This is a genomic window from Brucella sp. RRSP16 (assembly GCF_052246815.1).
GTDB lineage: Bacteria > Pseudomonadota > Alphaproteobacteria > Rhizobiales > Rhizobiaceae > Brucella > Brucella intermedia.
Genome location: NZ_JBQQAM010000001.1, coordinates 1 through 57671 on the forward strand (window position 1 = coordinate 1; position 57671 = coordinate 57671).

The following is a 57671-nucleotide window of genomic DNA, read 5'->3' on the forward strand; positions in this document are numbered from 1 at the left end:
TCACCGCGTGAAAGCCGCCAAACGACTTGCCCAGTCCGCGCGCCGACAGAACCGTCCGGCCGCCGGATGCGCCGCCATCGTCCGGCCCTGCTTCATGCAGGGCCGTCATATTGCCAGTTGCTGCGTTCATTCAACCAGCCTCTTTTACTGCTTCACAAGCGGGCAGCCGCTTTCTTCCGGCTTCATGTAGGCCTGATCGCCGGGAATGGTGGCAAGGACCTTATAATAATCCCAAGGCGCCTTGCTTTCATCAGGCTTTTTCACTTCCATCAGATACATGTCGTAGATCATGCGTCCGTTGGGGCCGACCTTGCCGTGGCGGGCGAAGACATCTTCGACCGGCATTTCATGCAGCTTCTTGGCAACGGCTTCGGTTTCGTCGGTGCCTGCTTCCTTGATCGCCTTCAGATATTGCGTGACGGCGGAATAGGTGCCTGCCTGAATCATGTTCGGCATGCGGCCCGTGCGCTCGAAGAAGCGCTTGCTGAATTCACGCGATTCATCGTCGCGGTCCCAGTAGAAGCCTTCCGTCAGCGTCAGCCCCTGTGCGGCTTCGAGGCCGAGGCCATGCACTTCGGCAAGCGTGAAGAGCAGGGCTGCGAGGCGTTGGCCGCCAGCAACGATGCCGAATTCCGCCGCCTGCTTGATGGCGTTGGAGGTGTCGAGACCGGCATTGGCGAGACCGACCACCTTCGCGCCGGAGGCCTGTGCCTGCAGCAGGAAGGAGGAATAATCGGTGGTCGCCAGCGGGTGGCGCACCGAACCCAGCACCTTGCCGCCCTTGGATTCCACGAACTTGGTCGTCTGCTCTTCCAGCGAATAGCCGAAAGCATAGTCGGCGGTGAGGAAGTACCAGGTATCGCCGCCCTGCTGCACGAGCGAGCCGCCGGTGCCGACGGCGAGTGCATGGGTGTCATAGGCCCAATGGAAGCCATAGGGCGTGCACTGTTTGCCGGTCAGTTCCGATGTGGCCGCGCCGGTATTGATCGTGATCTTTTTCTTGTCCTTGGACAGGGCCTGCACCGCGAGGCCGACCGATGAGGTCGTCAGTTCCATGATGGAATCGACCTGCTCGGTGTCGTACCACTGGCGCGCAATGTTCGAGGCCACGTCCGGCTTGTTCTGGTGGTCGGCCGTGATGATTTCAATCGGCGCATGGAGCACCTTGCCGCCGAAATCCTCGGCAGCCATCTTGGCAGCTTCGAACGACCATTTGCCGCCGAAATCGGCATAGACGCCGGACTGGTCGTTCAGAATACCGATCTTGACCTTGCCGTCGGAAATTTCCGCCGCCGACGAGATAGCCGTGGCGGCGAAAAGCGCCGCCGTTGCCAATGCGAGACATTTCATGAAGTGCTCCTCCCAATAACACCTTGAGCCATTGCGGAAAAACCGCACGGCATCCTCCTTCAAGCAGTCTTTCGAAATCGGGAAACAGCTTTTCCTCTTCGCCGTTCGCCCTCTGCCCGCGCCCGGTTTGTTCCTCCACCCGGGCTTTGAATTGAACGGTAGCATTGACAAATGCGTACAAGAACAACAATTTTTGAACATTGTCTGTTCAAAAATGTACAGAGGCGGTGGCGGGGGTCATCGCTGCTGTCTGGGAGGCGGCGTGCGGCAGTTTACATGGGACGATCTGCAATATTTTCTGGCGGTTGCCCGCACGGGACAGCTTTCGACGGCGGCGCGGCAATTGCGCACCAGCCATGTCACGGTGCTGCGGCGGATCGACCGGCTGGAACAGGCCCTGGCGACCAAGCTTTTCGAGCGGAACCCGCGCGGCTATCTGCTGACGCCCATCGGTGAACGGCTGGTGACCTCCGCCGAGGTCATGGAACGCGAGGCGGTGAAGTTCCAGACGGAGGCCACGGGCAATCTGGCGGCGCTGTCGGGCGTCGTGCGGCTTTCGACGCTGGAAGGCTTTGGCAATTTCTTCCTCGCCGACCGCTTGCCGGTGCTGGCGCAATCCTATCCGAGCCTGTTCGTGGAAGTGGTGACGATCCAACAGATCATGTCGCTGTCACGCCGCGAGGCGGAATTGTCGATCACGCTGCATATGCCGCGCACCGGTCCCTATCACAGCGAGAAACTGACGCCCTATCGTCTCTTCATCTATGGGCATCGCGATTATCTGGACCGGCATCCGCCGATCAGGACGCGCGAGGACATGGCCCGGCATCCTTTCATCGGTTACATCGACGACATGGTTTTCACGCCCGGCCTCGATTACATGCGCGAGATCCTGCCGGGGCAGCGCTGTACCTATCAAAGCTCGAGCATCCATGCGCAACTGATCGCCACCCAGATCGGCTATGGCCTGTGCGTGCTGCCTTATTTCATCGCGAGCCGGCACCCGGAACTGGTTCCGGTTCTGCCGCGCGAGATGCATCTGGTGCGTGAATACTGGATGAGCTGTCACATCGATGTGGTCGCCGCACCGCGAATCCGGGTGTTGAGCGATTTCATGATCCGCGCCGTGCGCGAGTCGTCAGCAATTTTCCTTGGGGAACCCCTGCTGCGGGCATGATATGGTGTGATTGCCGTTCAGATCGTACCGCCGCCGATGGCGACGATGCATGTAATGACGAGTGCGGTAAAACCGAACCCGATAATGAACAGGTTAAGTGTTTTCATGACCCCTCCCTTTCAACCCTGGGGCGTTATCTTCGACTTGCGGTGGAATGTCTACCTTAAATTGCAACTATCCAGACTAAAGTGGTAGAGCCGTTCTTCAGCCGTTCTCACGCTCGATATCCCGGCGAAGAACGATTGCGGTAGTGAGATCCTCTACTGTCTCATGGGTGGCGATGAGATCGCGCAGGCGATTGAGGCGGTCTATGGAGGGAACTTCAACCTCCACGATCAAATCGAGCTGGCCGCTTACCGACGATACGCGGCGTACTTCGGCATGGCGCGCCAGCTCGTCGAGAAGGCCAAGCGCCGGGGTGCGCTTGAGGCTGACCAGGATTATGGCGCGGATGATATTGCCGTCGATCTGGCCAATATCTGCGCGATAGCCGCGAATGACGCCGCTTTTCTCCAGATTGGCGACACGTTCGCCGGTGGCGCTGCGCGAAAGCCCGATACGGCCCGCAAGCGTCTTCAACGGTATACGCGCCTCCTTGGAGAGAATGGCCAGTATCTCACGATCCTTCGCATCCAGTTCCCGCATGGTCGGATGTGCTCCCGCCGTAAATGTGCCGGTCCATTCCGGCAAAGTGCCGGTCTGACCGACGCCTTGTCTGATGCCTGAAAATCGCGGACATGCCAAGCTCCTCCTGTTGCCTCCCATTCATATTCAACCCGTGAAGCGCCTCCCATGACCGATATTTCGCATCCCGCCCCCGATTTCTCGCCAGAAGAGGCCGAAGTGCTGGCCCAGCTTCATTTCGGCGTGACGGCGAGTGCTTCGCCGCTCGACAGCGAGCGCGACCGCAATTTCCGCCTGAAAACGGGCAATGGGTCGGCGGACTGGATATTGAAGATCGTCAATGCCAGCGAACCGCCCGTGGAAAGCGAATTCCAGACCGCGCTTCTCCAGCATCTGGCCAAGGCCGATCCGGCGCTTGCCGTGCCGCGCCTGAAGGCGAGCCTGTCGGGCGAGGTGCTGGCTTCTGTCGAAAAGGATCAGGGCAAGCCGCATGCGCTGAGGGTGGCGAGCTGGCTTCCCGGCACGCCGCTTGCGGAAGTCCCGCGCACCAGAACGCTCATGCACAACCTTGGCGCAGCGCTCGGCGAACTTGATCGCGCCTTGCAGGGCTTCATCCATCCGGGCGCGCTTCGCGATTTCGACTGGGACCTTCGTCATGCGGGGCGGGCGCGCGACCGGCTGCATTTTATCGACAAGGCGGAAGACCGCGCTGTCGCGGAGCGCTTCCTTGCCCGTTTCGAGCGCGATGTGGTGCCGAAGCTGCCATTGCTGCGCGCGCAGGTGATCCACAACGACGCCAATGACTGGAACGTGCTGGTCGACAGCAAGGACAATGAACGCATTGCCGGGCTGATCGATTTCGGCGATTCCGTTCATACGGTGCTGATCGCCGAAGTGGCGATTGCCTGCGCCTATTCCATCCTGGACATGGACGACCCGATCGGGGCAGCCGCTGCCCTTGCCGCCGGGTTCCATTCGAAATATCCGCTTCTGCCGCAGGAAATCGACCTTCTGTTCGACCTGATCGCAATGCGTCTCGTGACGAGTGTCACGCTGTCGGCGTCGCGCCGCGAAAAGACCGATGACAATCCTTATCTGGCGATCAGCGAAGCACCTGCATGGCGGCTTCTGCACAAGCTGGACGCCATGAACCCGCGCTTTGCCACCGCGATCCTGCGGAAAGCCTGTGGTATCGATGCAGTGGAGGGAGCCGGTGCGGTGCGCCGCTGGATCGCCGCGAACAGCAAGGCTTTCGCGCCTGTCGTGCGCCCGCATCCTGCCACGATGACCAAGGCGCTGGTGCCTTATGGTGACCCGGCCCATGTGATGACGGTCGATTCCGCCGGGCAGCGCCCGAAGGAAGCAACGGCCTGGTGGGATGATTTCTGCGCCCGCAACCGTATCGAACTCGGCATCGGACCATGGGGCGAAAGGCGTACCGTTTATACCGACGAGGCGTTCCGTTCGCGCTTTGTCGAAGGCGAGCGGCGTGTCCACCATCTGGGGCTTGATCTGTTCATGCCCGCAGGCACGCCTGTCTACACGCCGCTTGCAGCCATTGTGAAAAGCGTCGAGATCGAGACCGCGCCGCTTGGCTATGGCGGGTTGATCGCGCTTGAACACCAGCCGGAGGACTGCCCGCCCTTCATCACGCTCTGGGGCCATATGGCGCATGAGGCCATGTCGCGGCTGAAACCCGGCCAGAAGCTCGCCGCTGGCGAACTGGTCGGCTATATGGGCGACATGCACGAGAATGGCGGCTGGACGCCGCATCTCCATTTCCAGATTTCGACCGATACCGGCCTGACGGCTGCGGAAATTCTGGGCGTGGGCGAAAATGCCTTTCTCGATGTATGGGCCGACATCTTCCCGGATGCCGCAGCCCTTGCCGACATTCCGGCGGAAGCTTTCCACCAGAGCGGGCGCACGCGCGCCGAAATCGTCAGCGCGCGCAAGGATATTTTGCTGCCGAACCTCTCCATTTCCTATTCCGAGCCGATCAAGTTCGTGCGCGGCGAGGGCGCATGGCTGATCGACAATCGGGGCCGCGCCTATCTCGACTGCTTCAACAATGTCTGCCATCTCGGCCATGCGCACCCGGAAGTGGTGGAGGCAATTGCCAGACAGGCGGCGATCCTCAACACCAATACGCGCTATCTCCACGACAATATCGTTTCCTATGCTGAGCGGCTGACGGCGACCTTGCCGGAAGGTTTGACGGTAGCGTCATTTGCCTGTTCGGGCAGCGAGGCGAACAGTCTGGCGCTGCGCATGGCGCGCGCGCATTCGGGCCAGCGCGATGCGCTGGTGCTCGACTGGGCCTATCACGGCACGACGCAGGAACTGATCGACCTCAGCCCCTATAAATATAAGCGCAAGGGCGGCAAGGGCCGTCCGGACCATGTGTTCGAGGCCACCATTCCGGACAGCTATCGCGCACCGGAAAACTGGCCGTTGGCGGAACATGGCAAGCGCTTTGCCGAAAGCGTGGCCGAACAGATCGAGGCCATCAAGAAACTTGGGCGCGGCCCCGCCTTTTTCATCGCGGAATCGATCCCGAGCGTTGCCGGTCAGGTCTTCCTGCCGGAAGGCTATCTGCGTGAAGTCTATGCGATGGTGCGCGCTGCTGGCGGCGTCTGCATTGCGGATGAGGTGCAGGTCGGCTTCGGCCGTGTCGGCAGCCACTGGTGGGCGTTTGAAATGCAGGACGTGGTGCCGGATATCGTCACCATGGGCAAGCCCATCGGCAATGGCCATCCGATGTCGGCTGTGGTGACGACCCGCGAAGTCGCCGACAGCTTCAACAATGGCATGGAATATTTCAACACATTCGGCGGCAATCCGGTTTCCTGCGCGGCGGGTCTGGCGGTGCTGGATGTGATCGAACGCGACGGCCTGCGCCGCAACGCGCTGGAGACAGGCAACTATCTCCTCGACGGGTTCCGCGCGATGCAGAAGCGCTTCGACATTATCGGCGATGTGCGCGGGCAGGGGCTGTTCCTCGGCATCGAACTGGTCACTGATCGCAAGACCAGGGAACCAGCGACCGCGCTGGCCAAAAAGATCAACGACGGCGCGCGCGAGCGCGGCATCCTGATGGGAACCGAAGGTCCGTTCGACAATGTGCTGAAAATGCGCCCGCCGATGATCTTCAGCCGCGCCAATGCGGATCATCTCCTGAGCGTTCTGGAGGATAGCTTCGCGGCTGCGCTGAAATAGGGTCTGACCCTGGTTCGTGTCTGATTGAAATAACAACAAGCCCGGCGGGAATGTCGCCGGGCAATGGATCGGCTTTGCTCAAATTCCGAGGCTAGGGCCGATATTCTGGGAGGAGGAACAATGAAAAATATTCTTTTGGGTTCGTTGCTGGCGGCGGGCTTTGCCCTGTCCGCTCAAGGTGGGGCGCAAGCGGACACGCTCTCGACGGTCAAGGAACGCGGCAAGCTCAATTGCGGCGTCAGCCAGGGCGTCGCCGGCTTTTCGTCGCCGGACGATCAGGGCAAATGGACCGGCTTCGACATCGATTTCTGCCGCGCGGTTTCGGCGGCGGTCTTCGGTGATCCCGACAAGGTGAGCTTCATTCCGCTTTCGACCAAGGAGCGCTTTACCGCCTTGCAGTCAGGCACGGTCGATCTGCTTTCACGCCAGACGACGTGGACGCTCTCACGCGACGCGGGCATGGGCATTCTTTTCGTCGGCACAGCCTATTATGACGGGCAGGGCTTTCTGATCCGCAAGGACCTTGGCGTCGACAGCGCGCTGAAGCTTGACGGCGCGTCGGTCTGCACCGAACAGGGCACCACCACCGAACAGAACGCCGCCGATTACTTCAGCGCCAACAATATCAAGTATGAGCCGGTGGTGATCGATTCCGCCGACGGTATTCTGAAGGCGTTTGAAACGGGGCGCTGCGATGTCTACACAACCGACGCATCCGCGCTCTACGCGCAGCGTCTCAAGCTTGCCGAACCAGACGCCTTTACCGTTCTGCCGGAAGTGATTTCCAAGGAGCCGCTTGGACCTGCCGTCCGCCAGGGCGACGACAAATGGTTCAACGTCGTCCGCTGGACCCTGTTCGCGCTGCTTGAGGCAGAGGAACTGGGCGTCACGCAAGCATCGGCTGAAGCGGACCTCAACTCAAAGAAGCCGGATGTGCGCCGTTTCCTCGGCTCGGAAGGCGATGGCGGCCAGCAGCTCGGCCTCGAGCCGAAATGGGCCTATAATGTCGTCTCCACGATCGGCAATTATGGTGAAATGTTTGAACGCACCATCGGCAAGGGCAGCCTGCTCAAGATCGACCGCGGCCTCAATGCCCTGTGGAACAAGGGCGGGCTGATGTATGCGCCGCCTGTAAAGTAAAGCCAGATAAAGCAGATGAAAGAGCCCCGGAAAACCGGGGCTCTCTTGTTTTTACTTCTGCTTCGCAAAACCCTGTTCGCGCATCTGGCTGAGGCTCATCTTCGGGGAAAGCGCTTCGGGATCGATGCGGATTTCGATGAGGCCGGGTTTGCCGGACTTTTCGCAAGCCTCGAAGGCCGGGGCGAAATCAGCCGTCTTCTCCACCACTTCACCATGCAGGCCATAGGCGCGCGCCAATGCCGCGAAGTCGGGATTGGCAAGGCCGGTGCCCGAAACGCGGCCCGGATAGGTGCGCTCCTGATGCATGCGGATCGTGCCGTACATGCCGTTGTTGACGACGATGAAGATGGCGTTGGCGCCATATTGCGCCGCCGTTGCCAGCTCCTGTCCGTTCATGAGGAAACAGCCGTCACCTGCAAAGGCAATGACAGTGCGTTCCGGCGCGGTAAGCTTGGCGGCAACCGCAGCCGGTACGCCATAACCCATCGAGCCGTTGGTGGGCGCAAGCTGGCTGCGATAGGTGCGGTACTGGTAGAAGCGATGCGGCCAGGCGGAATAGTTGCCCGCGCCGTTGGTAATGATGGCGTCGGCTGGCAGATGCGCACGCAGCCATTCCATCACCTCGCCCATCTGCACTTCGCCGGGGATGACCGGCGACTTGATGTTGTCGCGATAATCGGCATTGGCGCTGTCGGTCCACGCCTTCCAGCGAGGATCGGAGGCCGGCGCAAGGCTGGCCGCTGCCGCACAGAAGGCAGGCATGGAGGCATTGACCGGAACGTCCGCATGATAGACGCGGCCCAGTTCCTCAGCGCCCGGATGGATATGGACAAGCTTCTGCTGCGGCACCGGAATGGAGACGAGTTCATAGCCCTGTGTCGTCATTTCGCCGAGGCGGGCGCCGATCACGATCAGCAGGTCGGCATCGCGCACGCGCTGCGCCAGCCTGGGGCTGATCGAGGTGCCCATTTCGCCAGCATAAAGCGGGTGAGTGTTGTCGAACATATCCTGACAGCGGAAGGAAGCAGCGACCGGCAGGTGCATGTTTTCTGCAAATTTGCGCAGGTCGCTGACGGCATCGTCATTCCACCCGCCACCGCCGACGATCACGAGCGGCCGTTCGGCCTTTGCAAGCAGCGCCTGCATGTCCTGCAACTGGTCCGCGCCTGGATGCATCTGAACCTGCTTATAGGCCGGTGTGTCGCTGACGGCGGCATAGGATGTCAGCATGTCTTCCGGCAGCGCGATCACGACAGGGCCGGGACGTCCGTTGACGGCGCGGTGAAAGGCCTGGCTGACGAGTTCCGGTATGCGGGCGGCATCGTCGATCTGGACGACCCATTTGGCCATCTGGCCGAACATGCGGCGATAATCGATTTCCTGGAAGGCCTCGCGCTCGACCTGATCGCTGGCGACCTGTCCGATGAAGAGCAGCATCGGCGTCGAGTCTTGAAAAGCGGTGTGCACGCCGACGGAGGCGTTGGTCGCGCCCGGGCCGCGTGTGACGAAGCAGATGCCGGGCTTGCCGGTCAGCTTGCCATAGGCTTCCGCCATATAGGCCGCGCCGCCTTCCTGCCGGCAGACGATCAGGTCGATCGCATCGCTGGCATCGTGAAAGGCGTCAAGCGCAGCGAGATAGCTCTCGCCGGGTACGCAGAAGACGCGGTCGGCCCCGTGGATGCGCAGCGCATCCACCAAAATCTGGCCTCCGGTACGGGCATTGGGTTTGCTCGTCATTGTATGCATTTCCTCAATCTCACCATGTCTGGCTCGCCATTCCCGGCTTGCCTTGCAAGGGCGGTTTTTCCGCCTCTTTTCAAAAAGATCGTCCCGAAATTCCGGACAATTCATGTGTTTGGGGGAACGGGAACTCATGGTCAGACGCACCCAAATGGCCGACAGGTGCACCGGGCCTTGGTCTCGCGGCCGGGTTTTACCCTCAACCGTCTGCTTTTCCTCCCAGTCAAGCACGCTGATATGAACATAGCCAGCGGTGCGAATACAGATTAAACATCATGACCAAACAGTATGAACTCATGATGCACCGGTATGGAGGAAAGGCAATGGCCAGGGAAAAGACGGGCGAGATCCGCATCGGCATTGGCGGCTGGGCCTATGAACCGTGGGACGAGAGCTTCTATCCCGAGAAACTTCCGAAGAAGCGCCAGCTTGAATATGCGTCGAGCAAGCTCACTTCCATCGAAATCAACAGCACCTATTACGGTCCGCAGAAACCTGCGACCTTCGCCAAATGGCACGATGAAACACCGGACGGCTTCGTGTTTTCGCTGAAAGCGCCGCGTTTTTCCACCAATCGCCGTGTGCTGGCCGAAGCGGGCGAGAGCATCGAGAAGTTCATGACCGGTGGCATGATGGAGCTGAAAGACAAGCTCGGCGTGGTCAACTGGCAGTTCATGGGAACGAAGAAGTTCGATCCCGTGGATTTCGAGGCGTTCTTGAAGCTTCTGCCCAAGCGGGTCGACGGGCGCGACGTGCGCCATGCTGTGGAAGTGCGCCACGACAGTTTCAACTCGCCGGAGTTCATTGCGCTGCTGCGCGAATATGGTGTGGCGGTGGTGATTGCGGGCGACAGCGACTTTCCGCAATTTGCCGATATGACGGCGCCTTTCGCCTATTTCCGCATCATGGGGACGAAGGAAAGCCAGCCGGGCGGTTATGGCAAGGACGAACTCGATCAGTGGGCGGCGCGCGCAAAGGCAGTTGCCGCCGGAGAGCTTGCCGAAGGGTTGAAGACCGTCACGCCGCCCGTTGCCGATTATATCGCCCGCGATGTCTATCTCTACGTCATCAGCGGCTATAAGGCGCATAATCCGCATGCGGCCATGGCCTTGATCGAACGGATAAAATGATGCCTCGTGGCGGTTGTTGATTTCATCTGAGTCGCCTGAGCATCATGTCAAAATTCGATCTTCCCGCGCTAGAAGCTTTCGTTCGCACCGTTCCGCAGCACTATAAGGGGCCGGGCGGCGCGGTCGCCGTGGTGAAGGATGGCAAGGTCGTCCTGCGCCACGCCTGGGGCTTTGCCGATCTTTCAGCGCGCAAGGCGATGACGCCGCAAACGCGCATGCCGATCTGCTCGGTCAGCAAGCAGTTCACCTGCGCCGTGTTGCTGGACAGCGTTGGCGAGCCGGAAGTTCTTGACGATGCGCTTGCCGCCTATCTCGACAGGTTCACGGAAGAACGCCCGAGCGTGCGCGACCTGTGCAACAACCAGTCGGGCCTGCGCGACTACTGGGCGCTGACTGTTCTTTGCGGGGCCGATCCGGAAGGCGTCTTGCTGCCGGAACAGGCGCAAAGCCTGCTGCGCCGCCTGAAGACCACGCATTTCGCGCCGGGCACGCATTATTCCTATTGCAACGGCAATTTCCGCATTCTGGCTGATCTTATCGAAAGCCATACGGGCCGAACCCTGGTCGAGCTTCTGGCGGAGCGTATTTTCAAGCCTGCTGGCATGAAGACCGCAGAACTCATCCCCGATACCGCGCTGTTCGACGAATGCACCGGCTATGAGGGCGATACGGTGCGCGGGTTCCTGCCTGCCGTCAATCGCATCCACTGGATGGGCGATGCGGGCATCTGCGCGTCGCTCGACGACATGATCGCCTGGGAACAGTTTATCGACGCGACACGCGACGACGAAAACGGAATATATCGTCGCCTGAGCGGTCCGCAGACTTTCAGCGATGGCAAAGCGGCTCCTTACGGCCTCGGCCTCAAGTTCGAGGAAGCAGGCGGCAGGCGGCTCACCGGCCATGGCGGGGCACTGCGCGGCTGGCGCTGCCAGCGCTGGCACTGCGCCGATGAGCGCCTCTCGACGATTGCCCTGTTCAATTTTGAAGGCGGCGCGTCCGATGTCGCCTTCAAGCTGATGAATATCGCGCTTGGCGTTTCCACGACGGAACAGGTCCGGGTCGAAGCCGATGCCGCTTGGTTCGGTTCGTGGCTGGGCCATGAAACCGGCCTCGTGCTGAGCCTCGAAGATGCCGGGCGCGGGCGCATGAAGGCGCGTTTCGGCACCGGGCCGGAAGTGATGGATGTGGTGGGCGAGAACGAAGCGCGCTCGTCGATGACCACGATCCGCCGCAAGGGCGATACGATCCATCTGACGCGTGAGGATGAAAATCTCAGCCTGACGATGCAGCGCCTCAAAGGTGCGGCGAAGCAGGATATCGCGGGGCGCTATAGCAGCGACGAGCTTGAAGCCGATCTTCTGATCGTCAATGAGGGCGGTGCATTCTACGGGGCGTTCGAGGGTTTTCTCGGCAAGAGCGACATGTATCCGCTCTACGAGGCAGGCCCGGATGTCTGGCTGCTGCCGGTACAGCGCTCCATGGATGCGCCGTCGCCCGGCGAATGGAAACTTGTCTTCCATCGCGATGCCAAAGGCGGGATAACAGGCATGACCGTCGGCTGCTGGCTGGCGCGGCATGTGGACTACAGGAGAATTCCGGAATGAGCGAACTGAAAGTCAGGACCCGCGAGACGGGCGCCGTCGCTGAAATGCCGCATGGAAAGCTTCCGGTCATCACTACGCCGACCGGCGGCGTTGTCGAAATCGTCACCAGTGTCAGTCAGGCAGGCTTCAACCCGCTCGACCTCATCTATTCGTCGGTCGCGGCCTGCATGGCGCTCAGCGCGCGCATTGCTGCCGGCAAGCTCGAGCTGAAGGACAAATTGACCGATGTGCGGGTGGAGGTGAAGGGCGACAAGGCGCATGAAGGGCCGTCGCGCATCGAGCGGTTCGATATCACCTTTCATTTCAGTGGCGATCTGACCGGGGACGAAAAGCACCGGCTTGCGGAAATGGCCGAGGAAATCTGCACGGTCAGCAATACGCTGCGCGGCGAGCCGCAGTTTGATCTGAAGGTATCGTAGCCTTGAGAGTGGTTCTATATGATGGAGCCGTAAGAACCTCTCTCTTTCTCCTTTACCGCATTTTCGAACGCAAAACCGGTTCCCACTCTCAAATAACGTCCCGGATGCGATCGACGCCAAGCTTGATGACGCTTTCCATGGCCTGACGCGCTTTCTGCGGGTCGCGCGATGCGATGGCATGGGCAATGCGCAGGTGATTGGCCGCGCATTCGGCAATGCCTTCCCGCGATGCCGCAGGCGATGAAAGCTGAAACGAGATTGCAAGCGCCGCCTCGATCAGGCCGCTGACCGAGCGCATGAACGGGTTGCCCGACATGCGGGCGATGGCAAGGTGGAATTCCAGATCGACCTTGGCGATGGATTCAGGCGTGTGGTCGGGATTGTCGAATTTGGCGGCGAGGGCGTAAAGTTCGACGATCTCGTCGCTGGAGGCGCGCTCTGCTGCCGCAGCCGCTGCCGCCGGTTCGAGCGCCATGCGCATTTCCGCCAGATGATCCACGAAGACTTCATCGAAGCCCGCCTCGAAGCGCCAGGTCAATACGTCGGGATCGAAGAAATTCCAGCTGGCATGGCCCAGAACGCGCGTGCCGACCTTGGCCTTGGGTTCGATCAGGCGCTTGGCGGCAAGCGTCTTCATCGCCTCGCGCAGGACGGTGCGGGATACACCGAAGCGCAACGACAGTTCATGGTCGCCCGGAAGGATCGAGCCTTCGGGAATGTTGCCCGCGACGATCCCACGGCCCAGTTCCCCCACAACCACCGCGTGGCTGTTGTGGCGCTTGCGTCCGGTTATGGCCGTTTCCAGCAATCCCAATTCAGGCCTCCTTCATGCGTTGCCGCGCGTGTTTTATATCGGAAAACCACAAGAGTCCCCGTTGCAGGGCGATAAACAGAAACAGCAATATACCGATTGCAATTTTCGTCCACCATGAAGACAGCGTTCCGTCGAAAACAATGTAGGTCTGGATCAGCCCCTGTATGAGAATGCCGACGAATGTGCCTGCCACAAGGCCCGCGCCGCCCGTCAGGAGCGTCCCGCCGATCACCACCGAAGCGATGGCGTCGAGTTCCACGCCGACCGTTGCCAGCGAATAGCCGGACGAGGTGTAAAGCGTATAGACGATCCCCGCGAGGCCGGAAAGCACGCCCGACATCGTATAGATGCCGATTGTGGTACGGGCAATCGGAACGCCCATCAGTTCCGCCGATTGCTGGTTGCCGCCAAGCGCGTAGATATTGGCGCCGAAGCGCGTGCGATGGGCGATGATGCCGCCGACGATGAAGACCGCGAGCACGAGCATGGCGATGAATGTCAGCCTTCCGCCGCCCGGAAGCCGGAGATAAAGCCCCTGCAAGGTATCGAGAAACGGATGCGCTATGGGTACTGATTGGGTGGAGATGAGGAAGGCCGCGCCGCGTGCCAGAAACATGCCGGCAAGCGTGGCGACGAAAGGCGGGATGCCAAGGAAATGGATCATCACGCCCATCCATGCCCCGAACAAGGCCGCGATCACCAGAATGAGTGCGAAAGCCACGAGCGGATGCACGCCAAGCTGCCCCACCAGAACGGCGACGAAGACGCTGGTAAAGGCGATGACCGAGCCGACCGAAAGGTCGATGCCACCCGAAAGGATCACGAATGTCATGCCGACGGCGGCAATGCCCAGAAAGGCATTGTCGGTCAGAAGATTGCCGATCACCCGCGTCGACAGCATGTTCGGAAACTGGATGATGCAGATCGCATAGGCAAGCAGGAAGATTGCAACGGTTGTCAGGAAAGGCAGATTGCGTAGCGCTCTCATTGCTGTGCTCCCTGCTGGCTTTGGCGGACCGGCTTGGCTCCGTCGCCCTTGCGCTCGGAGCGCAGGAAGGCGATCAGCTGGACGATGGCCGGTGACTGGAAGGTGAGTACGATCACGATGATGATCGCCTTGATGATGAGGTTGAATTCCGGCGGAAAGCCCGCCATCAGGATGCCGGTATTGATCGACTGGATGATGAGAGCGCCGAGCAGCGAGGCCATGATCGAGAAACGTCCGCCATTGAGCGACGTGCCGCCGATGACGACCGCCAGAATGGCGTCGAGCTCGAGCCACAGCCCTGCATTATTGGCGTCCGCGCCACGAATATCCGCCGCCGCGATCAGCCCGGCAAGGGCTGCGCCAACGCCGGAAACCGCATAGACGCTGAACAGGAGAAAGTGCGCCTTGACCCCCGCCAGCATCGCCGCGCGACGGTTGATGCCGGTTGCTTCGATCAGGAAGCCGAGCGCGCTCGTGCGCACGGCAAGGCCCACCGCGAGACCGGCCAGAATCCAGATCAGGACCGGAACGGGCACGCCGAGGAAGGAGCCGGAGCCAAGTGCGGCAAAGGAATCATTGTTGAAGGTCAGGATCGCGCCTTCGGTGATAAGCTGCGCGATGCCGCGCCCCGCCACCATCAGGATGAGCGTTGCGATGATAGGCTGGAGATCGAAGACGGCGACCAGGAAGCCGTTCCACAGGCCGCAGAGCAGGCCGACGCCAAGTGCCGCCGGAATGACGATAGCAAGCGGATAGCCCGCCACGATGAGCGAAGCGGCAAAGGCGCCGCTGATCGCCATCACCGCGCCGACCGAAAGGTCGATGCCGCGGGTTGCGATCACAAGTGTCATGCCGACGGACAGGATGGCGACGGGCGCCGCACGCACCAGAATATCGATCAGGCTGCCATAGAGGCGTCCGTTCTGGAAGGAAATGTCGAGAAATCCGGGCGCGATGATGGTGTTCGCCGCCAGAATGAGCACGAGGGCAGCGAGCTGGGGGGCAAGTCTTTTCAGTTTTCTGGTCATGCGGGCAATCATGCTGCCGCTTCCTTTTCGCTTCCGGTCTCTGCGATTGCGCGCACGATGTTGTCGGCGGTGATTTCCTCGCCTTTCAGTTCCGCGACATGGCGGCGATCCGAGAGGACGACGACACGGTTGGCCACGGCGGCAAGCTCCTCGAATTCCGACGAGATGATGACGAGCGACATGCCTTCGGCGCAAAGCTCGCCGATGAGCTTGAGGATTTCGGCATGGGCGCCGATATCGATGCCGCGCGTCGGCTCATCCAGGATCAGGAGACGCGGATCGGTAGCGAGCCAGCGCGCCAGAATGGCTTTCTGCTGGTTGCCGCCGGACAGGAACTTGATCGGCTTGTCGGGATCGGGAGGCCGGATATCGAGCGCCTTGATATAGCGCTGGGCAAGCGCCGTCTTCTCGCGTGCAGAGATCGGTCTCGACCAGCCACGCTTCGCCTGAACGGCGAGCGCGATGTTTTCGGCCACCGAAAAATCGCCGATGATGCCATCGGTCTTGCGCTCTTCCGGACAAAAGGCAAAGCGCTCGGCAATCGCCGCAACGGGCGAGGGCAGCCGGGTCTCCTTTCCATCGACGGTCAGGCTTCCGCTATCGGTCTGATCGACCCCGAACATCAAAAGTGCGGTTTCGGTGCGTCCGGACCCAAGCAGACCGGCAATGCCGACGGCTTCTCCGGGCCTGATCGAGAGATCGAATGGCGCAACGCTGCCCTTTTTGCCGAAGTCCGAAAAACGGATCGGCGCGACCGTTTCCGCGCTGACATCCTCGGTGAGCTGGCGGCGCACGGTTTCCTGCAATTGATGGCCCAGCATCATGGAAATAAGGTCGGTGCGCGGCAGGTCCGACAGGTTTCGGCTGCCGACCAGACGACCGTTGCGCAGCACGGTGGCGCAATCAGCAATCGCATAGACCTGATCCAGAAAATGGGTGATGACAATGATGCCAAGGCCATCGGCCTTCAACTGGCGCAGAACGCCAAATAGCATTTCGACTTCACGCGCGTCGAGACTGGCGGTCGGCTCATCGAGCACCAGCACCTTGCCGGAAAGATCGACGGCGCGGGCAATGGCGATGATCTGGCGGATGGCGACCGAATAGGCAGACAGAGGCGCACCGACATCAATAGCGAGGCCGTAGCGCGAAAGGAGCTGCGCCGCATCCCTTTCCATCCGCCCGCGATCGACCAGCCCGAAGCGCCTGGGCTGGCGTCCAAGGAACAGGTTTTCTGCAACCGTCAGGTTTTCGAGCAGGTTGACTTCCTGATAGACCGTGCCGATGCCGAGCGTCTGGGCTTCCGCCACGGATGCGGGCGCAATCGGCTGGCCTTCAAGCAGTATCGATCCATCGAAGCCGTGATAGGCGCCGGTCAGGATCTTGATGAGCGTGGATTTGCCCGCGCCGTTTTCGCCGAGCAAGGCGTGGATTTCGCCGCGGTGAAGCGTGAAATCGACATGGTCGAGCGCGGTTACGCCCAGAAAGGATTTGGTGATCGAACGGGCTTCAAGAAGCGGTGTTCCCACCGCCGATGCAGCGTCTTTTGCAGCCATGGCATTCTTCCGTTTGCGCTTCGCAAAGGGGTATCCGGGCCGACAGCGGCCCGGATGAAGCGGATCAGTAGCCGAGGCCCTTCTTGGCTTCGTAGACGGCCTTCGGATCGTCAGCCTGTGTGTAAAGCTTCGATTCCGTCTGGATCCATTTCGGCGGAACGGTGCCCTTGTCCTTGAAGGCTTCAATCGCGTCGAAGGCCGGGCCTGCCATGTTCGGCGTCAGCTCGACGGTTGCGTTGGCTTCTCCAGCCGCCATGGCCTGAAAGATATCCGGCACGGAGTCGATCGACACGATCTTGATTTCCGTTCCCGGCTTCAGGCCAGCTTCCTTGATGGCCTGGATGGCGCCGACGGCCATGTCGTCATTATGGGCGTAGACGGCGCAGATGTTCTTGCCGCCGCCTTCGGCCTTGATGAAGCTTTCCATGACTTCCTTGCCCTTGGTGCGGGTGAAGTCACCGGTCTGCGAACGGGTGATCTTGATGTTGTCGTGTCCCTTGATCGCGTCCTCAAAGCCCTTCTTGCGGTTGATGGCAGGCGAGGAGCCGGTGGTGCCCTGAAGCTCAACGACGTTGCATGGCTTGTCGCCCACATCCTTCACCAGCCAGTCGCCGGCCACCTTGCCTTCATGCACCTGATCGGAGGTGACGGCGGTGAGGTAAAGATCTTCCGGGGAATCGATCTGGCGATCAAGCAGCACGACCGGAATTTCCGCTTCCTTGGCTTCCTTCAAGACCGCATCCCAGCCGGTGGAGACGACCGGCGCGATCAGGATCGCATCGACCCCTTGAGCAATGAAGCCGCGAACGGCCTTGATCTGGTTTTCCTGCTTCTGCTGGGCGTCGGCGAATTTCAGCGTATAGCCGCGCTTTTCGGCTTCCTGCTTGGTCAGGGCCGTTTCTGCGGCGCGCCAGCCCGATTCCGAACCGATCTGCGAAAAGCCGACCGTCAGCGATGCGGCGGATGCGCTCGAAATCAGGGCAAGCGATAGTGCGGCCGTCAGAGCCGCCAGACTGCGTTTCATGATAGTTCCTCCCAATAATAAGGCCCTCCCGGCCTTCGTGTTTATGAAGCATATAATATTACTTTATGGCAAGCGCCTTTCGATAATTCCCAATAAAATGCTGGTGCGACAAACGGGCAATATCTAAATTTATGAATATGAAACAAAGGCTTGTATCATTGCGCGGGGAGCAGCTTTTCTGAACGATGCATGTGGGGGCGTCTGCTTGCTTGACAAAGCAGGCTGCAGCAAAATAGTCATATTAATAACGCGAACCGTGGATTGACGCCTTGTGGTGTTTTTCAAGCGGTCAGGGTGAATTCCGCAAAGGGTAATGCGGAAAACGGGAGGTTTAATGTTACGTCTGGTCCAGTTCCGCGACGAAAGCGGAGAAATGCGTGTGGCTGCCTGCAATGACGAGGGAGCGGCGCATGTCGTCAGGGGCGTGGCAACGACCTACGAACTGGCCTCGGCGGCAATTGCCGCAGGCATCAGCCTTGAAGAACAGGTGGCGAAGAGCGGTAAGGGCGAGGCTGTCGATATCGATGCCGCCCTGGCAGCGGGCCGCGTCGGCCTGCCGATCACGCATGCCGATCCGGCGCATCTGATCGTGGCCGGTACGGGCTTGACGCATCTGGGTTCCGCCGATGGCCGCGACAAGATGCACAAGGCCGCGCAGGCTGCCGAGAAGCCGACCGATTCCATGCGCATGTTCCTGATGGGCGTCGAAGGCGGCAAGCCGAAGCCGGGTGAGACCGGCGTTCAGCCGGAATGGTTCTACAAGGGCGACGGCTCCGCGCTGGTCGCAACCGGCGGTGAACTGGTTTCGCCTTCCTTTGCCGAGGATGGCGGCGAAGAGCCGGAGCTTGCAGGCGTCTATCTGATCGGCCCGGATGGTACGCCGTTCCGGCTCGGCTTCTGCCTTGCCAACGAGTTTTCCGACCATGTGACCGAAAAGCAGAACTATCTCTGGCTTGCCCATTCCAAGCTGCGGCAGGCGGCGCTTGGGCCGGAGCTCTATGTGGGCGCGCTGCCGGATCATGTGGAAGGCGTTTCGCGCATTCGTCGCGGCGATGAGATCATTTTTGAAAAGCCGTTCCTGTCGGGCGAAGCGAACATGTCGCACACCATCGCCAATCTGGAACATCATCATTTCAAATATGAGCTGTTCCGCCGTCCGGGCGACATTCATGTTCACTTCTTCGGCACGGCGACCCTGTCCTTCTCGGAAGGCGTGAAGACGGAAACTGGCGACCAGTTCGAGATTTCCGCCAAGCCGTTCCGCTATCCGCTGGTCAACAGGCTGGCGCAGGCGTCCGCCGAAGACGTTGTTGTGAAGGCGCTCTGAAATGGCGGCTGAATCGAACATCGCTGTCGCAATCGTCGGTCTCGGCAAGATCGCGCGCGACCAGCATCTGCCGTCCATCGAGGCCGTCGATGGCATCGAGCTGAAAGCCATCGCCAGCCGCAATGCCGGGCTGGACGGCCTGCCGTCCTTTCACGATATCGATGCGCTGCTTGGCAGCGATGTCGCCATTGACGCGGTGTCGCTCTGCACGCCGCCGCAAGGGCGCTTTCAACAGGCTTATGCCGCCCTGAAGGCGCGCAAGCATGTGATGCTGGAAAAACCTCCGGGCGCGACCATTTCGGAAGTGCAGGCGCTGGAACGGCTCGCGCAAGCGGCAGGCGTGACGCTTTATGCCACATGGCATTCGCGGGAAGCGGCGGCGGTCGAACCGGCGCGGGAATTCCTGAAAGATGCGGAAATCCGTTCGGTCTCGGTCATATGGAAGGAAGATGTGCGCCACTGGCACCCCGGCCAGCAATGGATATGGGAGCCGGGCGGGCTCGGTGTGTTCGATCCGGGCATCAATGCGCTTTCCATCGTGACGCATATCCTGCCGGAGCGCTTTTTCCTGACGCAGTCCGATCTGTATTTTCCTGAAAACCGTGCGGCGCCGATTGCCGCCGATCTCAAATTCCAGACGGAAAGCGGCATACCCGTTTCGTTCGAGCTGGACTGGCGCCAGACCGGCCCGCAGACCTGGGACATTCGCGTCGAGACCGACAAGGGCACGGTTCTGCTCAGCCATGGCGGCAGCCGCCTGGCCATTGCCGGAACCGAGAAGATGGCCGAGCCGGACCGCGAATATCAACGACTTTACAAGCGTTTCGTGCAATTGATCCGTTCGGGGCGTTCGGATGTCGATCTCGCTCCGCTGACCCATGTGGCCGATGCGTTTCTGCTCGGAAAGCGGCATGTCGTCGAAGCATTTGAAGATTAAAGCGCATCCCGAAAAGTGTGAAACGGTTTTCGGACAAGATGCGCGATGAACCAAACATTTGGAATGTCGATCTGATTTTAAGGATCGGCGTCGAAGGAATCGAGACCGCTTTCCGGTCTCTCACCCACGCAGGACAATGAAATGAACAAGCCCGTCTCTCCGAAACCGCCAAAGTTCCGCTCCCGCGCCTGGTTCGACAATCCCGATAATGTCGACATGACCGCGCTCTATCTGGAGCGCTACATGAATTACGGCCTGAGCCAGGAAGAGCTGCAGTCCGGTCGCCCGATCATCGGCATTGCGCAGACGGGATCCGACCTCTCGCCTTGCAACCGTCATCATCTGGAACTGGCCAAGCGCGTGCGCGAAGGTGTGCGCGAGGCTGGCGGCATCGTCATCGAGTTTCCGGTTCATCCGATCCAGGAAACCGGCAAGCGCCCGACGGCGGGCCTCGACCGCAACCTTGCCTATCTCGGCCTCGTGGAAGTGCTTTATGGCTACCCGCTCGATGGCGTCGTGCTGACGATCGGCTGCGACAAGACCACGCCCGCCTGCCTGATGGCTGCGGCAACCGTCAACATCCCAGCCATCGCCCTTTCGGTCGGTCCGATGCTCAATGGCTGGTTCCGTGGCGAACGCACGGGTTCGGGCACCATCGTCTGGAAGGCGCGCGAGCTGCTCGCCAAGGGTGAAATCGACTATCAGGGCTTTGTGAAGCTCGTTGCTTCGTCTGCTCCATCGACCGGCTATTGCAACACGATGGGCACGGCCACGACGATGAACTCGCTTGCCGAAGCGCTCGGCATGCAGCTTCCCGGTTCCGCCGCCATTCCGGCGCCCTATCGTGACCGTCAGGAAGTGGCCTATCTCACCGGACGCCGCATCGTGGAAATGGTTCATGAAGACCTGAAGCCGTCGGATATTCTGACCAAGGATGCCTTCGTCAATGCGATCCGCGTCAATTCCGCTATTGGCGGCTCGACCAATGCGCCGATCCACCTGAACGCCCTTGCCCGCCATGTCGGCGTGGACCTGACGGTCGATGACTGGCAGAAATATGGCGAGGAAATTCCGCTACTGGTCAATCTCCAGCCCGCCGGTGAATATCTTGGCGAGGACTATTACCATGCCGGCGGCGTACCGGCTGTCGTCAATCAGCTGATGGGGCAGGGCCTCATCAATGAGGACGCGTTGACCGTCAACGGCAAGACCATCGGCGAGAACTGCAAGAACGCGACCATTGAAGACGGCAATGTCATCAAGACCTACGACCAGCCGCTGAAGAAACATGCCGGTTTCCGCGTATTGCGCGGCAATCTGTTCTCTTCGGCGATCATGAAGCTCAGCGTGATTTCGGATGAGTTCCGCAATCGCTACCTGTCCGATGACAAGGACCCGAATGCCTTTGAAGGCAAGGCGGTCGTGTTCGATGGACCGGAGGATTATCATCACCGCATCGACGATCCGTCGCTGGAAATCGATGAGCATACGGTGCTGTTCATGCGCGGTGCAGGCCCGATCGGCTATCCGGGCGCGGCGGAAGTCGTCAACATGCGTGCGCCGGATTATCTCTTGAAGAAGGGCATTACTTCGCTGCCTTGCATCGGCGACGGTCGCCAGTCGGGCACATCGGGTTCGCCTTCGATCCTCAACGCTTCGCCGGAAGCGGCCGCTGGCGGCGGTCTCGCCATTCTGAAGACCGGCGACCGCGTGCGCATCGATCTCGGTCGCGGCACGGCGGATATTCTCATCTCGGATGAGGAACTGGCCGAGCGCCGCAAGGCGCTGGAAGCTGCGGGCGGCTATAAATATCCGGAAAGCCAGACGCCGTGGCAGGAAATCCAGCGCGCCGTTGTCGGCCAGATGGAAACCGGCGCGGTTCTGGAAAATGCGGTCAAGTATCAGGATATCGCGCATACGCGCGGCCTGCCGCGAGACAATCACTAAGGCCGGTCCCGATGGCTCTCGATAAAAAGCCATTTGCAGCAGTAGCGGACTGGGGCACCACCCGGTTCCGCCTCTGGACGCTGGATGCCGATGGCAATGTGCTGGGCGAAAGCCGCGGCGATGACGGTCTGCTACAGGCAAAGGAAGCTGGTTTCGAGCCAACGCTCGAACGGCACCTTGCTTCTGTCGGCGCAGCGGACGATCTGCCGGTGGTGATATGCGGCATGGCCGGTTCGCGGACCGGCTGGATCGAAGCGCCCTATATGAGCCTACCCGCCGGGCTGGAGGGCATTGTGAAGGCGGCGGTGGGCGTGCCTGCGCGTCGCCACGTTATCATGCTGCCGGGTGTAGCGCGCCGGGACGAACTGGCCCCGGACGTGATGCGTGGCGAGGAAACCAAGCTTCTGGGCCTCGTGCATCGCGGAACGCGGGATGCGGTGGTGGTCATGCCCGGCACCCATGCCAAATGGGTGCGGATTGCCGATGGCGGACTTGCCGATTACCGCACCTTCATGACCGGCGAAATGTTCGCTCTCCTGAAAGACAGATCGGTGCTGGCCGGGGCGCTGGAAGGTGCGAGTGCGGTCGATCCGAATGGCGAGGCTTTCGCGGCGGGTGTGAAAGCCTCGCTGGAAAGTCCGGCGCTGATATCCAATGCGCTCTTTTCCGTTCGTGCAGGCTGGCTCGTGCATGATCGCAAGCCGACGGACCAATTGGCCCGTTTGTCGGGCCTGCTGATCGGGCTGGAAGTCGCTGGCGGGCGCACGCTCCATGGCGGACCTGAAGAAGTGCTGCTCCTTTCGGACGACACGATGGGTGCGCTTTATGCCAGCGCGCTTGAAATCGCGGGGCTGAAGGTCCGGCGCGTGGCGGCGGACGAGCTGGTGCGGGATGGCCTTTTCATGGCGGCAAGGCACGCCTTCGGAGGAATTGCGCAATGAGCGGGCATATCGCATGGCCGAAATTGCGCTATCCGCTGGTCGCTATCCTGCGCGGCATCCGCTCTCAGGAAACCGAGGCGATTGTCGGCGCGCTGATCGAGACGGGTTTCGAGGCTATCGAAATCCCGCTCAATTCGCCGGAGCCGTTCGTGTCGATCGAGAAGGCCGCGAAGCTCGCGCCTGCCAATGTGCTGATTGGCGCGGGAACGGTGCTGACCGTTGAAGATGTGGACCGCCTCAATGATGTCGGCGGCAGGCTGCTGGTGAGCCCGAATGTCGAGCCGGAGGTCATCCGCCGTGCCGGACAGCATGGCATGGTGACGATGCCGGGCGTGTTCACGCCGACGGAAGCTTTCACGGCGATCCGCGTAGGCGCGTCGGCGCTGAAATTCTTTCCGGCAAGCGTGCTGGGTGCTGACGGCATCAAGGCGGTATGCGCCGTCTTGCCGAAGGATGTTCCGGTCGGCGCCGTGGGGGGCGTTTCCGAGGCTGATTTTGCGACCTATCGGACAGCGGGAGTAAGCTGCTTCGGTTTGGGTTCCAGTCTTTACAAGGCCGGCTTTACGGCAGCCGAGGTTCGTGAACGCGCCGAGCGCGCGGTTGCGGCATGGGACAAGATCGCGGGCTGAGGAGCTTCGCGACGGGAAGAGTTCCGCGTGGCCGGAAGGTGGGGGCGGAAATTTTGGGAGAACGACAGGCAGAAAACCTGTCCCAATTTGGGAGTGAGACAATGGCAGGCATGAAATCTCTAACACTGGCAGTCGCGATGGCCGCGCTTGCCTTTAGCGGTCTGGCGCGTGCGGAAGACAAGGGTCTTGTCGCCGTCGCCATGCCGACGAAGTCTTCGGCGCGCTGGATCGCCGATGGCGACAACATGGTCAAGGTGCTGAAGGAACGCGGCTACCAGACCGATCTTCAATACGCCGAAGACGACGTGCCCAACCAGCTTGCGCAGATCGAAAACATGGTGACCAAGGGCGCCAAGGTTCTGGTGGTTGCGTCGATCGACGGCACGACGCTTTCCGACGTGCTGGCCAAGGCACATGACGCAGGCATCAAGGTCATCGCCTATGATCGCCTGATCCGCGATACGCCGAATGTCGATTACTATGCGACCTTCGACAATTTCCAGGTCGGCGTGCTGCAGGCGCAGTCCATCGAAAAGGCTCTGGACCTGAAGAACAAGCCGGGCCCGTTCAATATCGAGCTTTTCGGCGGCTCGCCGGACGACAACAACGCATACTTCTTCTACAACGGCGCAATGTCGGTGCTTCAGCCTTATATCGATAGCGGCAAGGTCGTTATCGGCAGCGGCCAGACCGGCATGGACAAGGTGGCGACCCTGCGCTGGGACGGTGCAACCGCTCAGGCCCGCATGGATTCGATCCTTTCCGCCTATTATGCCGACAAGAAGCTCGATGCGGTCCTGTCGCCTTATGATGGCATTTCCATCGGTATCCTGTCGTCGCTCAAGGGTGTAGGCTATGGCAGTGGCGACATGCCGATGCCGGTCGTCTCCGGTCAGGATGCGGAAGTGCCTTCGGTGAAGTCGATCCTCGCCGGTGAGCAGAACTCGACCATCTTCAAGGATACCCGTGAACTCGCCAAGGTCACGGTCGACATGGTCGATGCGCTGATGAGCGGCAAGGAGCCGGAAGTCAACGACACCAAGACCTATGACAATGGCGTCAAGGTCGTGCCGTCCTATCTGCTCAAGCCGGTGATCGTCGACAAGTCGAACTGGAAGCAGGTTCTGGTCGATAGCGGTTACTACAAGGAAGACCAGATTCAGTAATTTATTGTTCCGGGCGTATCGGAGGATGTGCCCGGAACTATTCTGCAAGCCATTGCCCCAAACTCCCCAGCCTTTCGGCTGGGGTAGGCTTGGCGATTGACAGCGTTGTCTTTCCAGCGCGGGCAATGGTTGCAGAATTTGTAATGGGAGCGAGCGATGAATGTAGCCAATCCTGTCCTGCGCGAGCAGCCTGAGGGCGAGCCGGATATCTCCGGCAAGCCGCTTCTGGAAATGCGCGGCATCAGCAAGTCTTTCGGGGTTGTCAAAGCGCTGAGCGATGTCAATTTTACCGTGATGCCGGGCGAGATTCACGCCTTTGTGGGTGAGAACGGGGCGGGCAAGTCGACCTTGATGAAGGTGCTGTCGGGGGTCTATCCGCATGGCAGCTATGAGGGATCGATCTTCTTCGACGGCGAGGAACGGCAGTTTCGCGACATCAACGATTCCGAAGCGCTTGGCATCGTCATCATCCATCAGGAACTGGCGCTCATACCGCTGATGACGATTGCCGAGAACATTTTCCTCGTCAATCCGCCCGCAAGCTATGGCGTCATCGACCGCAGCACGGTGCACAAGCGCACCCGCGAGCTTTTGCAGAAGGTCGGCCTGTCGGAACAACCCGATACGCTCGTCACCGATATCGGCGTGGGCAAGCAGCAGCTCGTCGAAATCGCCAAGGCATTGTCGAAGCGCGTGCGGCTCCTGATCCTCGACGAACCGACCGCGAGCCTCAACGAGACCGACAGCGCGGCGTTGCTGGCGCTTCTGCGGGAGTTTCGCGCGCAGGGCATCACGTCGATCCTCATTTCGCACAAGCTCAATGAAATCCGCGAGGTCGCCGACAAGATCACCGTGCTGCGCGACGGCAAGGCGGTGGCCACGCTGGATTGTCATGCAGGCGAAGTGGAGGAGGACGACATCATCCGCAAGATGGTGGATCGCGACCTGGAAAGCCGCTACCCGAAGCGTGATCCCAAGATCGGCGAAGTCATCTTCGAAGTCGATAACTGGTCGGTCTATCATCCGCTGCATCCCGAGCGTCATTCGGTCAAGAACGTATCGTTCAAGGTGCGGGCGGGCGAAATCGTCGGCATTGCAGGCCTGATGGGCGCTGGCCGCACGGAATTCGCCATGAGCCTTTTCGGGCGTTCCTGGGGAACGAATATCAGCGGCGACGCACGTATCAACGGCAGGCAGGCGGATATTTCCACCGTGGCGCGGGCGATCAAGGCAGGGCTTGCCTATGTGACCGAGGACCGCAAGAAGCTCGGCCTGGTCTTAGGCGAAAACATTTCGCGCAACATCTCGCTCGCGCATTTGCGCGGCGTCAGTCCGAAAGGCGTCATCGACGATATTCGCGAAATGAAGATCGCGAATTCCTATCGCGAGCAGATGAGCATTCGCTGCCACAACGTCTATCAGGAAACCGGCACGCTTTCGGGCGGCAACCAGCAGAAGGTCGTGCTGTCGAAGTGGCTCTTCACCGGCCCTGACGTGCTCATCCTCGACGAGCCGACGCGCGGCATCGATGTCGGCGCGAAATACGACATCTACACAATCATCAATTCACTGGCAGACAGCGGCAAGGGCGTGGTCGTCATTTCTTCGGAAATGCCGGAACTGATCGGCATCTGCGACCGCATCGTCGTCATGCATGAAGGTGCCTTTGTCGGCGAAGTCGCCGGCGAGGAAGCAACGCAGGAAAACATCATGCGCGCCATCATGCGGAACAAGGGAAAACGGCAATGAGCGAGAATATCATCGGAAGCAGTGGATCGAAAGTTCCTGCAAGCAGCGTGGGGCGTTATCTCAAGAACAATCTGCGCGAATCCGGCATGCTGCTCTCGCTGGTCGCGATCATGATATTTTTCCAGATCGTGACGGGCGGCGTGCTGATGAAGCCGCTGAACCTCACCAATCTGGTGCTTCAGAACAGCTATATCGTCATCATGGCATTGGGGATGCTTCTCATCATCGTCACCGGCCATATCGATCTTTCGGTCGGCTCGGTCTGCGGCTTTATCGGCGCGCTTGCCGCCGTGATGATGGTGAGGCTCGGCGTGCCCTTTCCCATCGCGGCAATTCTGTGCCTGCTGGTGGGCGGTCTCATCGGTGCGATACAGGGGTTCTGGGTCGCCTATTTCAATATTCCGTCCTTCATCGTCACACTGGCGGGCATGCTGGTCTTCAAGGGCCTGATGCTGGCCGTGCTGGGCGGGCAGTCGGTGGGTCCGTTTCCGGTCGTGTTCCAGAAACTGTCGTCCGGCTTCATTCCGGAAATCATCGGTACGACCGGTGGTGTCTACCTGACGTCGCTCATCATCGGCGTGCTGCTTGCCGGTTTCATGATCTGGCAGAACGTGAAATCACGCCAGCGCCATATTGCCCATGAAGTGGAAACGGAGCCGTTCGGCCTGTTCGTCATCAAGAACATCCTGTTCTTTGCAGCGATTGCCTATCTTTCGCTCTTGATTTCCATGCATCGCGGCTTGCCGAATGTGCTCATCATCATGGCGGTTCTGATTGCGGCCTATGCGTTTCTCACCAACCGGACGGTGCTCGGACGGCAGATCTATGCAGTGGGCGGAAACCGCCATGCGGCAAAGCTTTCCGGCGTGAAGACCGAGCGGCTGACCTTCCTCGCTTTCGTCAATATGGGCGTGCTGGCAGCACTTGCCGGTCTTGTCTTCGCGGCGCGCCTCAATACGGCGACGCCCAAGGCCGGTATCGGCTTCGAGCTGGACGTGATCGCGGCCTGCTTCATCGGCGGCGCATCGGCCTATGGCGGTGTGGGCCGTGTGACGGGTGCGGTGATCGGCGCGCTCATCATGGGCGTCATGAACAACGGCATGTCGATCCTCGGCATCGGCATCGACTATCAGCAGGTCATCAAGGGGATCGTGCTGCTGGGGGCTGTTTGTATCGACGTCTATAACCAGAAGCGCTGATATTTCGGCTCTGGCGGCCTGCAAATGGCGTTGTTTTGCGCTTCCGGTGCTCACGTACCTTTAAGTACGTTGCGCGCCGGTTCTCAAACTCCACCATTTTCGGCTCACCATAGCCAAAATACGCCTGGTGCTTCGCCGTCGGGGGCGGGCGAAGCTCCAGACCACGCCGGAAGCTATTCCGGCGCAGTTCTGTGTTGGGGGCAATAATTTCAGCTTTGTCTGTCGCGACGCTTATCCCTCATCCTGAGGTGCGGAGCGAAGCGAAGCCTCGAAGGACGAGGGCAGGCGTTGTGTGTTTTCCCTCGCCCTTCGATCCTTCGACAAGCTCAGGATGAGGAGCGAGGGAAAATGGGTGCGTCGTGCCTCAGATCGCCGTGCGGCGGGCGTGATCAAGATAGATTTCGCGCAGGCGCTGGGCGACAGGGCCGGGTTTGCCATCGCCGATGGACTTTTCATCGATGACGGTGATCGGCGTGACGAATGTGCCTGCGCTGGTGAGGAAAGCTTCCTTGGCCGCATAGGCCTCATCGATGGTGAAAAGGCGCTCCTCCAGCTTCATGCCGGTCTCGGCGATCAGTTGCAGCAGCGACAGGCGCGTGCACCCGGGCAGGATGGAATTGCTGTTGGGGCGCGTGACGATGACGTCATCCTGTGTGACGATATAGGCGGTGGACGAAGCACCTTCGGTCACATAGCCGTCTTCGATCATCCACGCTTCATCGCAGCCGGCATTCTTGGCGATTTCCTTGGCGAGCGCCTGCGGCAGCAGGCAGACAGTCTTGATGTCGCGGCGCTTCCAGCGCAGATCTTCCAGCGACAGCACGCGCGCGCCGGTTTTCAGCGCAGGCTTGTCGAGCAGGTTCGCTTCCTGCGTGAACAGGACAACCGATGGCTTCATGCCCTTTGCAGGCACGAAATCGCGGTCGCGTCCGTCGCCGCGTGTCACCTGCAGATAGACCAGACCTTCGGTCAGATTGTTGCGGCGGATCAGCTCGCGCTCGATGGCCACGATCTCGTTTTCATCCATCGGCATCGCAATGCCGATCTCGCCGGTCGAGCGGCGCAGGCGCCGCATATGCGGTTCGCTGTCGACGAGCTTGCCTTCCAGCACGGCGGTCACTTCATAGATGCCGTCACCGAACAGAAAGCCGCGGTCAAAGATGGAAATGCGTGCATCGCGGGCGGGAACATATTCACCGTTGACGTAGACAATACGGTTTTCGAGATCTTCTGCTGAAACGGCCATGTGGGATGAATCCTGAAGTGAAAGGGCCGCGACACAAGTCGCGGCACTTTCATATGCCACTGAATGTTTTAAGGGAATATTTTTCGTGCGGCCTGTCTGCCTGCTGCGAGTGGCTCTGGTCAGATTGCAACAATCGAGATCAGAAATGCCGTTCCTTTGCCCCTGATCGTCAGGGGCTCGGCGTTGCCGCCTGCGAAAACCGCGCAGTCCAGTTTCTCCAGGCGAACTGCCCCGGAACCTGAATTCAAATCGAGCTGGCCTTCGGAACAGAAAAGAAGCGCCGGGTTGCCATCGGCCACGGTCAATGTGGTGCCATCGACAGGCAGGCGCCTGACATTATGGGCAAGGCGACCGCGCCGTGTCATGACGTTGAGATCGGTAATGGCCGATCCGATCAGCCGTGCACTGGAACGCGCATCGGCGGCAAAAGCCAGCGGTGCGCTTTCGCGGGTGAGCTTCGTTTCCTCCCCCTCGACATCGAGCAGGATGCCGTCTCCCTCCAGCACCGATAATGTGCGATCGATGCCGGGAAAGACGGAAAACGGGCCATCGCTGGCCACCGTGGCCATGGAAACGCGCCAGTCGAAATCATCGACTGACGCGCCTTGCGGATGAATGGCGATTTCGACCGTGACGCCGCCGCCGTTTTTCCACGGCATGCGGCGATGGTTTTCGGCCTTGAGGATCGTGAGCGCCATTCGACCTCAGTTTCCGAGTATGCCGGGCAGGCGCAGGCCCTGCTGCTTCGCCCAGTCGAGCGCTATGTCATAGCCCGCATCGGCATGGCGCATGACGCCGGTTGCAGGGTCGTTCCACAACACGCGACCGATACGCTCATCGGCATCTTCGGTGCCGTCGCAGCAGATGACCATGCCCGAATGCTGGCTGAAGCCCATGCCGACGCCGCCGCCGTGATGGAGCGACACCCATGTCGCGCCCGAGGCTGTGTTGAGAAGCGCGTTCAGAAGCGGCCAGTCGGAGACGGCGTCCGAGCCGTCCTTCATCGCTTCGGTCTCGCGGTTCGGTGAAGCAACCGAGCCGCTGTCGAGATGGTCGCGACCGATCACGACCGGCGCTTTCAGCTCGCCGTTCCTGACCATTTCGTTGAAGGCGAGGCCAAGGCGGTGACGGTCGCCGAGGCCGACCCAGCAGATGCGTGCAGGCAGGCCCTGGAAGGCGATGCGCTCCTTCGCCATGTCGAGCCAGTTGTGCAGGTGCTTGTTGTCGGGCAACAGCTCCTTTACCTTGGCGTCGGTCTTGGCAATATCCTCAGGGTCACCGGAAAGCGCAGCCCAGCGGAAAGGCCCGATGCCGCGGCAGAAGAGCGGGCGGATATAGGCAGGCACGAAGCCCGGGAAATCGAAAGCGTTCTCCAGTCCTTCTTCCAGCGCCATCTGGCGGATATTGTTGCCGTAATCGACCGTTGGAATGCCTGCGTTCCAGAAGTCGAGCATGGCCTGAACCTGCACCTTCATCGAGGCGCGGGCAGCCTTGGCAACGGCCTTTGGATCGCTTTCCTGCTTGGCGCGCCATTCGGCGACGGACCAGCCGATCGGCAGATAGCCGTGCACCGGATCGTGAGCGGAAGTCTGGTCGGTGACGATATCCGGCTTCACGCCGCGCTTGACGAGTTTCGGGAAGATTTCAGCCGCATTGCCGATGAGCGCAATGGACTTTGCCTCGCCAGCCTTGGTCCATGCTTCAATCTTCGCCAGGGCCTCATCGAGGCTGTGGGTCTTTTCATCGACATAACGGGTGCGCAGACGAAAATCGGCGCGGGTTTCGTCGCATTCCACCGCAAGGCAGCAGGCGCCGGCCATAACTGCTGCAAGAGGCTGGGCACCGCCCATGCCGCCCAGGCCGCCGGTCAAAATCCATTTGCCCTTGAGGTTGCCGTCATAATGCTGGCGACCGGCTTCCACAAAGGTCTCATAGGTGCCCTGAACGATGCCCTGCGCGCCGATATAGATCCACGAACCGGCGGTCATCTGGCCATACATGGCAAGACCCTTCTTATCCAGTTCGTTGAAGTGATCCCAGGTTGCCCAATGCGGCACGAGGTTGGAATTGGCGATCAGGACGCGTGGCGCATCCTTGTGGGTGCGGAACACGCCGACGGGCTTGCCCGACTGCACCAGCAGGGTTTCGTCTTCGTTGAGCGTCTTGAGGGTCGCGATGATCCTGTCGAAATCATCCCATGTGCGGGCTGCGCGACCGATGCCGCCATAGACGACCAGTTCATGCGGGCGCTCGGCCACGTCAGGGTCGAGGTTGTTCATCAACATGCGAAGCGGCGCTTCGGTCAGCCAGCTTTTTGCATTGAGTTCGCTGCCGCGTGGAGCACGCACTTCGCGCTCGTTATGGCGTGGATTGGACATGATGTTCTCCTCAGGAAATTAATTTGGGAGCCAGCTGTTCCAGCTGCTGCAAAAGAGATTTGAGATGTACGCGAAGCTTGTCCGCCTTGGCCTCGTCATAGGCGAAGGGAACGGCTTCTGCGGCCAGATGCGTGGACTGGGCAAGCTCCATCTGGATGGCGTGCACGCCGGTTTCGGGCTTGCCGTAATGACGGGTCGTCCACCCGCCCTTGAAGCGGCCATTGAGGATCGACGTGTAGCCCTCGGCCTGTCCCGTTATCTCGACGGCGGCGGCTTCGATGGCAGGCGCGCAGGTCTTGCCCATATCCGTCCCGATGTTGAAATCCGGCAGCTTGCCTTCGAACAGGAACGGGATGTGGGACCGGATCGAATGGCAGTCATATAGGATAGCGACGCCGTGGATCGCCTTCACACGGCTGATCTCGGCGGCAAGCGCGTCGTGATAGGGCTTGTGGAAACGGGCGATGCGATCCGCAATATCGGTTTCGGTCGGCGCCTCGCCGTCCTTCCAGATTGAAAGCCCGTCAAAGTCGGTTTCCGGGATCAGCGTCGTGGTGTTCTGGCCGGGATAGAGGCTGACGCCTGCCGGGTCGCGATTGGCGTCGATGCAATAGCGGTGGAAGGTGGCGCGAACCATGGTCGCGCCTTCAAGGACACCGTCATAAAGCCGGTGGATGTGCCAGTCGGTATCGGCGAGAATCCTGCCATTTTCATTGAGGCGCGCGCAGATATCGCCGGGAACATCCGTGCCCGTGTGAGGAAGGCCCAGAATGACGGGCGACGTGCCTTGCCGGACTTCAAAGGCGCTCATGATCAGGCCTCCAGCGAGGGCAGGATGCCGCCCGAGACCGCACCGGCAAGCACGCCATCGGCCACCAGATCGGCAGCGTTCCTGAGGTCGTCGGCCATGTAGCGATCGTCTTCCAGCGTCGGCACGCGGTCACGCAACGCGGCGATCACCCTGGCAAGCTCGGGGCTGGTGGTTAGCGGTTCGCGCAGTTCGACGCCGAGCGCGCCGGTCAGCGCCTCGATGCCGATGATTGCATTGAGGTTGGCGGTCATCTGGAGAAGACGGCGCGCGCCATGGCAGGCCATGGACACATGGTCTTCCTGATTGGCGGAGGTGGGGGTGGAATCGACCGAGGCCGGGTGCGCCATCTGTTTGTTTTCGCTCATCAGCGCGGCGGACGTCACTTCGGCGATCATCAGGCCGGAGTTGAGCCCCGGCTTGCGGGCGAGGAAAGCCGGAAGGCCGAAGGACAAGGCCGGGTCGACCAGCAGAGCGATGCGGCGCTGCGAAATCGCGCCGATTTCGCAGATTGCGAGCGCGATCTGGTCGGCGGCGAAGGCAACGGGTTCTGCGTGGAAATTCCCGCCCGATACCGCGCGACCGTCCGAGAGAACCAGCGGATTGTCGGTGACGGCATTGGCTTCGATTTCAAGCGTGCGTGCGGCCTGCCGCAGAATGTCGAGGCATGCGCCGTCGACCTGTGGCTGGCAGCGAATGCAATAGGGGTCCTGCACGCGCTGGTCGCCCTCAAGGTGGCTCTGGCGGATGACGGAACCTTCGAGCAGGGCACGCAGCGCCCGACCGGCATCGATCTGGCCCTTATGGCCGCGCAGCGTGTGGATTTCCTCGTGGAAAGGCGCGTCCGATCCCATGGCGGCATCAGTCGAAAGGGCGCCGGTGATGAGCGCCGTCTGCGCCGCACGATGGGCGCGGAAGAGGCCTGCGAGTGCGAGCGCAGTCGAAGTCTGGGTGCCGTTGATCAGCGCCAGCCCTTCCTTGGCGGCAAGCACGACCGGTTTCAGGCCGGCCTTTTCCAGCGCCTTTGCGCCGGAGAGGCGCTCGCCCTGATAAAAGGCTTCGCCTTCGCCGATCATTGCCGCAGTCATGTGCGCCAGCGGCGCCAGATCGCCGGATGCACCCACGGAGCCTTTTTCGGGGATCATCGGGATCACGCCTTTTTCCAGCATGTCTTCGATGAGGGTGATGACTTCAAGCCGTACGCCGGATGCGCCTCGGCCGAGCGAAATCAGCTTCAGTGCCATGATGAGACGCACGATATTTTCCGAAAGCGGCTCGCCGACGCCGCAGCAATGCGAGAGGATCAGATTGCGCTGCAAGGTGGCGACATCGCCTGCCGCGATGCGGATCGAGGCGAGTTTTCCGAAGCCGGTATTGATGCCGTAAACCGGCTCGTCGCCTGCCGCGATTTCCGCAATGCGCGCTGCCGCTTTTTCAACACCGGCATGAAAGACCGGATCGATGCGGACGGGGAGGCCATCGCGATAGATTGTTTCAAGCGTTTCCAGCGATACGCTGCCGGGCTTGAGGATGATGGTCATGGAAGGCTCCATTGCAAATGAGTTAAAGCTGGCCTTTGAACACCCGCTTCCAGAGCGGATTGAAGCCGATGCGGTAGACAAGTTCAGCCGGACGGTCGACGTCCCATATGGCGAGATCGGCGTCCTTGCCGGTCTCCAGCGTTCCGGTACGGTCGAGTATGCCGAGCGCGCGTGCGGCCTCGCGGGTAACGCCCGCGATGCATTCGTCCACCGTCATGCGGAAGAGCGTTGCGCCCATGTTCATGGTCAGGAGCAGCGAAGTCAGCGGCGACGTGCCCGGATTGTTGTCGGTGGCAAGCGCCATCCTGGTGCCTGCAGCGCGGAAGGCATCGACCGGCGGCTTTTGCGTTTCCCGGATGAAGTAATAGGCACCGGGCAGCAGCACGGCCACGGTTCCGGCCTTGGCCATCGCGGCAGCGCCTTCCGCGTCCGTATATTCCAGATGGTCGGCCGAAAGCGCGCCATAGGACGCGGCAAGTGCCGCGCCATGCAGGTTGGAAAGCTGGTCTGCATGAAGCTTGACGGCAAGACCATGGGCCTTGGCCGCATCGAACACGCGGGCGATTTCATCAGGCAGGAAGGCGATCCCCTCGCAGAAGCCATCGACGGCATCGGCCAGTCCTTCGGCGGCAATGGCGGGCAGCATGTCATTGATGACGCGATCGATATAGGCGGCCTTGTCGCCGTTCATTTCCGGCGGGAGGGCGTGCGCGCCGAGGAAGGTCGTGCGGATCGCCACGTTACGCTCTTCGCCAAGACGGCGGGCAGCTTTCAGGGACTTGATCTCGCTGTCGCGGTCGAGACCGTAACCGGATTTGACTTCGACGGTGGTGACGCCTTCGGCAATCAGCGCATCGAGCCGGGGCAGGGTTTCGCGCACCAGATCGTCTTCGCTGGCGGCACGCAGGTTCTTGACCGAGGAAACAATGCCGCCGCCAGCGCGCGCGACTTCCTCATAGGATGCACCGTTGAGACGCAGTTCGAACTCGTGCGCGCGATTGCCTGCATGGACAAGATGCGTGTGGCAGTCGATCAATCCCGGCGTGATGAGCCGGTTGCCACAATCTATCCTGTCGAAGGAATCATATTCACCCGGCAGCGCGCTTTCGGGACCGACATAGACGATCCTGCCATCCCTGACGGCAAGCGCCGCCCGTTCGATCAAACCGAGATTTGCGGCATTTTCCTCCAGCGTCGCAATGCGAGCGTTGGTGAAAACGGTGCTTGAATTCTTGAGCATGAGCGTTTTCTCGCTTCCCCTGTTTTGAGATAATGTATATACATATTACCGGAACAGCAAAGAAAAAAATGCGCCGGAGCATTTTCGATCTAAAAGCGGAAACTGCTTTGCGTCGAAATGCATGAGAACGAAGTCGAGGAGAGCCTATCCATGTCAGATGCCACGCTCAAAACACGTTTTGTCCATGCCGGTCAGGCGCTCCTCGAGAGCGGCTGGGCCGACGACGTGCGGATCGGCATTGCTGATGGAAAGATCGTGTCGCTTGATGCGGGTTCGTCCGTGAAGCCGGGTGATGAACCTCATGCGGTCGTCGTCGCGGGCATGCCGAACCTGCACAGCCATGCTTTTCAATATGGCATGGCAGGGCTTGCGGAACGGCGCGGCCCGTCCGCCGATTCGTTCTGGAGCTGGCGCGAGATCATGTATAAATTCGCGCTCACCATGTCGCCCGAACAGGCGGAAGCCGTGGCGCTGCGCCTCTACGTCGATATGCTGGAGGCGGGATTTACGCGCGTCGGCGAATTCCATTATCTGCACCATGATCGTGATGGCGCGCCTTACGCCAATCTTTCCGAAATGGCGGATCGCATTGTCTCCGCTGCCGAAAGGGCGGGGATGGGCCTGACGCTCCTGCCGGTCTTTTATGCGCATTCGAGCTTTGGCGGCGCGGCTCCCAATGAAGGCCAGCGCCGGTTCATCAACGATCCGGAGCGCTTTGCGCGACTGCTGGAAGGCTGCAAGCTGGCGCTGGCGGGTTTCGATGGCGCTGTTCTGGGTGTTGCCCCGCACAGTTTGCGCGCCGTCACGCCGGATGAACTCAACGTCGTTACGCAGCTTCTGCCCGATGCGCCGGTGCATATCCATGTGGCCGAGCAGGTGAAGGAAGTCGAGGACTGCATCGCCTGGTCGGGCAAGCGCCCGGTCGAATGGCTACTCGATAATCAGGACCTGTCGTCGCGCTGGTGCCTCATTCACGCAACCCACATGACCGACGATGAAACGAAGCATATGGCCCAGGCGGGTGCGATTGCCGGTCTCTGCCCGGTGACGGAAGCCAATCTCGGCGACGGGACTTTCAACGCGACGGTGTTTGCCGCTGCCGGTGGCAAGTTCGGCATTGGCTCGGATTCGAACGTGCTGATCGGCATTGGCGACGAGTTGCGACAGCTTGAATATTCGCAGCGTCTGTTCCATCGCGCCCGCAATGTGCTGGCCGAAAACGAAGGATCGACCGGGCGCGCGCTGTTCGATGGCGCGGTTGCGGGCGGCAATATCGCCATGGGACGCGCCGGCGATGGCCTGAAAATTGGCGCTTCAGCCGATTTCGTTGCGCTTGATGCGGGGCGTCTGCCGCATGCAAAAGGCGACGCGGTGCTGGACGGCTGGATTTTCGGCTGTCGCGCCCATATCAACGATGTATGGGTGCGTGGCGTTAAACAGGTGGAAGGCGGGCGTCACCGCTTGCGCGATGAAGCCGAGCGTGCTTTCCAGAAAACCATAGGCGAATTACTCGCCTGACAGGAGACGGCATGGCTGGCGGAGATTCGATCGCAAAGGAAACACCGGCGCTTTCGCTGCATCAGCGTATTCTGGACGATATCGAATCGCGCATCCTGTCGGGGGAATGGCTGCCCGGCCATCGCATCCCGTTCGAACATGAACTGACGGAACAATACGGCTGTTCGCGCATGACCGTGAACAAGGCGCTGACCCAGCTTGCCAAGGCGGGCCTGATCGAGCGCAAGCGCCGGTCGGGAAGCTTCGTCTCCTTTCCGCAGTCGCAGGCGGCAATCCTCGAAATTCACGATATTCGCGATGAGGTGGCGGCGCTTGGCGTGGCCTATCGGTTCGAACTGACGAGCCGGCGCGAGCGACTGAGCGGGCCAGCCGACGCAAGGCATATCGATATGCCGCGCCATACGCCGCTGGTGGAACTTGTCTGCCGTCACTTTGCGGGCAAGCGCGTCTTTGCGCTGGAGGAGCGCATCATCAGTCTGGATGCGGTCCCAACGGCGGCGTCAACCGACTTTGCCGAAAATTCGCCTGGCCCCTGGCTGGTTTCATGCGTGCCGTGGAGCAGCGCAAAACACTCCATCCGCGCAATTGCCGCCACGCAGGAAAATGCGGGCGTGCTTGGTATTCCGCTGGGTTCGCCCTGTCTGGTGATCGAACGCCAGACCTGGAACGCTGATCAGCCGGTGACGCATGTGCGCTTTACCTATCCCGGAGACAGCCATGCGCTGGTGGCGAACTTCACGCCGTCGCAGGGATAAGTGGCGTGGAAAAAAGCCGCCGCAGGGGAACAGCGGCGGCTAAAAGGCAGCATGACCTGGGTGTTGGTCAGGCTGCGCGTTTGATGGCGTCGCCGATGATGGAAACGATCGTGTCGATCTGTTCCTTTTCCACGATCAGCGGCGGCGAGAGGGCAATCACATCGCCGGTGACACGGATCAGCAGGCCCTTCTTGAAGCAATCCACGAAGACGTCATAGGCGCGGGCACCCGGTGCACCTTCGCGCGATGAAAGCTCGATGGCGCCGACCAGACCGAGGTTGCGGATGTCGATGACGTTCGAAGCGCCCTTGAGCGAGTGCAACGCTTCCTGCCAGTGGTCGGCAAGCTGCGCGCCGCGGGTCAGAAGACCTTCTTCGGCATAAACTTCCAGCGTGGCGAGACCGGCGGCGGAGGCGACCGGATGGCCGGAATAGGTATAGCCGTGGAAAAGCTCGATGGCGTTTTCCGGGCCGGTCATCAGGCCATCGTGCACCTTGCGGCTGGCGAAGACTGCGCCCATCGGGATGGCGCCGTTGGTCAGGCCCTTGGCGGTGGTCACGAGGTCAGGCACAACGCCGAAATAATCGACGGCAAACGGCGTGCCGAGGCGCCCGAAACCGGTGATGACTTCGTCGAAGATCAGCAGGATGCCGTGCTTGTCTGCCGTGGCGCGCAGGCGCTCCAGATAGCCCTTCGGCGGCAGGATGACGCCAGCCGAACCGGACATCGGTTCAACGATGACAGCAGCGATCTTTTCCGCGCCATGCAGTTGCACCAGGCGTTCCAGATCATCCGCCAGTTCGATGCCATGCGCAGGCAGGCCCTTGGAGAAGGCGTTCTTCTCGATATCGAGCGTGTGGCGGAGGTGATCGGCGGGAATCTGCGGGAAGACGCGGCGGTTATTGACGAGGCCGCCGACGGAAATGCCGCCGAAACCGACGCCGTGATAGCCCTTTTCGCGACCCAGAACCATGGTGCGGGTGCCCTGTCCGATGGCGCGCTGATAGGCGATGGCGATCTTCAGTGCAGTGTCGACCGATTCCGAGCCGGAATTGGTGAAGAACACGCGATCGAGCTTCGCATCCGGTCCGCCGGGCGCAATAGCGGCTAGCTTTTCGGCAAAGTCGAAGGCGACATTGTGGCCCATCTGGAAGGTGGGCGCGAAATCCATGGTGGAAATCTGGCGTTCGACCGCTTCGGTAATGCGCTTGCGGCCATGACCGGCGTTGCAGCACCACAGGCCAGCCGTGCCGTCCAGAACCTGATTGCCGTCGGTGTCGGTGTAGTACATGCCCGAAGCACTTGCGAGCAGGCGAGGCGCTGCCTTGAACTGCCGGTTTGCGGTAAACGGCATCCAGAAATTCTCAAGGCTTGGCGCGTTGGTTTTGGTGAGCATGGTGTCCTCCTGTTTGGGGGTAGCAGGACACGCTTTGCGAAGGGCAACAAGTCCTTTTCTTCAAAATATTAAGCTATTGTTTTCATGTGGGATAATTATCAGGTTTGTGCTATATCGAACATCATAAACATGAAGGGAAGGTTCGATGAGCATCGATATCGGCGGGAGGCTTCGTTATGTGCGCATGCGGCAGAATCTGTCACAGCGCGAGCTTGCCAAAAGGGCAGGCGTGACCAATTCGACCATCTCCCTCATCGAAGCCAATCAGTCCAACCCGTCGGTCGGCGCATTGAAGCGCATTCTCGACGGTATTCCCATCGGCATGGCCGAGTTTTTCGCGCTCGAACCGGATGCGCCGCACAAGGTATTCTATCAGGCGGAGGAGCTTGTGGAAATCGGCAAGGGGCCGATCTCCTACCGACAGGTGGGCGACCATCTGTTTTCACGTTCGCTGCAGATGCTGAAGGAGCGGTACGAGCCCGGTTCAGACACGGGCAAAGTGCTTCTAATGCACGAGGGCGAGGAGGGAGGCATCGTCATTTCAGGCCGCATTGAAGTGACGGTTGGAGCCGAGCGCCGCATATTGGGGCCGGGCGATGCCTATTACTTTTCCTCAAAGCTGCCGCACCGGTTTCGTTGCGTCGGGCCGGTGCCGTGCGAAATCGTCAGCGCCTGCACGCCGCCAAGTTTTTGACGGCGCACAGGCATTCTCTTATTCGTAGCGGGAAATGCCAAGGTCGTCCGCCCGGATATCCGGCTTGTTGCCGGAAATAAGGTCGGCGAGCAGCTTGCCGGAACCGCACGACATGGTCCAGCCAAGCGTTCCATGACCGGCATTGATGAACACGTTGTCATAGCGCGTCGCACCGATGATCGGCGTGGAATCCGGCGTCATCGGGCGCAGGCCCGACCAGAAGGTTGCAGCTTTCAGGTCGCCGCCGGGGAACAGGTCGGTGACCGACAGATCCAGCGTTGCGCGGCGCGCGGCAGGCAGATCCTTGGTGAAGCCCGACACTTCCGCCATACCGCCGACACGGATGCGGTCGCCAAGCCGAGTAATGGCGATCTTGTAGCTCTCATCGAGTACGGTCGAAACCGGGGCGCGTTCTTCATTGATGATCGGCGCAGTAATCGAATAGCCTTTCACGGGATAGATCGGGGCGTTGAGGCCGAGCGACTTGACCAGTGCAGGCGTATAGCTGCCAAGCGCAACCACATAGCGGTCGGCAGTCAGAATGCCTTGCGAAGTCTCGACGCCGGAAACCTTGCCGCCGGACATCAGCAGCGACTTGATGTTGACGCCGAAGCGGAATTTCACGCCAAGCCCTTCGGCAATCTTTGCCAGCGCATTGGTGAATTTGAAGCAGTCGCCGGTTTCGTCATGCGGCAGGCGCAGGCCACCGACGAACTTGTCCTTCGCATGCGCAAGCGCCGGTTCCACCTTGACGCAGCCTTCGCGGTCGAGCACTTCGAACGGCACGCCATCCTGGCGCAGCACTTCAATGTCCTTGCCGATGCCGTCAAGCTGGTACTGTTCGCGGAACAGCTGGAGCGTACCCTGCATGCGCTGGTCGTATTCGATGCCTGTATCCTTGCGCAGATCGACAAGGCAATCGCGCGCATATTCGGCCACGCGCACCATGCGGGTCTTGTTGATCTTGTAGCGGCTGTCGGTGCAGTTGGCGAGCATCTGCAGGAGCCAGCTGTACTGGACCGGATCGCAGGTCGGGCGCAGAACGAGCGGCGCGTGCTTCTGGAACAGCCATTTCGCGGCCTTGAACGGGATGCCGGGAGCAGCCCAGGGCGAGGCGTAGCCGGGCGAAACCTGGCCGGCATTGGCAAAACTCGTTTCCAGTGCCGGGCCTTCTTCGCGGTCGACAACGGTTACCTCATGACCGAGCTTGGCGAGGTAGTAAGCGGTCGTAACGCCGATGACGCCGCTGCCGAGGATGGTGATCTGCATGTTCGCCTCTTGTCTTATGCTTTTATGTCGCTCGCGCCGCTCTCCACGTAGACACGTGCATAACGGTTGCCGAGCGCAGTCAGAATTTCATAGGGAATGGTGTCGCAGTCGCGCGCCACGTCTTCGAGACGCTGGTGCGGACCAATCAGTTCCACAAGGCTGCCGAGTTTCAGCGTGCCTTCCGGCAATGCGCTGACGTCAAGCGTGATCGAGTCCATCGATACGCGACCGATGATTGGCAGGCGCGTATCGCCAAAAAAGGCAGAACCCTTGTTGCTGAGAGAGCGGAACCAGCCATCGGCATAGCCCACCGCAATGGTCGCGACCCGCGTCGGGCCTTCAGCGACATAGGTGCCGCCATAGCCAACCGCCGCTCCCTTGTCGATATCGCGCACCTGAATGACACGTGCCGAAAGGGTGAGGACAGGAACGATCTCATTTTCGGGCCCAACGCCATAAAGCGCGACGCCGGGACGGGCGAGGTCGAAATGATAGGATTTATCAAGAAAGCTGCCGCCGGAATTGGCGAAGGCAACCGGAAGTTTCGGCAGGCGCACAAGCAGGGCCGTCATATTGGCAAGCTGGCGCGCGTTTGCCGCATTTTCCGGCTCGTCGCCGCTGGCCAGATGGCTGATGACAAACTTGATGTCGATATTGTCCAGAAGCGCGAAATTTTCCAGAAGGCGCTCGAATTCACTGGCGGAGAGGCCAAGACGCGACATGCCGGTATCGAGTTGCAGAAGGGCAGGCAGCTTTCTGCCCTGTCTGGCGGCGAGTGCCCCCCAGTTTTCGATCTGTTCCAGCGAGTTCAGCACCGGCAGGATGCCGTCGCGAGCACAGGCTGCTTCCGTTCCCGGCTGAAGACCGTTCAGAACGTAAAGTGTCGCATCGGGCTGGAGAAACGGCTTCAGCGCAATGGCCTCGCCAAGATGGGCGACGAAGAAATCACGGCAACCGGCATCGTAAAAGGCCGGGGCAACGCGGCTGGCTCCGAGGCCGTAGGCATCCGCTTTCACGACAGCAGCGGCGCGCGTGGGCGCGATATGACGGGCAATGGCCGAATAATTGTGCCGCAGCGCCGCAAGATCGATGGTCAAGACGCCGCCGGCGGCAAGGTCACGCTCGTCCTGTGAAAATTGCATCGCCATATCAACCATTTACGCGGTTCTTTCCAAGCATCCGACTACTCGATGAGAACGTCTGGAGGCCGCTGGCGATATGGATCGCGCGCCGCCCAGAGCGTATAAAGCCCCGGCGGAGAAACCCGGCCGCTCCTCACACCCACAGCTTGCTCATATATTAATCGAAGACTATTCGAATGTTTTTGCTATTTATCGCATATTATGCGAATTTCCGCACAAATTGCGCATATTTTAGCTTTCCGGTTGAAGATTATTCATGGCAACGCTCGACAGTATAGACCGCAACATCATCCGTTGCCTGCGCCGTGACGGGCGCATGACCAACAGCCAACTGGCCAGCGAGGTGGGGCTTTCCCAGTCCGCCTGTCTGCGACGGGTGCAGATATTGGAGGAAAGCGGCGTCATCCGTGGCTATACGGCCATCGTCGGCTCATCCGGTGGCGATGAGCGGCTGGTCGCCATCGTGCGCATTACGCTCGACCGGCAGACGGAGGAATTTCTGAACCGTTTCGAGGAAGCGGTGCGGCGGCATCCCGAAGTGCAGGAATGCTATCTCATGACGGGTGATGCAGATTACATTCTGCGCGTCGAAGCTGAAAATGCTGCGGCCTATGAGGTCATTCACAAGGAAATCCTGTCGCGATTGCCGGGTGTCGCGCGCATTCATTCCAGTTTCGCCATCCGCACGGTGCTGTTGTCGAAAGCGCCGGTTTCACGCGGCTGAAATGAAAAAAGCCCGGCTGAACCGGGCTTTGCTATTCAAGTGAGCACGATGCTTAACGGAATTCGTAACGCAGACCGGCGCGGATCGTGTGCATGTTGAAGCCGTTGTCCTTGGCCTGCGTTCCGGTGGCGCCCGGTCCTTCGGCGTTGCCGTAAGGGTTCGTGTTGCGGTCGTCGGCATCGTATCCATAGGCCTTGCCGCCATTGATACGCATATAGCGATAGCCAACATCCAGCTTGAGTTGTTCGGTGAGGTCATAGCTCACGCCAGCCATGAGAGCCATTGCAAAACGCCAGCTGTCCAGTCCGCCCTTTTCGCTGGAATAGGTGCAGCCAGCGCAGACTTCATGGGATTTCCAGTCGTCATATCTGACATAGGCAGCACCAAGGCCCGCGCCGAGATAAGGCGTGACAGGGCCGGTACGCGGCAGGTCGACATAAGCGTTGGCCATGGCCGTCCAGATATTGGCCGTGGACGAATCCTCGTAGTTGCAATTGTCCTCGACGGGATTGAGCCCCTTCCCGGACTTCACATAGCTCGGACAGGGGGTGCGCCCGTTGATGCCTGCGCGGAAGTAGTCCAGCGTGGCATCGGCGCGGAATGTGTCGGTAAAGCGATAGCCGACACCCACGCCGTAGGTTGCACCTGCCTTGAGGTTGAAATCGTCGTAACGCAGCGTGTCGTCAATGCCGCGATAGGGCGGATCGAACTGGTTCCAGAAGTTCCACTCACCGCCCGTACTGGATTTGAAATTGTAACCGAGGTCGCCACGGATATACCAGCCGGAGGCATTGACCGGTTCCGGCATTGGTTCAATAACAGGCTCTGCAATTATATCAGCGGCAAAGGCCGCACTCGATCCCGCCATCAGACTGACAGCCACGATGGCAATGGCGGAAATGCACTTCATCGGTTCCCACTCCAAATCCGAACAGAAAATCGGCTCACAAGCCGCATTGCCGGATATGGTAAAGAGATATGTTTAACACTTGGTTATTAAGTAACCCTGCGGTGTATTTTCTACCGGTACTCGCGCCAGGCGCGATATTGTATAAGTAATAGCTAAAGTATAGGAGCCGACACGGGGCCGGCTCCAAACATCGTCAAAAGTTAATGGAATGGATGATCGACTTGTCGATCTCGTTGATGTCGCGCTTACCGCAGAGCGCCATCGTGACATCCAGCTCCTTGCGGATGATCTCAAGCGCCAGCGTTACGCCGTCCTTGCCCATCGCGCCGAGGCCGTAGAGGAACGGGCGACCGATGAAGACACCCTGCGCGCCCAGCGCGCGGGCTTTCAGCACATCCTGGCCGGAACGAATGCCGCCATCGACGTGGACTTCGATCGCGTCGCCGACAGCATCAACGATCGGCTGCAGCATGGAGATTGAAGATGGCGCGCCGTCGAGCTGTCGTCCGCCATGGTTCGACACGATGATAGCATCTGCACCGGACTTCGCCGCCATTCTTGCGTCTTCGGCATCGAGAATGCCCTTGAGGATGAGCTTGCCGCCCCATTGTTCCTTGATCCACGCAACGTCGTTCCAGTTGAGCTGTGGGTCGAACTGCTCCGCCGTCCAGGAGGAGAGCGAGGAAAGGTCGGTGACGTTCTTGGCGTGACCGGCGATGTTGCGGAAGGTGCGGCGCTGGGTGCCCATCATGCCAAGGCACCAGCCCGGACGGGTCGCCATCTGCCAGATATGTTTCGGTGTGAATTTCGGCGGGGCGGAAAGGCCGTTACGGATATCCTTGTGGCGCTGGCCCAGAATCTGGAGATCGAGCGTCAGCACCAATGCAGAGCAGCCCGCAGCCTTGGCGCGGCCGATCAGGTTCTTCACGAAGTCGCGGTCCTTCATCACATAGAGCTGGAACCAGAACGGCTTCTTCGTGACCGAAGCAACGTCTTCGATGGAGCAGATGCTCATGGTCGAAAGGGTGAAGGGAACGCCGAAGGCTTCAGCTGCCTGCGCTGCCAGCATTTCGCCGTCAGCGTGCTGCATGCCGGTCAGGCCCGTTGGGGCGAGAGCCACCGGCATGGACACTTTTTCACCGATCATCGTCGTTTCCAGCGAGCGGTTTGTCATGTCGACGAGAACGCGCTGGCGCAATTTGATCTTCTTGAAGTCGTCCTCGTTGGCGCGGTAGGTCGACTCGGTCCAGGCGCCAGAATCCGCGTAATCAAAGAACATCTTGGGGACGCGGCGCTGGGCAAGCCGCTTCAGATCGGCGATTTCAACGATGTTGGGCATCTATCCTACCCCTTGTGGTAATTTTTCTTGACCAATCGCATGACGGATCGCGCGGCTGAAATCAAGTACGAACAAGTACCGAATAACAATTGCCTCGCGGTTAATTGAAGGACCGGCTAATTCCTCTTATGGTAATGCCACACGCCCAAGGCAACTTCCTGCCGATCAGAGAAGGCGTTCCTGCAACTGAGCCCGCAATCGGGTTAGAGGGTAACGGATGAGCAAGGCCACCAAAACCGGTTTCATCGGCAAGCGATCCGCTGCTGCGGGTGGATGGGGTGCATTGAAAAGCTGCGGCAAGCAATTGCTCGCCAGCGGCGCTCCACTCTCCGGCGCGCGCACGCTTCTCAAGGCAAACCAGCCTGACGGGTTCGATTGCCCCGGTTGCGCCTGGGGCGATCCGGAACATGGCTCTTCGTTTGAGTTCTGCGAGAACGGCGTGAAGGCTGTCGCCTGGGAGGCAACCGACCGGCGCACGACGCCTGCCTTTTTCCGCGAACATACGGTTTCCGAGCTTCGCAGCTGGACGGATTACGATCTGGAAAATACCGGTCGCCTGACCCACCCGATGCGTTACAACGCTTCGACTGATCAATATGAAGCCATCGAATGGGACGAGGCTTTCAAGACCATCGGCGATATTCTCAAGAGCTTCGACAACCCGAACCGCGTCGAGTTCTATACGTCTGGCCGCGCTTCCAACGAGGCTGCGTTCCTCTATCAATTGTTCGTGCGCGCCTATGGCACCAATAATTTCCCCGACTGCTCCAATATGTGCCACGAGGCTAGCGGTGTCGCGCTGAAGCAGTCGGTCGGTGTCGGCAAGGGCACGGTGCTTCTGGAAGATTTCGAAATGGCAGACGCCATTTTCGTCGTCGGTCAGAATCCGGGCACCAATCACCCGCGCATGCTGGGCGATCTGCGCCGTGCGGCTGAACGCGGCGCGCGCATCGTCGTTTTCAATCCGATCCGAGAGCGCGGGCTGGAGCGGTTTGCCGATCCGCAGAACAAGCTTGAAATGCTGCATGGCGGCAGCGAAGCCATAGCAAGCGATTATTTCCAGCCGCGGCTTGGCGGCGACCTCGCCGCTTTCCGCGGCATGGCCAAGGCGGTTTTCGCGGCAGACGATGCAGCGCTCGCCGCAGGCAAGCCATCGATTCTCGACAGGGCCTTTCTCAGCACGCATACGGCGGAACTGGAAGCCTATCGTGCGGCTGTCGACGCGACCTCATGGGAGGAAATCGAGGATCAGTCCGGTCTTCTGCGGCAGTCGCTCGAACGCGCGGCGCAGATCTACATGCAATCGGAACGGGTCATCTGCACCTGGGCGATGGGCATCACCCAGCACCGCCATTCGGTTATCACGATCCGGGAAATCACCAATTTCATGCTGCTGCGCGGCAATATCGGCAGGCCGGGCGCGGGCCTCTGTCCGGTGCGTGGCCATTCCAACGTGCAGGGCGACCGCACCGTTGGCATCAACGAGCGGCCTCCGGTCGCGTTTCTCGATGCGCTGGAAAAGGAGTTCGGCTTCAACGTTCCGCGCGAGCCGGGGCATAATGTTCTGGGTGCCATCGGCGCGATGCTCGACGGATCGGCTCAGGCCTTTATCGGCCTTGGCGGCAATTTTGCACGGGCAACGCCGGACAGCCCGCTTATCTCGAAAGCGCTCTCCAGCCAGCGCCTGACGGTCCACATCGCAACCAAGCTCAATCATTCGCATCTGGTGCCGGGGCAGGATTCCTTCATCCTGCCGTGCCTCGGACGCACTGAAATCGATCTCAACTCCAAGGGCGTTGCGCAGATCGTGACGGTGGAGGATTCCATGAGCATGGTGCACGGTTCAGGCGGCATCAATGCGCCTGCATCTGCTCATCTGCGCTCGGAAGTGGCGATCATTGCAGGCATGGCGCAGGCGACGCTTGGGCCGCAGCCGGTCAATTGGCTGGAACTTGCCGACGATTATGATCTCATCCGCGACCGTATTGCCCGCGTATTGCCGGACTTTTACGACTTCAACAAGCGCGTGCGGGTTCCGCGCGGCTTCCATTTGCGCAACTCCGCCCGGGAACTGGAATGGAACACGACGAAGGGCAAGGCCACGTTCTGGACTGGCGCCCTGCCGGAATCCGTCGAGCACCAGCAGGCGCGCGGCACGCCCGGACGTTATGTATTGCAGACATTCCGCAGCCACGACCAGTATAACACCACCATCTACGGCATGGATGATCGTTATCGCGGTGTCTATGGCGAACGGCAGGTCGTCTTCATGAATGCCGACGACATGGCCGATCTCGGCGTCGAGGCCGGCGACCGGGCCGATATTGTTGGCGAGTTCGATGACGGCGTGGAGCGGATTGCCCGCGATTTCCGCTTCGTGCCCTACGATATTCCGCGCGGCTGCATTGCAGGCTACTACCCGGAAATGAACGTGCTGGTGCCGCTCGCCAGTTCCGGTGATGAAAGCTACACGCCGACCTCAAAGTCGGTGATTGTTTCGTTCCGTCCCCTGAAGTCGGCTGCCGCATGATGGATGAGAGCGAGGCGGAATATATGGCGTTCGTCGATGCTCTTATGGCTGCGTCCGGCAATCTTAGCGCGCTTGGTGCGGGGATTGTGGCAGGGCTGGCGCTGGATATCGCCTCAGACAGCCGAACCTTTGCGCGGTTGCTGGGCGTTGCCCATGCTCTCGTGCTCCGGGAAATTTCAGTGCTCGGGCAGGACCATGGTTATGTTCGGATCAGGCAGCGCGATCCGCGCACGCAGCGCACACGTTATGAATTGAACGCTGCCGGGCAAAGGCTTGTCCGGGAGGTGCAAGGGTAGAAGGCAATCGCCGGTGTTCCCGGAACATTTCTTCAAACTCTGCTTGTATTAGCATTTCTACTTATAAATTTTCTGATGAAAGGCAAAAGCCGCCAATTGTTTGGTGTAAACATTTCCGAAGAGATTTTGACAGCGAGAAATATGAAACCATATCTTTTACGACGCCGCTTTCGCGTGCGTGGCTTTCGTTGCACTCTCAAACGAACCGAACCAGCGAGATTCGTGTAAATGGCAGTAAATTCATTTGTTTACGGTTTGCGGAATGGAGGAGGGCGCGTTGTGAACCGGCACGTTTTTCCCCGTTTCGGGATGGCCGCCATAATTTTTGCCTGCATGGGGCTGCTTGTGCCGGGCGCAACGTTTCAGGCGCGGGCGGATGAGCTCAATGTCGTCCCGGTGGCGGCGGTCAAGGCGGTCGCCAGTGATTATCAGCCAAAGCTGACATTATCCGGGTCGATAGCTGCGCGATCGCTTGTCAATGTGTCGTTCCGGCTGAACGGTCAGGTCGTTCAGCGTCTGGTCGAAGTCGGCCAGCATGTGGAAAAGGGGCAGCCCCTCGCCAGTATCGACGATGTCGAACAGCAGGCTAATCTGCGCGTTGCGCAAGCCTCCAAGGATGCTGCGCAGGCGCAGCTGGTGCAGGCGGAGGCCAACTTTGCGCGACAGAAGGCCTTGCTGGCGCAAGGGTTTACGACGCGCAGCACTTATGATCAGGCAACCCAGAACCTTCAGACGACGCAAAGCGCCCTTGCCAGTGCGGAAAGCCAGCTCAACAACGCGCGCGACGAACTGTCCTACACCGAGTTGCAGGCGCCTGTTTCAGGCGTGATCACTGCGCGCAATGTAGAGGCCGGTCAGGTAGTGCAGGCGGCGCAGACGGCGTTTTCCATTGCCGAGGACGGTCCGCGCGATGCGGTCTTCGACGTGCAGGAAACGCTGGTCAACCATGCCAAGATCGGGATGGGTGTAACGATTTCCCTTCTCTCCGATGCTTCGATAAGCGCCGAAGGAAAGATCCGCGAAATTTCGCCGGTGGTCGATGCGCAGACCGGCACTGTGCGGGTCAAGGTCGGGATAGCGCAAACCCCGCCCCAGATGGCGCTGGGCGCCACGGTGACGGGCACGGTTCATATGGAAAGTGTGAAGGTCGTCGTTCTGCCATGGAGCGCGATGACTTCGGATGCAGGACGCACCGCTGTCTGGAGGCTCTCCAAGGATTCGAAAGTGGCAACGCTGGTTCCGATCAAGGTGCTCGCCTACGAAAAAGGCCGGTTGCTCGTTGAGAGCGGGCTACAGGAAGGCGAGCTGATCGTCACCAAGGGCGCGCAGATGCTGCGTTCCGGCGAACCGGCCGAGATCATGCCGGAACAGGAAGGGCTCGTTGCACAATGAAAACGGCAATCCAGTTTCCCACGATCCGCTCGGCGGGTTATGTCGCCTTGCTTGGCGCGGCGGTTCTGCTTAGCGCCTGTGGCAAGGAAGAAGACAAGCAGGCGGATTCGGACGTCGCGCGTCCGGTCCTTTACATGGTGGTCGAGCCCAAGCCTGTAACGCAGACGGGCTTTGCCGGTACGATCGAGCCTCGTTATTCCACCGATCTAGCCTTTCGTGTGCTGGGCCGGATCATCAATCGGCCTGTTCAGGTGGGCGATCTTGTAAAGAAGGACGAGATGGTGGCCATGCTCGATCCTGCCAATCTCGATCTTGCCGTCCAGTCCGCACGGGCCGATCTGGCGAGCGCGGAAGCACAGTTTGCCAACGCCTCGGCAAGCGAGGAGCGCCAGCGGATCCTGCTGAAGGGCAATAATGTTTCTCAGGCCGATTATGATGCGGCAAGGCAGGCGCGGGACAGCGCTCACGCAGGGCTCGAAAAGGCGCGGGCGGGTCTGAAAAAGGCGCAGGATCAGCGCAGCTATGCCGTGTTGCGCCCGGATTACGATGGCGTCATTTCCGCAACGAGCGCGGAAGTGGGGCAGGTTGTTGCCGCAGGACAAACGGTGATGACGGTCGCACGTCCGGATGTTCGAGAAGCGGTCCTCGATATTCCCGACAGCATGACGCAATATTTTGAACGGGACACGCCATTCAATGTGCAGCTTCAGGCCGACCCGACTGTCACCGGAAAGGGGACCGTGCGTGAGGTCGCCCCGCAGGCGGACGCCCAGACGCGCACGCGGCGCGTGCGCATTGCCCTCGACAATCCGCCCGACGGCTTTCGCCTCGGCGCGACGATCCGGGCGGCGATGGCTGCACCCGAACAGAACCTGGTAACGATCCCGATCCAATCCTTGCACGAAGAAAACGGCAAGACCGGAATCTGGGTCATCGATCCCGGAAAACAGACGGTTTCCCTTCGCGATGTGCAGGTTATCGAGCGGCGCGGCGGCAGCTTTGTCGCCGAGGGTGTCGATATCGGAAGCTACGTTGCGATTGCCGGTGTGAATGAGTTGAAGGAAGGACAGAAAGTCCGCCTGGACGCGAAAGGAACGGGTCTGTGAAGAAAGGATTCAATCTGTCTGACTGGGCTCTGAACCATCGGTCCCTGGTCTGGTACTTCATGCTCGTCTTTCTAGTCGCGGGCTTTATTTCCTACATCGATCTCGGCCGGGAGGAAGACCCGGAATTTACCGTCAAGACGATGGTCGTGCAGGCCAACTGGCCCGGAGCCTCCGTTGAGGAAACGCTCAATCAGGTTACGGACCGGCTGGAAAAGAAGCTCGAGGAGCTCGATACGCTCGACTATACCCGCAGCATAACGACGGCGGGCAAATCGGTCGTTTTCGTGTTTTTGAAAGATACGGCGCGCGCCGAACAGGTCAAAAAATCATGGACCGAGGTGCGTCACTTTCTGAACGACATTCAGAACACGCTGCCTCAAGGCGTTCTCGGGCCTTATTTCAACGACCAGTTCGGTGATGTTTACGGCAATGTCTTTGCCTTCACGTCGGATGGTCTTTCGATGCGGCAGCTGCGGGACTATGCCGAAAGCACGCGAGCGAAAATTCTCACCTTGCCGAATGCTGGCAAGGTCGAGCTGATCGGCGCGCAGGACGAGGCGATCTATCTGGAATTCTCCACACGTCAGGTTGCGGCGCTCGGACTGGACCAGCAGGCAATTCTGCAAGCCTTGCAGGACCAGAACGCCATCACGCCTTCCGGTGTCGTGGAAGCCGGTCCAGAACGCATCAGCGTGCGTGTCAGCGGGCAATTCACGTCGGAAGCCGACCTGCGCGCGGTGAATTTGCGCGTCAATGATCGCTTCTTCCGTCTTTCCGATGTGGCGACGATTACGCGTGGCTATGTCGACCCGCCGACATCGATTTTCCGGGTCAACGGGCAGGACGCCATCGGCCTTGGCATCGGCATGAAGCCGAACGGCAATCTGCTGGAATTTGGTGCGGCGCTTGACAAGATGATGAGCCAGGTGACGCAGGAACTTCCCGTTGGCGTGAATGTCTTCAAGGTCGCCGACCAGCCCGAAGTCGTCAAGGATGCGGTTTCCGGCTTTACCAGAGCGCTGTTCGAGGCTGTCGTCATCGTTCTGGCGGTGAGCTTCGTCAGCCTGGGCGTTCGAGCGGGCTTTGTCGTTTCGCTGTCGATCCCGCTGGTGCTGGCGATCACTTTCCTGGCAATGTCGCTGCTGGATATTTCGCTGCAGCGCGTGTCACTCGGTGCGCTGATCATTGCGCTCGGCCTTCTGGTCGATGATGCGATGATCGCGGTGGAAATGATGGTCGCGCGGCTGGAGGCAGGCGATCCGATCAACAAGGCGGCGACCTACGTTTATACCAGTACGGCTTTCCCGATGCTGACGGGCACGCTTGTGACCATTGCCGGCTTCATACCCATCGGGCTCAACAGCAGCCAGGCCGGTGAGTACACGTTCACATTGTTCGTGGTAATTGCGGTTTCGCTGATTGTCTCGTGGATCGTGGCAGTGCTGTTTGCGCCTTTGCTGGGGGTCACCTTCCTGCCGAAGAAAATGAAGGCGCATGAAGAAAAGCGAAGCCGCTTCTTCGAAATATTCTCGCAGGTCCTGCTCGCGGCCATGCGGCATAAATGGATCACGATCATCGCGACCATCGCACTTTTTGCCGTGTCGGTTTTCGGGATGGGCTTCATCGAACGGCAGTTCTTCCCGCAGTCGGATCGCCCGGAACTGGTGCTCGACTGGACGCTGCCGCAGAACAGTTCCATCACCGACACCAGAGCGCAGATGGAAAAGTTCGAAGCGACGATGCTCAGGGATAATCCCGATGTGGATCACTGGAGCACCTATATCGGGCAAGGGGCTATCCGCTTCATCCTATCCTTCGATGTGCAGCCGGCGAACCCTTATTTCGGACAGATGGTCGTCGTTGCCAAGGACATTGAAGCGCGCGACAGGCTCCGCGACAAGTTCAACGAGGTGTTGCGCAAGGACTATGTCGGCACGGACGTCTATGTGAAATATCTGGAGCTTGGACCGCCGGTAGGGCGTCCGGTGCAGTATCGCATTTCGGGACCGGACATCCAGAAGCTGCGGGGTGTCGCGCAGGATTTTGCCGGTATCCTGAGTGCGGACAAGCGGCTTGGCGTCGTCAACTATAACTGGAACGAGCCTGGCCGGGTCATTCGCGTCGATGTGATGCAGGACAAGGCGAGAAAGCTCGGCATATCCTCAAAGGATATTGCAACGACCCTCAACGGTATCGTTGGCGGGATCACGATCACGCAGGTGCGGGATTCCATCTACCTGATCAACGTGATCGCACGGGCGCAGAAGCAGGAACGGGATTCGATCGATACGCTTCAGAGCCTCCAGATCGCAACCGGCAACGGGACTTCGGTGCCCTTGGCGGCGATTGCGAATTTCCGGTATGAGCTGGAGCAGCCGGTTATCTATCGTCGGTCGCGTATTCCCACCATCACGGTTGCCGCCGGCATCATCGACAAGACGATGCCGGATACGATCGTCAAGGATCTGGAACCAGCCATCAAGACCTTCGCCGACAAGCTGCCAGCGGGATATTATGTCCAGACGGCAGGTACGGTGGAGGAAAGCGGCAAGAGCCAGGGACCAATTGCGGCGGTCGTTCCGCTGATGCTGTTCGTCATGGCAACGGTCCTGATGATACAGTTGCAGAGCTTCCAGCGGCTGTTCCTTGTGGTGGCTGTGGCGCCGCTCGGGTTGATCGGTGTCGTTGCCGCTTTGCTGCCAAGCGGCAAGCCGCTCGGTTTCGTGGCGATCCTCGGCGTGTTGGCGCTGGTCGGCATTCTCATCCGCAACTCGGTCATCCTCATCGTGCAGATCGAGGAGCATATCATCGAGGGCATGCACCCATGGGATGCAGTGACACAGGCCAGCCAGCACCGAATGCGCCCCATTGCCCTGACGGCGGCGGCGGCAAGCCTGGCGCTGATCCCCATCGCGCGCGAAGTGTTCTGGGGGCCGATGGCCTATGCCATGATGGGTGGCATCATCGCGGGCACGGCAATCACGCTCCTCTTCCTGCCGGCACTCTATGTCGCCTGGTTCCGGATCAAGGAGCCGGAACGCAACGGCGATGCGCCGCCAGCCGAGGCACATACTGCTTCGCCATCGCACTAACAGAAAAGCCCGGTTACGACCGGGCTTTTTTCATGAGATTGTCACTTGCCATTGGTTCTATATAGGTTCTATTATGTAAGTTATGAATAGAACCACATTGATCACGGCGATTGAAGAGCGCGGCCTGCATGATCCGCAGCTTACGGGGCCGCTTTACCGGAACCTCGCACGCATTCTCGGTGAGTTGATCGAGGAAGGGGAGCTTGCGCCCGCTGTCGGCCTGCCGCCGGAGCGCGATCTGGCGGAACAGCTTGGCGTGGGCCGTATCACTGTTCGCAATGCCTATAAGGAATTGCTGACACAGGGCGTGGTGGAAGCGCGGCGCGGCAGCGGCACCTTCGTCGCGGAGCGCCCGGCACGCATCAGCCAGCATCTGTGGCGCCTGACTTCGTTTTCCGAGGACATGCTGTCGCGCGGCAAGGAGCCGGGCGCGCGCGTCGTCACCAACAAGGTCGACAGGCCATCGCCGGACGAAGCTTTCCGGCTGGGGGTCGGTGTCGATACGACCGTGGTGCGGCTTGACCGCCTGCGTCTCGCCGACGGAGTGCCGATGGCTTTTGAGCGCGCGGTGGTTCCACGCCATTTTCTGGACCAGGATCGCGTCGATGAAACCTCGCTTTACGGCGCTCTGGCGCGGCGCGGCCACAAACCGGTACGCGCCTTGCAACGCCTGACGGCGGTCACGCTCGATCCCGGCATAGCCCGCCTGCTTGGCGTGCATCGGGGCGCGCCCGCACTGCTTATCGAGCGCGTCTCGCATCTCGAAGACGACCGGATCGTCGAATATACCCGTTCGCATTATCGCGCCGATGCCTATGACTTCGTCGCGGAACTGAAAATTGGAGAATGACCATGAACAGCCCTTCCTCCCTGATGCTGCAGGAAACCGAACAGTCGCCAGCCGTCGTCGCCGGTCTGCTTGAGAAGGAGGCAGGCACGTTCGCGGAAATCGCGCGCATCTTCCAGAAGAGCGAACCTGCCGTCATCACCACCGCCGCGCGCGGTTCGTCCGACCACGCGGCAACATTCTTCAAATATCTGATGGAAATCACGATGGGCATTCCCGTCGCGTCCATCGGTCCATCGGTGGCATCGGTCTATGGTTCCAAGCTGAAGCTCAAGAACGGCCTGCATTTCACCGTGTCGCAATCGGGTGCCAGCCCCGATATTGTTGCGGCGCAGGAAGCCGCCAAAAAAGGTGGTGCAACGACAATCGCCGTCGTGAACGTCGTCGATAGTCCGCTTGGTAACGCTGCCGACGTTGTGCTGGCGCTCCATGCCGGTGAAGAAAAAAGCGTTGCTGCAACCAAGTCGTTCATCGCCGCGGTCGCCGCGCTTTCGGGCGTCGTTGCTTCGGCCAGCGCTGACGCAAGCCTGCAAGCCGGATTGCAGCGCCTGCCGGAAGCGCTTGCTGCAACACGGCCCGACGGCCGCGAGGCAGTGGAAAACCTTCTGTTCAATGCGCGTTCGCTTTATACCGGTGGTCGCGGCACGGCCTTTGCGATTGCACTCGAAGCTGCGCTGAAGGCAAAGGAAACCGCGAATATCCATGCCGAAGCTTTCTCTCTGGCCGAACTGATGCATGGTCCGATGCGTCTGGTGGAGGAGGGCTTCCCGATTGTTTCTTTCCTCCCACGCGACGAAGCATTTGACACCAACATGCAGGCGTTGAAGCGGCTGCACTCGTTCGGGGCGAGCATCGTATCGCTATCCGATGCGGAAACGCCGGGCTTCCGGTTGCCATCGGCGAGCACGGGTAACGCGCATCTCGATCCGCTGGTTTCCCTCATCAATTATTACCGCGTCATTGAAGCGGTCACGCGCCGCAAGGGGTTCGATCCCGACAAGCCGCGCAATCTCAACAAGGTTACGGTGACGGTATGACGAAAAAATCAGCAATAGCAGGGGCGCGTATCTTCGACGGCGAGCGCTTTCACGACCAGAGCGCGCTGGTGTTCGGCGATGGCCGGATCGAAGCCATTGTGCCGGAAGCCTCGCTTGGCGAGGCCTATGAGGTCGAGCGTCTGAATGGCGGCATTCTGGCCCCCGGCTTCATCGATGCGCAGGTGAATGGCGGCGGCGGGCGCATGCTGAATGATCAGCCAACGCCCGAAACCATGTTCACGATTGCCAAGGGGCATCGCATATATGGAACGACGAGCCTTTTGCCCACGCTGATTACCGATACGACGCCGGTTCGCGACCGCGCCATCGAAGCGGCGATTGAAGCGGTCAAGGCCGACAAGGGCGTTGCCGGCCTGCATCTTGAGGGGCCGCATCTGGCGCCTGCGCGCAAGGGCGCCCATCTGGCGGAACTGATGCGTCCCGTCAATGATGCCGATATTGCGCTCTATATCCATACGGCAAAGCAGATCGGCACCTTGCTGGTCACGCTTGCTGCCGAGCAGGTCACGCCTGAGCAAGTGCGCCGGTTGAGCGATGGCGGTGTCGTCGTCAGCATCGGCCACAGCGACACTACAGCGGAAGAGGCGTTCAAGCGCTTCGATGCCGGTGCGCGGAGTGTCACCCATCTTTTCAACGCCATGAGCCAGATCGGCCACCGAGCGCCGGGGCTTGCAGGCGCGGCGCTCGATCATCCCGACATCTGGTGCGGCATCGTTGCCGATGGTCATCATGTCGATCCGATGGCGCTGCGGCTTGCACTCAGGGCAAAGCGCGGCGACGCGCATCTGTTTTTCGTGACGGATGCCATGGCTTTGGTCGGTTCGGACTCGGAAAGCTTCGAGATCAACGGGCGCGCCGTCCGTCGTGTGCCGGGCGGCATTTGCTCCAAGCTCGTGCTGGCGGATGGCACCATTGCCGGTTCCGATCTCGACATGGCGTCGGCTGTTCGTTTCGGCGTGGCCGAGCTGGAACTCACACTGGCCGAGGCGCTGCGCATGGCGAGCCACTATCCCGCGCGCTATCTGCGTCTTGATGATCGCGGTACATTCCGACCCGGCATGCGAATGGATGCGGTCCATCTTGATGACGGATTGTTTGCGAAAGCCACGTGGCTTTCGGGTGAAAAGCAGATCGCGGGGTAAGGACGATGACCGAAATCACCGATCGTTATTTCAATGATCTGATCGCCCGGCTCTCCGGCCTGCGCGATCGCCTTGCCGATCCGATGGCCAAGGCGGCTGAACTCATCGCCGCTGCGGCCAAGGCGGATCGCCGCGTTTATGTGTTCGGCACCGGTCATTCGCATATGATGGCGGAAGAGCTGCATTATCGTGCAGGCGGACTGGCAATCACCGTGCCCATTCTCTGCGGGGCGATCATGCTGCAGGACGGGGCGGTGGCAAGCTCGCATTTCGAGCGGATCGAAGGAGCGGTGCTACCAATTCTAGAACGCTATGGCATTCGCGAAGGCGACGTGCTGATCGTCGTGTCGAATTCCGGCGTCAATGCCGCTCCCATCGAGGCAGCACGTTTTGCGCGTGAGAAGGGCGCTGCCGTTATTGCGGTTACCTCCGTCACCTATTCCAACGCCATCGCCAAGGGGCGCACGCAATTGCTTTCTCTGGCCGATGTCGTTCTGGACAATGACGCGCCTGCGGGGGATGCGGTGCTGGAAGTCGAAGGCAGTGCGCTGAAAGTCGGCCCGGTTTCAACCGCGCTTGGCGTGACCATTCTCAATGCCGTTTTTGCCGATGTGGCGGCAAGGCTGGTGGGCGAGGGCGACGCCCCGATCTATCTCAGCGCCAACATGCCGGGCTCTGGCGATGTGAACCGCTCGCTTGTTGCCCGCTATCGTAATCGCAACCCGCATCTTTGATGCTGGTCCGCATCCCGGAACGCGGGATGCGGCTCGAAACAAAATTGGACAATCTTTCTTCCAAAGTCGCTTGATAGCGCAATCCCGTCAGTGCATTACGCATTCTGGCATGGCCGGGGCCGCTTCGTGGATTAGGTTTGCGATGTGGTCGCCCTGGCTTGCGCCTTCGAAAATTTGAGGAAGTCCGATGCATAATTTCGTCCTGACCGTCACCTGCAAGTCCACCCGTGGTATCGTTGCCGCGATTTCGGGTTATCTTGCCGGCAAGGGTTGCAACATCATCGATAGCGCCCAGTTCGACGATCTGGACACCGGTCGCTTCTTCATGCGCGTCAGCTTTATTTCCGAAGAAGGCGTAGCGCTCGACGTGCTGCGTGAGGGCTTTGCGTCCGTGGCGGCACCTTTCGACATGAATTTTGAGTTCCATGACAATGCCCACCGCACCAAGACATTGCTGATGGTTTCGCGTTTCGGCCATTGCCTGAACGATCTGCTCTATCGCTGGAAGATCGGCGCACTGCCGATCGATATTGTCGGCGTGGTCTCCAACCATTTCGATTATCAGAAGGTTGTCGTCAATCACGACATTCCGTTCCATCACATCGCCGTAACCAAGGCCAACAAGCCGGAAGCCGAGCAGCGCCTTCTGGATATCGTGGAAGATACCGGCACCGAACTGGTGGTGCTTGCGCGTTACATGCAGGTTCTGTCCGACCAGCTTTGCCAGAAGATGTCGGGCCGGATCATCAATATCCACCACTCGTTCCTGCCGTCCTTCAAGGGCGCAAATCCTTACAAGCAGG

The 57671-nt window shown here is 60.1% G+C and carries 47 protein-coding genes and 1 pseudogene (1 of these 48 running past the window's edge); 28 read left to right on the forward strand and 20 right to left on the reverse strand.

Annotated features, from left to right (window positions below; all coding sequences use genetic code 11):
• Together ACS5UA_RS00005 and ACS5UA_RS00010 are read right to left on the reverse strand one after the other, a co-directional pair.
• Window positions 1-130 (reverse strand): annotated as a pseudogene (locus ACS5UA_RS00005) (ABC transporter ATP-binding protein); the annotation flags it as partial.
• A 14-nt stretch (window positions 131-144) separates the two neighbouring features.
• Window positions 145-1350 (reverse strand): ABC transporter substrate-binding protein, encoded by a 1206-nt coding sequence (locus tag ACS5UA_RS00010; RefSeq protein ID WP_443101042.1) that lies wholly within the window; start codon window positions 1348-1350, stop codon window positions 145-147.
• Window positions 1351-1612: 262 nt separating this feature from the next.
• Between ACS5UA_RS00010 and ACS5UA_RS00015 the strand changes: the two genes are divergently transcribed.
• Window positions 1613-2527, forward strand: coding sequence for a LysR family transcriptional regulator (locus ACS5UA_RS00015; protein ID WP_006472975.1), 915 nt, complete (start codon window positions 1613-1615; stop codon window positions 2525-2527).
• A 204-nt stretch (window positions 2528-2731) separates the two neighbouring features.
• Here the strand turns inward: ACS5UA_RS00015 and ACS5UA_RS00020 are convergent, their stop codons facing one another.
• On the reverse strand, window positions 2732-3172 hold the full coding sequence (locus tag ACS5UA_RS00020) for an Lrp/AsnC family transcriptional regulator (protein WP_006472973.1): 441 nt from the start codon (window positions 3170-3172) through the stop codon (window positions 2732-2734).
• A 147-nt stretch (window positions 3173-3319) separates the two neighbouring features.
• Here ACS5UA_RS00020 and ACS5UA_RS00025 point away from each other — a divergent pair, with 147 nt between their 5' ends.
• Window positions 3320-6370: an aminotransferase class III-fold pyridoxal phosphate-dependent enzyme gene (locus ACS5UA_RS00025; protein WP_443101043.1), complete on the forward strand. Its 3051-nt coding sequence runs from the start codon at window positions 3320-3322 to the stop codon at window positions 6368-6370.
• A 120-nt stretch (window positions 6371-6490) separates the two neighbouring features.
• Window positions 6491-7510, forward strand: a complete 1020-nt coding sequence (locus tag ACS5UA_RS00030) for an amino acid ABC transporter substrate-binding protein (RefSeq protein WP_006467521.1) — start codon at window positions 6491-6493, stop codon at window positions 7508-7510.
• A gap of 51 nt (window positions 7511-7561) precedes the next feature.
• Here the strand turns inward: ACS5UA_RS00030 and ACS5UA_RS00035 are convergent, their stop codons facing one another.
• Window positions 7562-9247 (reverse strand): thiamine pyrophosphate-binding protein, encoded by a 1686-nt coding sequence (locus tag ACS5UA_RS00035; RefSeq protein ID WP_443101044.1) that lies wholly within the window; start codon window positions 9245-9247, stop codon window positions 7562-7564.
• 326 nt (window positions 9248-9573) lie between these two features.
• On the opposite strand from ACS5UA_RS00035, the gene ACS5UA_RS00040 reads away from it, so the two are divergent.
• From ACS5UA_RS00040 to ACS5UA_RS00050, 3 genes are read left to right on the forward strand one after another with little or no spacing between them, the layout of a single operon-like run.
• Window positions 9574-10380 carry a DUF72 domain-containing protein gene (locus tag ACS5UA_RS00040; RefSeq protein WP_112702048.1) on the forward strand — a complete coding sequence of 269 codons (807 nt, stop codon included), beginning with the start codon at window positions 9574-9576 and terminating at the stop codon, window positions 10378-10380.
• Window positions 10381-10424: 44 nt separating this feature from the next.
• Window positions 10425-11987, forward strand: coding sequence for a D-aminopeptidase (locus tag ACS5UA_RS00045; protein ID WP_443101045.1), 1563 nt, complete (start codon window positions 10425-10427; stop codon window positions 11985-11987).
• Window positions 11984-12406: an OsmC family protein gene (locus ACS5UA_RS00050; RefSeq protein WP_312969641.1), complete on the forward strand. Its 423-nt coding sequence runs from the start codon at window positions 11984-11986 to the stop codon at window positions 12404-12406. Before ACS5UA_RS00045 ends, ACS5UA_RS00050 begins: the two co-directional genes overlap by 4 nt.
• Window positions 12407-12494: 88 nt before the next feature.
• On the opposite strand, the gene ACS5UA_RS00055 is transcribed toward ACS5UA_RS00050, so the two are convergent.
• From ACS5UA_RS00055 to ytfQ, 5 genes are all read right to left on the reverse strand, one after another.
• Entirely contained in the window at window positions 12495-13220 is a 726-nt protein-coding gene (locus ACS5UA_RS00055) for a FadR/GntR family transcriptional regulator (protein WP_006467514.1), read from the reverse strand.
• A 1-nt stretch (window position 13221) separates the two neighbouring features.
• On the reverse strand, window positions 13222-14208 hold the full coding sequence (yjfF, locus tag ACS5UA_RS00060) for a galactofuranose ABC transporter, permease protein YjfF (protein WP_443101046.1): 987 nt from the start codon (window positions 14206-14208) through the stop codon (window positions 13222-13224).
• A complete protein-coding gene (locus ACS5UA_RS00065) occupies window positions 14205-15248 on the reverse strand; it encodes an ABC transporter permease (protein ID WP_006467512.1) in 1044 nt (347 codons plus the stop codon). The genes yjfF and ACS5UA_RS00065 overlap by 4 nt, the downstream gene beginning before the upstream one ends.
• Window positions 15245-16792 carry a sugar ABC transporter ATP-binding protein gene (locus ACS5UA_RS00070; RefSeq protein WP_443101047.1) on the reverse strand — a complete coding sequence of 516 codons (1548 nt, stop codon included), beginning with the start codon at window positions 16790-16792 and terminating at the stop codon, window positions 15245-15247. Before ACS5UA_RS00070 ends, ACS5UA_RS00065 begins: the two co-directional genes overlap by 4 nt.
• 64 nt (window positions 16793-16856) lie before the next feature.
• On the reverse strand, window positions 16857-17816 hold the full coding sequence (gene ytfQ, locus ACS5UA_RS00075; RefSeq protein ID WP_006472965.1) for a galactofuranose ABC transporter, galactofuranose-binding protein YtfQ: 960 nt from the start codon (window positions 17814-17816) through the stop codon (window positions 16857-16859).
• 334 nt (window positions 17817-18150) lie between these two features.
• Here ytfQ and araD1 point away from each other — a divergent pair, with 334 nt between their 5' ends.
• From araD1 to mmsB, 8 genes are all read left to right on the forward strand, one after another.
• Window positions 18151-19143 carry an AraD1 family protein gene (gene araD1 / locus ACS5UA_RS00080; RefSeq protein ID WP_443101048.1) on the forward strand — a complete coding sequence of 331 codons (993 nt, stop codon included), beginning with the start codon at window positions 18151-18153 and terminating at the stop codon, window positions 19141-19143.
• 1 nt (window position 19144) lies between these two features.
• Entirely contained in the window at window positions 19145-20080 is a 936-nt protein-coding gene (locus ACS5UA_RS00085; protein ID WP_443101049.1) for a Gfo/Idh/MocA family protein, read from the forward strand.
• Window positions 20081-20221: 141 nt separating this feature from the next.
• Window positions 20222-22027: an IlvD/Edd family dehydratase gene (locus ACS5UA_RS00090; RefSeq protein WP_443101050.1), complete on the forward strand. Its 1806-nt coding sequence runs from the start codon at window positions 20222-20224 to the stop codon at window positions 22025-22027.
• 11 nt (window positions 22028-22038) lie between these two features.
• Window positions 22039-22968 carry a 2-dehydro-3-deoxygalactonokinase gene (locus ACS5UA_RS00095; RefSeq protein ID WP_443101051.1) on the forward strand — a complete coding sequence of 310 codons (930 nt, stop codon included), beginning with the start codon at window positions 22039-22041 and terminating at the stop codon, window positions 22966-22968.
• The gene (locus ACS5UA_RS00100) at window positions 22965-23597 is read left to right on the forward strand and encodes a 2-dehydro-3-deoxy-6-phosphogalactonate aldolase (protein WP_443101052.1); all 633 of its coding nucleotides are present in this window, start codon (window positions 22965-22967) and stop codon (window positions 23595-23597) included. Before ACS5UA_RS00095 ends, ACS5UA_RS00100 begins: the two co-directional genes overlap by 4 nt.
• Before the next feature lie 101 nt (window positions 23598-23698).
• Window positions 23699-24763 (forward strand): multiple monosaccharide ABC transporter substrate-binding protein, encoded by a 1065-nt coding sequence (chvE, locus tag ACS5UA_RS00105; RefSeq protein WP_312969653.1) that lies wholly within the window; start codon window positions 23699-23701, stop codon window positions 24761-24763.
• Window positions 24764-24919: 156 nt separating this feature from the next.
• Window positions 24920-26512 (forward strand): multiple monosaccharide ABC transporter ATP-binding protein, encoded by a 1593-nt coding sequence (mmsA, locus tag ACS5UA_RS00110; RefSeq protein WP_151657788.1) that lies wholly within the window; start codon window positions 24920-24922, stop codon window positions 26510-26512.
• Window positions 26509-27711: a multiple monosaccharide ABC transporter permease gene (gene mmsB / locus ACS5UA_RS00115; protein WP_006467502.1), complete on the forward strand. Its 1203-nt coding sequence runs from the start codon at window positions 26509-26511 to the stop codon at window positions 27709-27711. The genes mmsA and mmsB overlap by 4 nt, the downstream gene beginning before the upstream one ends.
• A gap of 364 nt (window positions 27712-28075) precedes the next feature.
• Here mmsB and ACS5UA_RS00120 read toward each other — a convergent pair whose 3' ends face one another.
• The 6 genes from ACS5UA_RS00120 to hutI form a co-directional block, all read right to left on the reverse strand.
• On the reverse strand, window positions 28076-28957 hold the full coding sequence (locus ACS5UA_RS00120) for a D-amino-acid transaminase (RefSeq protein WP_443101053.1): 882 nt from the start codon (window positions 28955-28957) through the stop codon (window positions 28076-28078).
• A 119-nt stretch (window positions 28958-29076) separates the two neighbouring features.
• A complete protein-coding gene (locus ACS5UA_RS00125) occupies window positions 29077-29655 on the reverse strand; it encodes a HutD/Ves family protein (protein ID WP_443101054.1) in 579 nt (192 codons plus the stop codon).
• 6 nt (window positions 29656-29661) lie between these two features.
• Entirely contained in the window at window positions 29662-31335 is a 1674-nt protein-coding gene (hutU, locus tag ACS5UA_RS00130) for a urocanate hydratase (RefSeq protein ID WP_443101055.1), read from the reverse strand.
• Window positions 31336-31345: 10 nt separating this feature from the next.
• The gene (hutG, locus tag ACS5UA_RS00135; RefSeq protein ID WP_443101056.1) at window positions 31346-32146 is read right to left on the reverse strand and encodes an N-formylglutamate deformylase; all 801 of its coding nucleotides are present in this window, start codon (window positions 32144-32146) and stop codon (window positions 31346-31348) included.
• Window positions 32147-32148: 2 nt separating this feature from the next.
• Entirely contained in the window at window positions 32149-33684 is a 1536-nt protein-coding gene (gene hutH / locus ACS5UA_RS00140) for a histidine ammonia-lyase (RefSeq protein WP_443101057.1), read from the reverse strand.
• 22 nt (window positions 33685-33706) lie between these two features.
• The gene (gene hutI, locus ACS5UA_RS00145) at window positions 33707-34924 is read right to left on the reverse strand and encodes an imidazolonepropionase (protein WP_443101058.1); all 1218 of its coding nucleotides are present in this window, start codon (window positions 34922-34924) and stop codon (window positions 33707-33709) included.
• A gap of 150 nt (window positions 34925-35074) precedes the next feature.
• On the opposite strand from hutI, the gene ACS5UA_RS00150 reads away from it, so the two are divergent.
• Together ACS5UA_RS00150 and hutC are read left to right on the forward strand one after the other, a co-directional pair.
• On the forward strand, window positions 35075-36442 hold the full coding sequence (locus tag ACS5UA_RS00150; RefSeq protein WP_443101059.1) for a formimidoylglutamate deiminase: 1368 nt from the start codon (window positions 35075-35077) through the stop codon (window positions 36440-36442).
• Between the two features lie 11 nt (window positions 36443-36453).
• The gene (hutC, locus tag ACS5UA_RS00155; RefSeq protein WP_121995529.1) at window positions 36454-37197 is read left to right on the forward strand and encodes a histidine utilization repressor; all 744 of its coding nucleotides are present in this window, start codon (window positions 36454-36456) and stop codon (window positions 37195-37197) included.
• A gap of 67 nt (window positions 37198-37264) precedes the next feature.
• Here hutC and ACS5UA_RS00160 read toward each other — a convergent pair whose 3' ends face one another.
• Window positions 37265-38593 carry an aspartate aminotransferase family protein gene (locus ACS5UA_RS00160; protein WP_006467493.1) on the reverse strand — a complete coding sequence of 443 codons (1329 nt, stop codon included), beginning with the start codon at window positions 38591-38593 and terminating at the stop codon, window positions 37265-37267.
• Between the two features lie 145 nt (window positions 38594-38738).
• Here ACS5UA_RS00160 and ACS5UA_RS00165 point away from each other — a divergent pair, with 145 nt between their 5' ends.
• On the forward strand, window positions 38739-39287 hold the full coding sequence (locus ACS5UA_RS00165; RefSeq protein WP_006467492.1) for a cupin domain-containing protein: 549 nt from the start codon (window positions 38739-38741) through the stop codon (window positions 39285-39287).
• Between the two features lie 18 nt (window positions 39288-39305).
• Here the strand turns inward: ACS5UA_RS00165 and ACS5UA_RS00170 are convergent, their stop codons facing one another.
• Both ACS5UA_RS00170 and alr read right to left on the reverse strand, forming a co-directional pair.
• Window positions 39306-40556, reverse strand: coding sequence for a D-amino acid dehydrogenase (locus tag ACS5UA_RS00170; protein ID WP_006467491.1), 1251 nt, complete (start codon window positions 40554-40556; stop codon window positions 39306-39308).
• A 14-nt stretch (window positions 40557-40570) separates the two neighbouring features.
• Complete coding sequence (alr, locus tag ACS5UA_RS00175) at window positions 40571-41713, reverse strand: alanine racemase (RefSeq protein WP_443101060.1); 1143 nt, start codon at window positions 41711-41713, stop codon at window positions 40571-40573.
• 241 nt (window positions 41714-41954) lie between these two features.
• Here alr and ACS5UA_RS00180 point away from each other — a divergent pair, with 241 nt between their 5' ends.
• The gene (locus tag ACS5UA_RS00180; protein WP_021587044.1) at window positions 41955-42422 is read left to right on the forward strand and encodes an Lrp/AsnC family transcriptional regulator; all 468 of its coding nucleotides are present in this window, start codon (window positions 41955-41957) and stop codon (window positions 42420-42422) included.
• A gap of 52 nt (window positions 42423-42474) precedes the next feature.
• Here the strand turns inward: ACS5UA_RS00180 and ACS5UA_RS00185 are convergent, their stop codons facing one another.
• Together ACS5UA_RS00185 and ACS5UA_RS00190 are read right to left on the reverse strand one after the other, a co-directional pair.
• Window positions 42475-43332: an outer membrane protein gene (locus ACS5UA_RS00185; RefSeq protein WP_006472849.1), complete on the reverse strand. Its 858-nt coding sequence runs from the start codon at window positions 43330-43332 to the stop codon at window positions 42475-42477.
• Between the two features lie 193 nt (window positions 43333-43525).
• The gene (locus ACS5UA_RS00190; RefSeq protein WP_006467487.1) at window positions 43526-44671 is read right to left on the reverse strand and encodes an alpha-hydroxy acid oxidase; all 1146 of its coding nucleotides are present in this window, start codon (window positions 44669-44671) and stop codon (window positions 43526-43528) included.
• Window positions 44672-44888: 217 nt separating this feature from the next.
• On the opposite strand from ACS5UA_RS00190, the gene ACS5UA_RS00195 reads away from it, so the two are divergent.
• From ACS5UA_RS00195 to purU, 10 genes are all read left to right on the forward strand, one after another.
• Window positions 44889-47201 carry an FdhF/YdeP family oxidoreductase gene (locus ACS5UA_RS00195; RefSeq protein WP_253176923.1) on the forward strand — a complete coding sequence of 771 codons (2313 nt, stop codon included), beginning with the start codon at window positions 44889-44891 and terminating at the stop codon, window positions 47199-47201.
• Window positions 47198-47497 (forward strand): hypothetical protein, encoded by a 300-nt coding sequence (locus tag ACS5UA_RS00200; protein ID WP_021587041.1) that lies wholly within the window; start codon window positions 47198-47200, stop codon window positions 47495-47497. The genes ACS5UA_RS00195 and ACS5UA_RS00200 overlap by 4 nt, the downstream gene beginning before the upstream one ends.
• 228 nt (window positions 47498-47725) lie before the next feature.
• Window positions 47726-48889: an efflux RND transporter periplasmic adaptor subunit gene (locus ACS5UA_RS00205; protein ID WP_443101061.1), complete on the forward strand. Its 1164-nt coding sequence runs from the start codon at window positions 47726-47728 to the stop codon at window positions 48887-48889.
• A complete protein-coding gene (locus tag ACS5UA_RS00210) occupies window positions 48886-49995 on the forward strand; it encodes an efflux RND transporter periplasmic adaptor subunit (protein ID WP_113474623.1) in 1110 nt (369 codons plus the stop codon). Before ACS5UA_RS00205 ends, ACS5UA_RS00210 begins: the two co-directional genes overlap by 4 nt.
• Window positions 49992-53087, forward strand: coding sequence for an efflux RND transporter permease subunit (locus tag ACS5UA_RS00215; RefSeq protein ID WP_151657801.1), 3096 nt, complete (start codon window positions 49992-49994; stop codon window positions 53085-53087). Before ACS5UA_RS00210 ends, ACS5UA_RS00215 begins: the two co-directional genes overlap by 4 nt.
• An 82-nt stretch (window positions 53088-53169) precedes the next feature.
• The gene (locus ACS5UA_RS00220) at window positions 53170-53937 is read left to right on the forward strand and encodes a GntR family transcriptional regulator (protein WP_006467481.1); all 768 of its coding nucleotides are present in this window, start codon (window positions 53170-53172) and stop codon (window positions 53935-53937) included.
• A gap of 2 nt (window positions 53938-53939) precedes the next feature.
• Complete coding sequence (locus tag ACS5UA_RS00225) at window positions 53940-54971, forward strand: SIS domain-containing protein (protein ID WP_443101062.1); 1032 nt, start codon at window positions 53940-53942, stop codon at window positions 54969-54971.
• Window positions 54968-56134, forward strand: a complete 1167-nt coding sequence (gene nagA / locus ACS5UA_RS00230) for an N-acetylglucosamine-6-phosphate deacetylase (protein ID WP_443101063.1) — start codon at window positions 54968-54970, stop codon at window positions 56132-56134. Before ACS5UA_RS00225 ends, nagA begins: the two co-directional genes overlap by 4 nt.
• Window positions 56135-56139: 5 nt before the next feature.
• On the forward strand, window positions 56140-56868 hold the full coding sequence (locus ACS5UA_RS00235; protein WP_021587034.1) for an SIS domain-containing protein: 729 nt from the start codon (window positions 56140-56142) through the stop codon (window positions 56866-56868).
• Window positions 56869-57055: 187 nt separating this feature from the next.
• Window positions 57056-57671, forward strand: the 5' portion of a protein-coding gene (gene purU, locus ACS5UA_RS00240; RefSeq protein WP_006467477.1) for a formyltetrahydrofolate deformylase. The gene runs 269 nt beyond the window's last position; 616 of the gene's 885 nt are visible here — the first part of the coding sequence; it begins with the start codon at window positions 57056-57058; the stop codon falls past the right edge of the window.

Bases quoted from the DNA above. Each gene is read 5' to 3' on its own strand.
- mmsA (WP_151657788.1), top strand. From the start codon at position 24,920: ATGAATGTAGCCAATCCTGTCCTGCGCGAGCAGCCTGAGGGCGAGCCG.
- ACS5UA_RS00225 (WP_443101062.1), top strand. From the start codon at position 53,940: ATGAACAGCCCTTCCTCCCTGATGCTGCAGGAAACCGAACAGTCGCCA.
- ACS5UA_RS00170 (WP_006467491.1), bottom strand. From the start codon at position 40,556: ATGCAGATCACCATCCTCGGCAGCGGCGTCATCGGCGTTACGACCGCT.
- hutC (WP_121995529.1), top strand. From the start codon at position 36,454: ATGGCTGGCGGAGATTCGATCGCAAAGGAAACACCGGCGCTTTCGCTG.
- ACS5UA_RS00150 (WP_443101059.1), top strand. From the start codon at position 35,075: ATGTCAGATGCCACGCTCAAAACACGTTTTGTCCATGCCGGTCAGGCG.
- ACS5UA_RS00040 (WP_112702048.1), top strand. From the start codon at position 9,574: ATGGCCAGGGAAAAGACGGGCGAGATCCGCATCGGCATTGGCGGCTGG.
- ACS5UA_RS00195 (WP_253176923.1), top strand. From the start codon at position 44,889: ATGAGCAAGGCCACCAAAACCGGTTTCATCGGCAAGCGATCCGCTGCT.
- ACS5UA_RS00160 (WP_006467493.1), bottom strand. From the start codon at position 38,593: ATGCTCACCAAAACCAACGCGCCAAGCCTTGAGAATTTCTGGATGCCG.
- ACS5UA_RS00050 (WP_312969641.1), top strand. From the start codon at position 11,984: ATGAGCGAACTGAAAGTCAGGACCCGCGAGACGGGCGCCGTCGCTGAA.
- ACS5UA_RS00100 (WP_443101052.1), top strand. From the start codon at position 22,965: ATGAGCGGGCATATCGCATGGCCGAAATTGCGCTATCCGCTGGTCGCT.
- ACS5UA_RS00065 (WP_006467512.1), bottom strand. From the start codon at position 15,248: ATGATTGCCCGCATGACCAGAAAACTGAAAAGACTTGCCCCCCAGCTC.
- ACS5UA_RS00185 (WP_006472849.1), bottom strand. From the start codon at position 43,332: ATGAAGTGCATTTCCGCCATTGCCATCGTGGCTGTCAGTCTGATGGCG.
- hutU (WP_443101055.1), bottom strand. From the start codon at position 31,335: ATGTCCAATCCACGCCATAACGAGCGCGAAGTGCGTGCTCCACGCGGC.
- ACS5UA_RS00010 (WP_443101042.1), bottom strand. From the start codon at position 1,350: ATGAAATGTCTCGCATTGGCAACGGCGGCGCTTTTCGCCGCCACGGCT.
- ACS5UA_RS00235 (WP_021587034.1), top strand. From the start codon at position 56,140: ATGACCGAAATCACCGATCGTTATTTCAATGATCTGATCGCCCGGCTC.
- ACS5UA_RS00090 (WP_443101050.1), top strand. From the start codon at position 20,222: ATGAACAAGCCCGTCTCTCCGAAACCGCCAAAGTTCCGCTCCCGCGCC.
- yjfF (WP_443101046.1), bottom strand. From the start codon at position 14,208: ATGAGAGCGCTACGCAATCTGCCTTTCCTGACAACCGTTGCAATCTTC.
- mmsB (WP_006467502.1), top strand. From the start codon at position 26,509: ATGAGCGAGAATATCATCGGAAGCAGTGGATCGAAAGTTCCTGCAAGC.
- ACS5UA_RS00205 (WP_443101061.1), top strand. From the start codon at position 47,726: ATGGCAGTAAATTCATTTGTTTACGGTTTGCGGAATGGAGGAGGGCGC.
- ACS5UA_RS00120 (WP_443101053.1), bottom strand. From the start codon at position 28,957: ATGGCCGTTTCAGCAGAAGATCTCGAAAACCGTATTGTCTACGTCAAC.
- araD1 (WP_443101048.1), top strand. From the start codon at position 18,151: ATGTTACGTCTGGTCCAGTTCCGCGACGAAAGCGGAGAAATGCGTGTG.
- hutG (WP_443101056.1), bottom strand. From the start codon at position 32,146: ATGAGCGCCTTTGAAGTCCGGCAAGGCACGTCGCCCGTCATTCTGGGC.
- ACS5UA_RS00180 (WP_021587044.1), top strand. From the start codon at position 41,955: ATGGCAACGCTCGACAGTATAGACCGCAACATCATCCGTTGCCTGCGC.
- ACS5UA_RS00035 (WP_443101044.1), bottom strand. From the start codon at position 9,247: ATGACGAGCAAACCCAATGCCCGTACCGGAGGCCAGATTTTGGTGGAT.
- ACS5UA_RS00045 (WP_443101045.1), top strand. From the start codon at position 10,425: ATGTCAAAATTCGATCTTCCCGCGCTAGAAGCTTTCGTTCGCACCGTT.
- ACS5UA_RS00020 (WP_006472973.1), bottom strand. From the start codon at position 3,172: ATGCGGGAACTGGATGCGAAGGATCGTGAGATACTGGCCATTCTCTCC.
- ACS5UA_RS00085 (WP_443101049.1), top strand. From the start codon at position 19,145: ATGGCGGCTGAATCGAACATCGCTGTCGCAATCGTCGGTCTCGGCAAG.
- ACS5UA_RS00025 (WP_443101043.1), top strand. From the start codon at position 3,320: ATGACCGATATTTCGCATCCCGCCCCCGATTTCTCGCCAGAAGAGGCC.
- ACS5UA_RS00200 (WP_021587041.1), top strand. From the start codon at position 47,198: ATGATGGATGAGAGCGAGGCGGAATATATGGCGTTCGTCGATGCTCTT.
- alr (WP_443101060.1), bottom strand. From the start codon at position 41,713: ATGGTTGATATGGCGATGCAATTTTCACAGGACGAGCGTGACCTTGCC.
- ACS5UA_RS00095 (WP_443101051.1), top strand. From the start codon at position 22,039: ATGGCTCTCGATAAAAAGCCATTTGCAGCAGTAGCGGACTGGGGCACC.
- ACS5UA_RS00210 (WP_113474623.1), top strand. From the start codon at position 48,886: ATGAAAACGGCAATCCAGTTTCCCACGATCCGCTCGGCGGGTTATGTC.
- chvE (WP_312969653.1), top strand. From the start codon at position 23,699: ATGGCAGGCATGAAATCTCTAACACTGGCAGTCGCGATGGCCGCGCTT.
- ACS5UA_RS00165 (WP_006467492.1), top strand. From the start codon at position 38,739: ATGAGCATCGATATCGGCGGGAGGCTTCGTTATGTGCGCATGCGGCAG.
- ACS5UA_RS00220 (WP_006467481.1), top strand. From the start codon at position 53,170: ATGAATAGAACCACATTGATCACGGCGATTGAAGAGCGCGGCCTGCAT.
- hutI (WP_443101058.1), bottom strand. From the start codon at position 34,924: ATGCTCAAGAATTCAAGCACCGTTTTCACCAACGCTCGCATTGCGACG.
- ACS5UA_RS00070 (WP_443101047.1), bottom strand. From the start codon at position 16,792: ATGGCTGCAAAAGACGCTGCATCGGCGGTGGGAACACCGCTTCTTGAA.
- ACS5UA_RS00125 (WP_443101054.1), bottom strand. From the start codon at position 29,655: ATGGCGCTCACGATCCTCAAGGCCGAAAACCATCGCCGCATGCCGTGG.
- ACS5UA_RS00030 (WP_006467521.1), top strand. From the start codon at position 6,491: ATGAAAAATATTCTTTTGGGTTCGTTGCTGGCGGCGGGCTTTGCCCTG.
- hutH (WP_443101057.1), bottom strand. From the start codon at position 33,684: ATGACCATCATCCTCAAGCCCGGCAGCGTATCGCTGGAAACGCTTGAA.
- ytfQ (WP_006472965.1), bottom strand. From the start codon at position 17,816: ATGAAACGCAGTCTGGCGGCTCTGACGGCCGCACTATCGCTTGCCCTG.
- nagA (WP_443101063.1), top strand. From the start codon at position 54,968: ATGACGAAAAAATCAGCAATAGCAGGGGCGCGTATCTTCGACGGCGAG.
- ACS5UA_RS00190 (WP_006467487.1), bottom strand. From the start codon at position 44,671: ATGCCCAACATCGTTGAAATCGCCGATCTGAAGCGGCTTGCCCAGCGC.